At 36.2% G+C, this 55,230-nt stretch carries 41 protein-coding genes, 3 tRNA genes and 2 pseudogenes; 37 read left to right on the top strand and 9 right to left on the bottom strand.

Translation table 11 applies throughout. The features are described 5' to 3' along the window. Nucleotides 1-234: 234 nt before the first annotated feature. Nucleotides 235-324: transfer RNA gene (locus ACFIKO_RS05080), tRNA-Ser, on the bottom strand. Nucleotides 325-1,191: 867 nt separating this feature from the next. Further along, nucleotides 1,192-1,267 (bottom strand) — tRNA-Val (locus ACFIKO_RS05075). A 173-nt stretch (nt 1,268-1,440) separates the two neighbouring features. Here ACFIKO_RS05075 and ACFIKO_RS05070 point away from each other — a divergent pair. The 23 genes and pseudogenes from ACFIKO_RS05070 (at nt 1,441) to ACFIKO_RS04960 (ending at nt 28,592) form a co-directional block, all read left to right on the top strand. Continuing rightward, nucleotides 1,441-1,517: transfer RNA gene (locus tag ACFIKO_RS05070), tRNA-Asp, on the top strand. A 299-nt stretch (nt 1,518-1,816) separates the two neighbouring features. Beyond that, nucleotides 1,817-2,182: an NADH-quinone oxidoreductase subunit A gene (locus tag ACFIKO_RS05065; RefSeq protein ID WP_005773599.1), complete on the top strand. Its 366-nt coding sequence runs from the start codon at nt 1,817-1,819 to the stop codon at nt 2,180-2,182. Further along, a complete protein-coding gene (locus ACFIKO_RS05060) occupies nt 2,173-2,754 on the top strand; it encodes a NuoB/complex I 20 kDa subunit family protein (RefSeq protein ID WP_375619772.1) in 582 nt (193 codons plus the stop codon). Before ACFIKO_RS05065 ends, ACFIKO_RS05060 begins: the two co-directional genes overlap by 10 nt. Nucleotides 2,755-2,768: 14 nt before the next feature. Further along, on the top strand, nt 2,769-3,377 hold the full coding sequence (locus ACFIKO_RS05055; protein WP_375619773.1) for an NADH-quinone oxidoreductase subunit C: 609 nt from the start codon (nt 2,769-2,771) through the stop codon (nt 3,375-3,377). A 124-nt stretch (nt 3,378-3,501) separates the two neighbouring features. Further along, nucleotides 3,502-4,692: an NADH-quinone oxidoreductase subunit D gene (locus tag ACFIKO_RS05050; protein ID WP_273787995.1), complete on the top strand. Its 1,191-nt coding sequence runs from the start codon at nt 3,502-3,504 to the stop codon at nt 4,690-4,692. After that, a pseudogene (nuoE, locus tag ACFIKO_RS05045) lies at nt 4,692-5,364 on the top strand (NADH-quinone oxidoreductase subunit NuoE). The gene ACFIKO_RS05050 and the pseudogene nuoE overlap by 1 nt, the downstream one beginning before the upstream one ends. A gap of 146 nt (nt 5,365-5,510) precedes the next feature. Further along, on the top strand, nt 5,511-6,818 hold the full coding sequence (gene nuoF / locus ACFIKO_RS05040; protein ID WP_015856355.1) for an NADH-quinone oxidoreductase subunit NuoF: 1,308 nt from the start codon (nt 5,511-5,513) through the stop codon (nt 6,816-6,818). Between the two features lie 63 nt (nt 6,819-6,881). Further along, nucleotides 6,882-8,951 carry an NADH-quinone oxidoreductase subunit NuoG gene (gene nuoG / locus ACFIKO_RS05035; RefSeq protein WP_375619774.1) on the top strand — a complete coding sequence of 690 codons (2,070 nt, stop codon included), beginning with the start codon at nt 6,882-6,884 and terminating at the stop codon, nt 8,949-8,951. 21 nt (nt 8,952-8,972) lie between these two features. Continuing rightward, complete coding sequence (gene nuoH, locus ACFIKO_RS05030; RefSeq protein WP_375619847.1) at nt 8,973-10,019, top strand: NADH-quinone oxidoreductase subunit NuoH; 1,047 nt, start codon at nt 8,973-8,975, stop codon at nt 10,017-10,019. A 14-nt stretch (nt 10,020-10,033) separates the two neighbouring features. Next, nucleotides 10,034-10,525: an NADH-quinone oxidoreductase subunit NuoI gene (nuoI, locus tag ACFIKO_RS05025; RefSeq protein ID WP_019223540.1), complete on the top strand. Its 492-nt coding sequence runs from the start codon at nt 10,034-10,036 to the stop codon at nt 10,523-10,525. A 93-nt stretch (nt 10,526-10,618) separates the two neighbouring features. Continuing rightward, nucleotides 10,619-11,239 carry an NADH-quinone oxidoreductase subunit J gene (locus ACFIKO_RS05020; RefSeq protein WP_375619775.1) on the top strand — a complete coding sequence of 207 codons (621 nt, stop codon included), beginning with the start codon at nt 10,619-10,621 and terminating at the stop codon, nt 11,237-11,239. 15 nt (nt 11,240-11,254) lie between these two features. Further along, on the top strand, nt 11,255-11,563 hold the full coding sequence (nuoK, locus tag ACFIKO_RS05015) for an NADH-quinone oxidoreductase subunit NuoK (RefSeq protein ID WP_375619776.1): 309 nt from the start codon (nt 11,255-11,257) through the stop codon (nt 11,561-11,563). A 6-nt stretch (nt 11,564-11,569) separates the two neighbouring features. Then, nucleotides 11,570-13,534 (top strand): NADH-quinone oxidoreductase subunit L, encoded by a 1,965-nt coding sequence (nuoL, locus tag ACFIKO_RS05010; RefSeq protein ID WP_375619777.1) that lies wholly within the window; start codon nt 11,570-11,572, stop codon nt 13,532-13,534. Then, nucleotides 13,534-15,003, top strand: coding sequence for an NADH-quinone oxidoreductase subunit M (locus tag ACFIKO_RS05005; RefSeq protein WP_375619778.1), 1,470 nt, complete (start codon nt 13,534-13,536; stop codon nt 15,001-15,003). Before nuoL ends, ACFIKO_RS05005 begins: the two co-directional genes overlap by 1 nt. Before the next feature lie 17 nt (nt 15,004-15,020). Next, complete coding sequence (nuoN, locus tag ACFIKO_RS05000) at nt 15,021-16,475, top strand: NADH-quinone oxidoreductase subunit NuoN (protein WP_375619779.1); 1,455 nt, start codon at nt 15,021-15,023, stop codon at nt 16,473-16,475. Further along, nucleotides 16,475-17,284: a biotin--[acetyl-CoA-carboxylase] ligase gene (locus ACFIKO_RS04995; protein ID WP_375619780.1), complete on the top strand. Its 810-nt coding sequence runs from the start codon at nt 16,475-16,477 to the stop codon at nt 17,282-17,284. The genes nuoN and ACFIKO_RS04995 overlap by 1 nt, the downstream gene beginning before the upstream one ends. A 46-nt stretch (nt 17,285-17,330) precedes the next feature. Beyond that, nucleotides 17,331-19,007, top strand: a complete 1,677-nt coding sequence (locus tag ACFIKO_RS04990; protein WP_375673445.1) for a ribonuclease J — start codon at nt 17,331-17,333, stop codon at nt 19,005-19,007. A gap of 202 nt (nt 19,008-19,209) precedes the next feature. Beyond that, on the top strand, nt 19,210-20,535 hold the full coding sequence (gene proS / locus ACFIKO_RS04985; RefSeq protein ID WP_375673444.1) for a proline--tRNA ligase: 1,326 nt from the start codon (nt 19,210-19,212) through the stop codon (nt 20,533-20,535). 11 nt (nt 20,536-20,546) lie between these two features. Further along, on the top strand, nt 20,547-21,815 hold the full coding sequence (locus ACFIKO_RS04980; protein ID WP_375619783.1) for a lipoprotein-releasing ABC transporter permease subunit: 1,269 nt from the start codon (nt 20,547-20,549) through the stop codon (nt 21,813-21,815). Continuing rightward, a complete protein-coding gene (locus tag ACFIKO_RS04975; protein ID WP_375673443.1) occupies nt 21,815-22,495 on the top strand; it encodes an ABC transporter ATP-binding protein in 681 nt (226 codons plus the stop codon). Before ACFIKO_RS04980 ends, ACFIKO_RS04975 begins: the two co-directional genes overlap by 1 nt. A 67-nt stretch (nt 22,496-22,562) precedes the next feature. Beyond that, nucleotides 22,563-22,850, top strand: a complete 288-nt coding sequence (locus tag ACFIKO_RS04970; RefSeq protein ID WP_375673442.1) for a succinate dehydrogenase assembly factor 2 — start codon at nt 22,563-22,565, stop codon at nt 22,848-22,850. A gap of 5 nt (nt 22,851-22,855) precedes the next feature. After that, a complete protein-coding gene (gene mfd, locus ACFIKO_RS04965; protein ID WP_375673441.1) occupies nt 22,856-26,356 on the top strand; it encodes a transcription-repair coupling factor in 3,501 nt (1,166 codons plus the stop codon). Nucleotides 26,357-27,980: 1,624 nt separating this feature from the next. Next, on the top strand, nt 27,981-28,592 hold the full coding sequence (locus tag ACFIKO_RS04960) for an invasion associated locus B family protein (RefSeq protein ID WP_375619787.1): 612 nt from the start codon (nt 27,981-27,983) through the stop codon (nt 28,590-28,592). A gap of 89 nt (nt 28,593-28,681) precedes the next feature. Here ACFIKO_RS04960 and ACFIKO_RS04955 read toward each other — a convergent pair whose 3' ends face one another. Then, nucleotides 28,682-31,303 carry a ribonuclease E/G gene (locus tag ACFIKO_RS04955; RefSeq protein ID WP_375619788.1) on the bottom strand — a complete coding sequence of 874 codons (2,622 nt, stop codon included), beginning with the start codon at nt 31,301-31,303 and terminating at the stop codon, nt 28,682-28,684. A 585-nt stretch (nt 31,304-31,888) separates the two neighbouring features. Here ACFIKO_RS04955 and ACFIKO_RS04950 point away from each other — a divergent pair. The 3 genes from ACFIKO_RS04950 (at nt 31,889) to prfB (ending at nt 37,035) form a co-directional block, all read left to right on the top strand. Then, nucleotides 31,889-33,118, top strand: coding sequence for an N-acetylmuramoyl-L-alanine amidase (locus ACFIKO_RS04950; RefSeq protein WP_375673440.1), 1,230 nt, complete (start codon nt 31,889-31,891; stop codon nt 33,116-33,118). A 168-nt stretch (nt 33,119-33,286) separates the two neighbouring features. Beyond that, nucleotides 33,287-35,752, top strand: a complete 2,466-nt coding sequence (locus ACFIKO_RS04945; protein WP_375619790.1) for a penicillin-binding protein 1A — start codon at nt 33,287-33,289, stop codon at nt 35,750-35,752. A 154-nt stretch (nt 35,753-35,906) separates the two neighbouring features. Next, a protein-coding gene (gene prfB, locus ACFIKO_RS04940; protein ID WP_375619791.1) for a peptide chain release factor 2 occupies nt 35,907-37,035 on the top strand; the annotation gives its coding sequence in 2 pieces (ribosomal slippage) (nt 35,907-35,975 and nt 35,977-37,035; 1,128 coding nt in all). A gap of 335 nt (nt 37,036-37,370) precedes the next feature. Here prfB and ACFIKO_RS04935 read toward each other — a convergent pair. The 3 genes from ACFIKO_RS04935 to ACFIKO_RS04925 form a co-directional block, all read right to left on the bottom strand. After that, a complete protein-coding gene (locus ACFIKO_RS04935; RefSeq protein ID WP_375619792.1) occupies nt 37,371-37,856 on the bottom strand; it encodes a peroxiredoxin in 486 nt (161 codons plus the stop codon). Between the two features lie 186 nt (nt 37,857-38,042). Then, on the bottom strand, nt 38,043-39,296 hold the full coding sequence (gene tyrS, locus ACFIKO_RS04930) for a tyrosine--tRNA ligase (protein WP_375619793.1): 1,254 nt from the start codon (nt 39,294-39,296) through the stop codon (nt 38,043-38,045). Between the two features lie 315 nt (nt 39,297-39,611). Further along, nucleotides 39,612-40,292, bottom strand: coding sequence for an alpha/beta hydrolase (locus ACFIKO_RS04925; RefSeq protein WP_375619794.1), 681 nt, complete (start codon nt 40,290-40,292; stop codon nt 39,612-39,614). Between the two features lie 161 nt (nt 40,293-40,453). Here ACFIKO_RS04925 and ACFIKO_RS04920 point away from each other — a divergent pair, with 161 nt between their 5' ends. The 11 genes from ACFIKO_RS04920 (at nt 40,454) to ACFIKO_RS04870 (ending at nt 52,967) form a co-directional block, all read left to right on the top strand. Continuing rightward, complete coding sequence (locus tag ACFIKO_RS04920) at nt 40,454-41,599, top strand: cysteine desulfurase family protein (RefSeq protein WP_375673439.1); 1,146 nt, start codon at nt 40,454-40,456, stop codon at nt 41,597-41,599. 171 nt (nt 41,600-41,770) lie between these two features. Beyond that, on the top strand, nt 41,771-43,282 hold the full coding sequence (gene sufB / locus ACFIKO_RS04915; protein WP_015856379.1) for a Fe-S cluster assembly protein SufB: 1,512 nt from the start codon (nt 41,771-41,773) through the stop codon (nt 43,280-43,282). 158 nt (nt 43,283-43,440) lie between these two features. Then, nucleotides 43,441-44,196 (top strand): Fe-S cluster assembly ATPase SufC, encoded by a 756-nt coding sequence (gene sufC / locus ACFIKO_RS04910; protein ID WP_375619796.1) that lies wholly within the window; start codon nt 43,441-43,443, stop codon nt 44,194-44,196. A gap of 11 nt (nt 44,197-44,207) precedes the next feature. Then, entirely contained in the window at nt 44,208-45,470 is a 1,263-nt protein-coding gene (sufD, locus tag ACFIKO_RS04905; protein ID WP_375619797.1) for a Fe-S cluster assembly protein SufD, read from the top strand. A 9-nt stretch (nt 45,471-45,479) separates the two neighbouring features. Further along, nucleotides 45,480-46,724 carry a cysteine desulfurase gene (locus ACFIKO_RS04900; RefSeq protein ID WP_375619798.1) on the top strand — a complete coding sequence of 415 codons (1,245 nt, stop codon included), beginning with the start codon at nt 45,480-45,482 and terminating at the stop codon, nt 46,722-46,724. After that, complete coding sequence (locus ACFIKO_RS04895) at nt 46,717-47,118, top strand: SUF system Fe-S cluster assembly protein (RefSeq protein WP_273787976.1); 402 nt, start codon at nt 46,717-46,719, stop codon at nt 47,116-47,118. Before ACFIKO_RS04900 ends, ACFIKO_RS04895 begins: the two co-directional genes overlap by 8 nt. A 57-nt stretch (nt 47,119-47,175) precedes the next feature. Further along, nucleotides 47,176-48,408 carry a site-specific DNA-methyltransferase gene (locus ACFIKO_RS04890; protein ID WP_375673438.1) on the top strand — a complete coding sequence of 411 codons (1,233 nt, stop codon included), beginning with the start codon at nt 47,176-47,178 and terminating at the stop codon, nt 48,406-48,408. A gap of 611 nt (nt 48,409-49,019) precedes the next feature. Then, nucleotides 49,020-49,919, top strand: a complete 900-nt coding sequence (locus tag ACFIKO_RS04885; protein ID WP_375673437.1) for a DEAD/DEAH box helicase family protein — start codon at nt 49,020-49,022, stop codon at nt 49,917-49,919. Between the two features lie 123 nt (nt 49,920-50,042). After that, nucleotides 50,043-50,168 (top strand): hypothetical protein, encoded by a 126-nt coding sequence (locus ACFIKO_RS04880; protein WP_375673436.1) that lies wholly within the window; start codon nt 50,043-50,045, stop codon nt 50,166-50,168. A 172-nt stretch (nt 50,169-50,340) separates the two neighbouring features. Continuing rightward, entirely contained in the window at nt 50,341-51,654 is a 1,314-nt protein-coding gene (locus ACFIKO_RS04875) for a hypothetical protein (RefSeq protein ID WP_375673435.1), read from the top strand. A gap of 374 nt (nt 51,655-52,028) precedes the next feature. Further along, nucleotides 52,029-52,967 carry a COG2958 family protein gene (locus ACFIKO_RS04870; RefSeq protein ID WP_375619801.1) on the top strand — a complete coding sequence of 313 codons (939 nt, stop codon included), beginning with the start codon at nt 52,029-52,031 and terminating at the stop codon, nt 52,965-52,967. Between the two features lie 570 nt (nt 52,968-53,537). On the opposite strand, the pseudogene ACFIKO_RS04865 reads toward ACFIKO_RS04870, so the two are convergent. The 3 genes and pseudogenes from ACFIKO_RS04865 to ACFIKO_RS04855 all read right to left on the bottom strand — a co-directional run bounded on the left by ACFIKO_RS04865 (nt 53,538) and on the right by ACFIKO_RS04855 (nt 55,153). Then, nucleotides 53,538-54,061 (bottom strand): annotated as a pseudogene (locus ACFIKO_RS04865) (superoxide dismutase family protein). A 413-nt stretch (nt 54,062-54,474) separates the two neighbouring features. After that, nucleotides 54,475-54,831, bottom strand: a complete 357-nt coding sequence (locus ACFIKO_RS04860; protein WP_375619802.1) for a hypothetical protein — start codon at nt 54,829-54,831, stop codon at nt 54,475-54,477. Then, nucleotides 54,809-55,153 carry a hypothetical protein gene (locus tag ACFIKO_RS04855; RefSeq protein ID WP_375619803.1) on the bottom strand — a complete coding sequence of 115 codons (345 nt, stop codon included), beginning with the start codon at nt 55,151-55,153 and terminating at the stop codon, nt 54,809-54,811. The genes ACFIKO_RS04860 and ACFIKO_RS04855 overlap by 23 nt, the downstream gene beginning before the upstream one ends. Between the last annotated feature and the right edge of the window lie 77 nt (nt 55,154-55,230).

The following is a 55,230-nucleotide window of genomic DNA, read 5'->3' as shown; positions in this document are numbered from 1 at the left end:
ATCCGATTTTACACGCTTTAGTGATTTGGAAAAATAGGAGCAGAAAAATACGTTAAAGGGAGCTTTAAATACCCTTTAAAAAGCATTTGAAGACCCTTTGAGAACATCTTTAAAACTCTTTGAGAAAAAATAAATTGGTACAAAACCTAGTGGCAAAATATACAAAACCCGCTGACAAGCTACATTGAAAAAACACACATGAAATCAATAAGTTATAGCACCATAAAAGTGCTGTGGCGGAGGGGGTGGGATTCGAACCCACGGTACAGTCTCCTGCACGCCGGTTTTCAAGACCGGTGCCTTAAACCGCTCGGCCACCCCTCCAAACTGGATATGCTTTTTGACAAATTTCTTGCAAAAGGTCAATCATTTTAATACGCATTTTAAAGCGTTCTTTGTAAAACCATTTAAGTTTCAATTAAAATAATTCTTCATAAGTCAATTCTTTGAGTGTGTTATCTAAGAGTTTCATTTTAAAACATGATAGTTTTTTCTGTTTAAAAAATTTTTACAAAGCAATATTTTTTTAAGTTCTAACGATCGTTATTCGTAATAATAATAAGAAATGTTCAGTTGAAAATGTTTGATAAATTATATTAAATTCTTTGCAGGGGTGTATTTTAAAATTATTTTACTTTTTCAGACAGTTATTCTATTCAGATTGTTCATATCTGCAAAAAAATGTTATTGTTCTGACAGTTTATGAGAGATAAATTTGTAAGAATGACATAAATATATTCAAGGAAAGTTTTTATTGAGTTTAAATAAGTATAATTCTATAAGAAAGCTCTTTAAAAGATTTTAATTTTTTAAATAAAAATATTCAGATATCTAGTGCGTCTAAAGGGTGTCTCGGAGGGAATGGCTGGTTTGCACTATTTGAATAAAATTTTATGTGAGATTTGCATCGACAGTTTAAAACCTCTTCTAGATATGACTGGAGATTAGGTATGTTTATAATGCTTTTTCTGTAGGAAAAGCGAAAAGTTAGTTGGAATGGAAGAAAAGATTATTGAACAATACGCTTAAATCAATAGACATCTTGTTAAGGTATTGCATAGTTTTTCAAGAATAGAACTTAAAAACGCTAAATTATTCAGAGGCAGAAAGCATAAACTCTAACAGACAAGGTTTTAAAAGCCTATTCATTCATAGTATGTGTAAAATAAAAAATTTATTTATAAAATAAAATGGTGGGCGATGAGAGACTCGAACTCCCGACATCCTCGGTGTAAACGAGGCGCTCTACCAGCTGAGCTAATCGCCCAATGCAATGATTAGCAATTGAATGGGAACTCTTTAAGGAAAAATTTTTCTAAACGCAAGAATAAAGATGGTATTTGATAATTTTTTTTAAAAATGCATAATCCTTCTTGACATAAACGCATGAACCGCTTACACGACCGCTTGTACCAAATTAAATTGGTTCAAAAAAAATGCGCGGGTGTAGCTCAGTTGGTTAGAGTGCTGGCCTGTCACGCCGGAGGTCGCGGGTTCGAGCCCCGTCACTCGCGCCATTTCGTGATTCCTTATGAAATTTCCTTTTTAAAATATCCATATGCTATTGAGTGATGTGGTGGAGTAATTGATAGGGGGATAGATATGTTTTTTCTTTCTTTTTATATGGTTTATAAGAATAGGACTTGCGTCTTTCTTTGCTCTGCGTTACCTATGCCGATAAGAAAAGTATCGCTCTATACGCCTTTAAAGCAGTATGAATAGAGTTAATAGAGTGATTATTAAATTTGTCTGTTTGGTCTCGCAATATTGAATCATTGTGTTAAACTCAGGCATTTCATTACGATGGAAGAGGGTTATGGCTTATTTATTGAGCTCTTATTTACCGGTCTTGATTTTCATTATTGTGTCAGCTGTTATTGCTGGAGTTTTGTTGATTACACCTTACATTGTAGCATACCGTTCCCCCGATCCTGAAAAGTTATCGGCTTACGAATGTGGGTTTAATTCATTTAGTGATGCACGCATGAAGTTTGATATTCGTTTCTATTTGGTATCAATTTTATTTATTATTTTTGATCTTGAAGTTGCTTTTCTTTTTCCTTGGGCTGTTTCATTCGAATCAATAGGTATGTTTGGCTTTTGGTCGATGATTGTGTTTTTAGCGATTTTGACTATTGGATTTATATATGAATGGAAAAAAGGAGCCCTTGAATGGAATTAAGATCTAATAATTCAACGATTGCTGCTCCAAAACCAAAAGGAATCATCGATCCCAACACTGGTGAGCTGATAGGGTCTGACGATAAGTTTTTTCGTGATATTAATGCTGAATTATCAGATAAGGGGTTTTTAGTTACCTCAGCAGATGCTTTGATTACTTGGGCACGTACCGGTTCTTTAATGTGGATGAGTTTTGGTTTGGCTTGTTGTGCTATCGAAATGATGCAATGCTCAATGCCTCATTATGATAATGAGCGTTTTGGATATGCACCACGAGCTTCACCCCGTCAGTCAGATGTGATGGTGGTGGCAGGTACTCTAACAAATAAGATGGCTCCTGCTTTAAGAAAAGTGTACGATCAGATGCCAGAGCCACGTTATGTGATTTCTATGGGGTCATGTGCAAACGGTGGGGGGTATTATCATTATTCCTATTCAGTAGTGCGTGGATGTGATCGTATCGTGCCTGTCGATATATATGTTCCAGGGTGTCCACCTACAGCAGAGGCATTATTATACGGTATATTGTTGCTACAGAAAAAAATCCGTCGTACCGGATCCATAGAGCGATAGAGAGTTTTCTTGTCATGATGGATGAAACTTTGATTAAACTTGCTGCTTATTTGGAAAACAAGTTAAAAAATAAGCTTGAAGAGACTGTTATTGCTTTTGGTGAATTGACCGTTGTGGCACGTCTTGATGCAATTATCGATGTCTTAATGTTTGTTCGTGATGATTCGCGCTGTCAATTTATTAATCTCACAGATATTAGTGGAGTGGATTATCCTTCTCGCAATAAGCGCTTTGATGTTTCTTACCAATTGTTATCTCCTCGTGAGAATTTACGCTTACGTGTAAAAGTTCGTACGGATGAAAATACTCCTGTTGCTTCAGCTTGTACGGTTTATCCTGGCGCAGAGTGGTATGAACGTGAAACGTATGATATGTATGGGATTTTATTTTCAGGACATCCGGATTTGAGACGGATTTTAACAGATTATGGGTTTGAAGGATATCCTTTACGCAAAGACTTCCCTGTGACAGGATTTGTTGAGTGTCGTTATGATAATGAAGCGAAGAGGGTGATTTATGAGCCTGTTGTTTTGCGCCAAGAGATGCGTAATTTTGATTTTCTTTCTCCTTGGGAAGGAGGACGGTATACTTTGCCATGTGATGGAAAAGCGGATGAAAAATAATAATATTTGTTTTGATAAGGCATTATATTAGAGTACTGTATTTCTTAAATAATTAAATATTTTTTAGTATGATAGATTTTTTTGATATTTGATATGAAGTTTTTTAAAAAGCAAGGGGTTGATTGTGGCTGAGGTCAATGTTCGAAACTTTAATATCAATTTTGGTCCGCAGCATCCTGCCGCGCATGGGGTTTTGCGCATGGTTTTGGAGTTGGACGGTGAAGTTGTTGAGCGTGTAGATCCACATATTGGGTTATTGCATCGCGGTACCGAAAAATTAATGGAAACAAAAACTTATCTTCAAGCGGGTCCTTATCTAGATCGTTTGGATTATGTTGCTCCTATGAATCAGGAACATGCTTTTGTCCTTGCTATTGAAAAGTTATTGGATATTAAAGTTCCTAAAAGAGGGCAATTAATACGTGTTTTGTTTTCTGAAATTGGGCGTATTCTTAATCATTTGCTTAATGTAACGACACAGGCAATGGATGTTGGTGCTTTAACACCACCTCTTTGGGGGTTTGAGCAACGTGAAAGATTGATGATTTTTTATGAGCGTGCCTGTGGCGCACGTCTTCATGCAAATTATTTTCGCCCTGGTGGTGTGCATCAAGATTTACCAGAATCTTTAGTTGAAGATATAGGTAATTTTATTGATCCTTTTCTTGTTGCTCTTGGTAAACTTGATGCGCTTGTAACGCCAAATCGGATTTTTAAGCAGCGTAATGTGGATATTGGCGTGGTAACTATTGATGAAGCTTGGGCACGTGGTTTTTCTGGGGTTATGATTCGTGGGGCTGGTGTTCCATGGGATTTACGTAAAAGCCAACCTTACGAATGTTATGATGAAATGGAATTTGATATTCCTGTAGGTAAGAATAGCGATTGTTATGATCGTTATCTAATTCGTATGGAAGAAATGCGTCAATCAGCAAAAATTATGCGCCAATGTGTGGAGCGTTTGCTGAGTACTGAAAAAAATGGACCGGTTTCGAGCTTGGATCGCAAAATTGTACCACCGAAACGGAGTGAAATGAAAAGTTCGATGGAAGCACTGATTCATCATTTTAAGCTTTATACGGAAGGTTTTCATACGCCTCCTGGAGAAGTATATGTTGCTGTGGAAGCTCCGAAGGGGGAGTTTGGTGTTTATCTTGTTTCTGATGGAACCAATAAGCCTTATCGTGTAAAGTTGCGTGCTCCTGGGTTTGCGCATCTCCAAGCCATGGATTTTTTAACCAGAGGCCATATGCTGGCGGATGCTACAGCTATTTTGGGTTCGATTGATATTGTTTTTGGGGAGGTTGATCGCTAATGTCCGTACGCCGTCTTGCAGATGATGTTTATCAGCCCGCTGAGTTTTCTTTTACAAAAGAAAATCAGATATGGGTAAAAAATACTATAGAGAAATATCCTGTAGGGCGTGAGCAGTCTGCTGTAATTCCATTATTAATGCGTGCTCAAGAGCAAGATGGTTGGGTGACACGTGCTGCGATTGAGCATATTGCTCAGATTCTTTCCATGGCTTATATTCGTGTTCTGGAAGTTGCAACTTTTTACACTCAGTTTCAGCTTAAGCCTGTTGGAACAAAAGCGCATATTCAAGTTTGTGGTACGACCCCTTGTATGTTACGTGGATCTGATGAATTGATTAAAGTTTGTCAGAAAAAAATTCATCACGAACCTTTTGTTACCAATCAGGATGGAACCTTATCATGGGAAGAGGTAGAATGTCTTGGTGCTTGTGTGAATGCACCGATGGTTATGATTTTTAAAGATACTTATGAAGATCTTACAGCTGAGCGTCTTGAAGAAATTATTGATGCATTTGAAGCTGGGAAAGGTTCTGAGATAGCAGTTGGTCCGCAAAGTAGCCGTAAGTCGTCGGAACCGATTAGTGGTTTAACTTCTCTTATTGATGATGAGAAAGAAAAAAAGATCTCTCAAGTCTTCACCAAAAAAGGATAAGGAAAGAGTGGGGACATAATTAAGTATTTTTCTTGAGGAAATATTTTATTATTCTACCCATGATGGCAACATTTAATGAAAAGTAAGAAGTCTTGAAAAGATATTTAAAAATTGCATTTGAGGAAAAGCGGAAAATGCTATGGGTAATAGAAAAAAAGGTGGGGTATGCTAGCTGATAAAGATCGTATCTTCACCAATATTTATGGTTTAAAAGACAAATCATTAAAGGCTGCGATGTTGCGTGGGCATTGGAATGGTCTGAAAGAGATGATTGACAAAGGTCGTGATTGGATCATTGATGAGGTGAAGGCATCGGGTTTACGCGGTCGTGGTGGTGCTGGTTTTCCTACCGGAATGAAGTGGTCCTTTATGCCAAAGCAGAATGATGGGCGTCCTCATTATTTGGTTGTTAATGCCGATGAATCTGAACCTGGAACTTGTAAAGACCGTGATATTTTACGTCATGATCCCCATACTTTGATTGAAGGATGTGCAATCGCTACTTTTGCTATGGGAGCCAATGTTGCTTTTATTTATATTCGTGGTGAATATATTCGTGAACGTGAAGCGCTACAAGCTGCCGTTGATGAATGCTATGATGCAGGTTTACTTGGCAAAAAAACGAAATATGGGCATGCTTGTGATATTATTATTCATCATGGAGCTGGTGCTTATATTTGTGGTGAAGAAACAGCTCTTCTTGAAAGTCTTGAGGGAAAAAAGGGACAACCTCGGCTTAAACCACCATTTCCTGCCAATATGGGGATTTATGGCTGTCCAACAACAGTAAATAATGTAGAGTCCATTGCTGTTGTTCCAACGATTTTGCGGCGGGGTGCTTCGTGGTTTTCGTCAATCGGACGAGCAAATAATGTTGGAACGAAATTATTTATGGTTTCAGGGCATGTTAATGCACCTTGTACATTTGAAGACGCTCTTGGTGTTTCATTCCGTGAATTAATTGAAAAACATACGGGTGGTGTTCGTGGTGGATGGAATAATCTTTTAGCAGTTATTCCAGGTGGGGCTTCTTGTCCAGTCGTCCGTGGTGAGGATATGATCGATGCGATCATGGATTTTGATGGGATGCGAGATGTTGGGTCTTCTTTTGGCACGGGGGGAATGATTGTTATGGATAAATCAACCGATATTATCAAGGCAATTTGGCGTATAGCTGCTTTTTTCAAGCATGAGAGTTGTGGTCAGTGTACTCCGTGTCGTGAGGGGACAGGGTGGATGATGCGTCTTTTAGGGCGTATGGTTGAGGGAAGAGCGCAAAAACGCGAGATTGATCTTTTGTTTGAAGTCTCTAAACAGGTTGAAGGACACACTATTTGTGCGCTTGGTGATGCTGCCGCATGGCCTGTACAGGGGTTGATACGTAATTTTCGTCCGGAAATTGAGCGTAGAATTGATGAATACACGCGAAATGTAGTCCAAAGCAAAAACATTGCTTTAGAAGCAGTAGGATAGAAGATTTTTTAAAGAGCAGCCGAATGCAAATTTTAAGTGGGTTATCCGCAGGTTGGATGGGTGATGATAAATATCAAAGTTGATGGCAAAGAGATTGAAGTTCCTGATTATTACACGTTGCTTCAGGCTGCTGAGGCGGCTGGGGCAGAAATTCCACGTTTTTGTTTTCATGAATCTTTGTCAATTGCTGGAAATTGTCGTATGTGTTTGGTTGAGGTTAAGGGTGGTCCTCCAAAACCTCAGGCTTCTTGTGCTATGGGGGTTCGTGATTTACGATTAGGGCCTAACGGTGAAGCACCTGAGATTTTTACCAATACGGCGATGGTAAAAAAAGCACGTGAAGGTGTTATGGAATTTCTTCTCATTAATCATCCTTTGGATTGTCCAGTGTGTGATCAGGGGGGAGAATGCGATCTTCAAGATCAAGCAATGCTTTATGGACGAGATTGTTCTCGTTATACAGAGAATAAGCGTGCTGTAGAAGATAAATATATTGGACCTCTTGTTAAAACTGTTATGACACGGTGTATTCATTGTACACGGTGTGTTCGTTTTACAACGGAAGTCGCAGGTGTTTCTGAGCTTGGTTTGATCGGTCGTGGTGAAGATGCTGAAATTACGACGTATCTTGAAAAAGCTATGACATCTGAATTACAGGGAAACGTTATTGATCTTTGTCCGGTGGGAGCTTTAACTTCAAAACCTTATGCGTTTCATGCTCGTCCGTGGGAATTGGTAAAAACGGAATCGATTGATGTGATGGATGCGCTTGGTAGTGCGATCCGTATTGATAGCCGTGGCCGTGAAGTTATGCGGATTATGCCGCGTACAAATGAAGATGTAAATGAGGAATGGATCTCTGATAAAACGCGTTTTATTTGGGATGGATTGCGCACTCAGCGGCTTGATAGGCCATATGTACGCAAAGATGGAAAGCTTCAGCCTGTCAGTTGGACAGAAGCTTTTGCAAAAATTAAAATGGTGATCTCTAAAATTTTTCCAGAAAAAATTGGAGCCATTGCTGGAGATCTTGCGTCTGTTGAGGAAATGTATGCCCTTAAAGCGTTATTGAGCTCTTTAGGCTCAACGCTTTTTGATTGTCGCCAAAGAGGGGGGGCTTTATCGCCTGAGTTTGGGCGTTCAAGTTATATTTTTAATCCTACAATTGCAGGTATTGAACAGGCTGATGCACTGCTTATTGTGGGATCTAATCCCCGTCATGAAGCGGCTGTTTTAAATGCGCGTATTTTAAAGCGCCAACGGATGGGAAATTTTCCTATTGCATTAATTGGAGAGAAAGTCGATTTACGTTATCCTTATTCTTACCTTGGATCTGGGAGTGATACATTAACGACACTTATTCGTGGAGAGGATGGTTTTTTTAATGTCTTAAAAGAAGCGAAGAGGCCTCTTATTCTTATCGGAGAGGGAGCTGTTTTAGGAAATGAAGGTTTATCTGTTTTAAAAAGTCTTGCTAAATTAGCTGATAATATTGGTGCTCTTAGTGAAGAATGGAATGGGTTTGGGGTTCTTCATAATGCAGCATCGATTGTTGGAGGGTTGGACATAGGCTTTACTTCTAAGCTTGGGGTTGCAAATATTATTAAAACCTGTGAAGTTTTATTTTTGCTTGGTGCTGATGAAGTAGAATTAGCCAATACAAAAGCTTTTACGATTTATATTGGTAGCCATGGTGATAACGGCGCACACGCTGCTGATGTTATTTTGCCAGCATCTGCTTACACTGAAAAATCAGGGCTTTATGTGAATACAGAAGGACGTGTTCAAATGACAAATCGGGCTGGTTTTGCTCCAGGTGAAGCAAAAGAAGATTGGGCTATTTTGCGTGCTTTATCGGATATTTTAGGACAAAAGCTCCCTTTTGATTCTCTTTCTCAATTAAGACAATGCTTGTTTAATGATTATCCACACCTTTGTGCTGTTGATGATATAATACCTTCTGATATAAGTGGTCTTAAGGCGCTTGGTTCAAAAATGGTTTCTCTAGAGAATCAAACTTTTACTTCTATGGTTAAAGACTTTTATTTAACAAATCCGATAGCACGTGCTTCTGTTGTTATGGCTGAATGTTCATCTCTTGCAAAAAACCGTGCTACGCAAACTGTAAAGTAAGGCAAAGGAAAAGGAATAATGATGTATGATTTCTTTATGACTTGGCTGTTGCCATTACTCATTATAGTTGGAAAAACACTTCTTCTTTTGGTCGTTCTTTTGATCTTAGTTGCTTATCTTCTTTACGCAGATAGAAAGATTTGGGCAGCGGTACAATTGCGTCGTGGACCAAACGTTGTTGGTCCATGGGGTTTGTTACAGTCTTTTGCAGATTTAATTAAATTTGTTGTTAAGGAGCCTATTATCCCTGCAGGTGCAAATAAGGGTGTTTTTCTTTTGGCTCCTTTTGTTTCAGCGACACTTGCTTTATCAACTTGGGCTGTTATTCCTGTCAATGAGGGCTGGGAGATTGCGAAGATTAATGTTGGCTTGCTTTATATCTTAGCCATTTCATCTCTTGAGGTTTATGGTGTTATTATGGGGGGATGGGCATCAAATTCAAAGTACCCTTTCTTAGGAGCCCTTCGTTCGGCGGCACAAATGGTTTCTTATGAAGTTTCCATTGGTTTTGTGCTTGTGACTGTCATTTTAGTAAGTGGTTCGTTGGATCTCACAACAATTGTTCATAAACAAAGTTCTGGAATTGGTACAACTCTTGGTCTTCCTTTTAACAGCTTTCTCGATTGGAATTGGTTGGTCCTTTTTCCAATGTTTATTATATTTTTTATTTCTGCGCTCGCCGAGACAAACCGTCCTCCATTCGATTTGGTGGAAGCAGAATCTGAACTTGTAGCTGGTCATATGGTTGAATATTCTTCAACGCCTTACATGCTCTTCTTTCTTGGTGAATATGTTGCGATTGTTTTAATGTGCGCATTAACAACCATTCTATTTTTAGGTGGTTGGCTGCCACCCTTAGATGTTTGGTGGCTTAATTGGGTTCCTGGTATCATTTGGTTTGTTTTAAAAGTCTGTTTTATATTTTTTGGGTTTGCTATGGTTAAAGCATTTGTTCCACGTTATCGCTATGATCAGCTCATGCGGCTTGGTTGGAAGGTTTTTCTTCCTCTCTCACTAGCAATGGTTGTGATAACTGCTGCTTTTTTAAAGTTTACAGATTTCGTTTAAGAGGAGATTTTACGATGTCAGGTTTTATTCAGGCGGCAAAGTCACTTCTTCTATTGGAATTTGTGAGTGCTTTTTTCTTAGCCATGCGTCAATTTTTTTCACCAAAACCCACGATTAATTATCCTTATGAAAAAGGTTTTGTATCTCAGCGTTTTCGTGGTGAGCATGCATTGCGTCGCTATCCAAATGGTGAAGAACGGTGTATTGCTTGTAAATTATGTGAAGCAATTTGTCCTGCGCAAGCGATTACAATTGAGGCTGGACCGCGACGTAATGATGGTACGCGTAGAACTGTTCGTTATGATATCGATATGGTTAAGTGTATCTACTGCGGTTTTTGTCAAGAGGCTTGTCCGGTAGAGGCTATTGTTGAAGGTCCAAATTTTGAATTTGCAACAGAAACGCGTGAAGAACTCTATTATGATAAAGAAAAGCTTTTAATGAATGGAGATCGTTGGGAGCGAGAAATTTCTCGAAATATATTGATGGATGCGCCTTATCGTTAAGTGTATCGTTAAATGAGGTGTCGGATATTTTCCGATAAATTGTAATCTGGTATGAAGTTTATACCAATTGTTTGAATAATTAAGGAGAAGCCTATGCTAACAGATCTAGCGGCGGCATTTTTCTATTTGTTTGCTTTTATTATGCTAACAAGTGCAGTTATTGTTATTACAGCACGCAATCCAGTGCATTCTGTTTTGTTTTTAATCCTCGCATTTTTTAATGCAGCAGCTTTATTTTTACTTGCAGGAGCAGAGTTTTTAGGGCTTATTCTGCTTGTTGTATATGTTGGAGCTGTCGCTGTTTTATTTTTATTTGTCGTTATGATGCTTGACGTTGATTTTGCTGAGTTAAAGAGTGGAACTTTTAGGTATGCTCCTATTGGAGCTCTTATTGGTGTTATTATCGCTGTAGAATTGATTGTTGTATTTGTGAGTAGCTATTTTTCTCCAGTCTTGAGAACGCATGTTACCCAACCAATGCCAGATTTAGCCCAGCGAACAAATACACAAGCATTAGGTGATATTCTCTATACGGATTATGTTTTCTATTTTCAAATTGCTGGAATGATTTTATTGGTTGCAATGATTGGAGCTATTGTTTTAACACTTCGTCATAAATCGGGTGTAAAGCGACAATCTATAGCAGAGCAAGTTTCTAGAACGGTAGAAAGTGCCATTGAAATCAAACAAGTTGAATCAGGCAAAGGTATGTAAGGGGGGGCTATGTAGATGTATATTGATATTACACATTATCTCATTGTTTCTGCTTTGATGTTTACAATTGGTATTGCTGGAATTTTTCTCAACAGAAAAAACGTGATTATTATCTTGATGTCCATTGAGCTTATATTGCTTTCAGTTAATCTCAATTTTGTTGCATTTTCAGCATTTCTTCATGATCTTGTTGGTCAGATATTCGCTTTATTTGTCTTAACCGTAGCAGCTGCTGAAGCTGCCATTGGTTTAGCAATTCTGGTCGTTTTTTTCCGTAATCGTGGTTCCATTTCGGTTGAAGATGTTAATGTAATGAAAGGCTAACCAGTGATGTATTATACGATTGTCTTTCTTCCGCTTTTGGGTTTTTTAATTGCTGCACTTGGTGGAAAAACGATAGGAGATCGTGCGAGTGAATTGATAACATGTAGCTTTATGGTTGTTGTTGCGATATTATCGTGGATAGTATTTTTCAGTATTGCACTTGGTCATATTCCAGCGATTGATGTATTGGTATTACATTGGATTACTATTGGTGACTTAAGCTTTAATTGGGCTTTACATATTGATGCGTTAACAGCTGTCATGCTTATTGTTGTGAACAGTGTTTCGGCGTTGGTACATATTTATTCAATTGGTTATATGCACCATGATCCTTCAAGGTCTCGTTTTTTTTCTTATCTTTCTTTGTTTACATTTATGATGCTTATGTTGGTCACATCCAATAATTTGATTCAGATGTTTTTTGGATGGGAAGGTGTCGGACTTGCTTCTTATTTACTCATTGGTTTTTGGTTTCAGCGCGATTCTGCTAATAAGGCCGCAATGAAAGCTTTTGTAGTTAACCGTGTTGGAGACTTTGGTTTTCTCTTAGGAATCTTTAGTATTTTTGTTTTATTCCAATCGGTTGATTTTTCTTCTATTTTTGCAAAAGCTGCAAACAATAGCTTTATACAAAATATAACATTTTTAGGTTGGCAATTTGATGGGCAGACGGCAATTACCATTACATGCCTTTTATTATTTATTGGTGCGATGGGAAAATCAGCACAATTTCTTTTACATACTTGGCTGCCTGATGCAATGGAAGGACCAACCCCTGTATCAGCGCTTATTCATGCCGCTACAATGGTAACGGCTGGTGTTTTTATGATTGCGCGTATGTCGCCAATTTTTGAACTTTCTTCAACTGCTTTGACCGTGATTATTATTGTTGGAGCAACAACAGCGTTTTTTGCAGCAACTGTGGGATTGGTGCAGAATGATATTAAACGTGTTATTGCTTATTCTACGTGCTCTCAACTTGGTTATATGTTTGTGGCATTAGGTGTTGGAGCTTATGGCGCTGCTGTCTTTCATCTTTTTACGCATGCTTTTTTTAAAGCCTTATTGTTTCTTGGTGCAGGTTCTGTCATTCATGCTGTATCTGATGAACAAGATATGCGAAAAATGGGGGGGTTACGCAAACATATAAAGGTTACCTATTGGATGATGATGGTCGGGACCATTGCATTGACAGGTGTTGGAATTCCAGGAACACTTTTCGGGACTGCAGGTTTTTTCTCAAAAGATGCGATTATAGAGTCTGCTTTTGCATCCCATAATATTGCTTCAGGATATGCTTTTTATCTTCTTGTTTTTGCAGCTTTATTAACAAGTTTCTATTCATGGCGCCTTATCTTTATGACATTCCATGGTAAACCACGGGCAACAGTTGATGTTATGCATCATGTTCATGAATCACCTCCAGTTATGTTGATTCCACTCTTTCTTTTATCTATTGGAGCAATATTTTCTGGTGTCGTTTTCCAACCTTACTTTTTTGGTAACTTATATAATGCTTTTTGGAAGGGAGCATTATTTACAAGCAGCCACAATCACATTCTTCATGATGCCCACCATGTCTTTAATTGGGTAAAATGGTCGCCATTTATAGCGATGGTTCTTGGGTTTACTTTAGCTTATTTATTTTATGTTTCTATTCCATCTCTTCCTAAGAAAATAGTTCGTATTATGCCTGGAGCATATAACTTTCTTTACCAAAAATGGTATTTCGATCAATTATATAACTTTTTGTTTGTTCGTCCTACCTTTAAAATTGGTTCTTTTCTTTGGAAAGTGGGAGACGGTAAGATTATTGATGGTCTAGGTCCTAATGGTATCGCAGCGCGTGTTGTTGATATTACAAATAGAATTGTTCGAGTGCAAACAGGCTATCTTTACCACTATGCATTTGCAATGCTTATCGGCGTTGCATTACTCATTACATGGATGATGATCGGGGGCGTAAACTAATGACCGATTGGCCTATTCTTTCTACGGTTACATTTTTGCCACTTGTTGGTGTGCTTCTGATTTTGTTTATCAAAGATGATAGTGAAGTAGCACGCCATAATATACGTAATGTCGCATTTTTTACGACTCTATTTGTTTTTATTATTTCTTTAATTATTTGGATAGGATTTGATTCTAGCAACCAAAATTTTCAAATGGTTGAAAAGTCCAGTTGGTTAGGGGGGGGCATTAGCTATCATATGGGGGTTGATGGTATTTCTATTCTTTTTGTTGTTCTCTCGGCTTTTCTTTTGCCTTTTTGTATTTTAGCAAGTTGGGAAAATGTTAAAGAGAGATTAAAGGCTTATATGATTGCATTTCTTCTTCTAGAAGTTGCGATTATTGGCGTTTTTTGTGCTCTTGATGCAATGCTATTCTATGTTTTTTTTGAAGGCAGCCTTATTCCAATGTTTATCATTATAGGTGTATGGGGTGGAGCACGTCGTGTTTATGCAAGTATAAAGTTTTTCTTATATACTTTACTTGGTTCAGTGCTTATGCTGGTTGCTCTTATGGCTATGTATTGGGAGGCTGGGACACTTGATATACCAACTTTACTCAATTACCAGTTTCCTGCTCATATGCAGATATGGTTATGGCTTGCATTTTTTGCTTCTTTCGCAGTTAAAATGCCAATGTGGCCAGTTCATACATGGCTCCCTGATGCTCACGTGGAAGCACCGACAGCGGGTTCCGTTATTTTAGCTGGTGTCTTACTCAAATTAGGTGGGTATGGTTTTCTTCGTTTTTCTTTGCCTATGTTTCCTATCGCTTCAGCAGATTTTGCTCCTTTGGTTTTCACGTTATCACTTATTGCGATTATTTATACATCACTGGTTGCACTTGTTCAAAATGACATCAAAAAGCTTATTGCTTATTCTTCAATAGCGCATATGGGGTATGTGACAATGGGCATTTTTTCTGCGAATGAACAAGGGGTACAAGGGGCTATTTATCAGATGCTATCCCATGGAATTGTTTCAGCAGCGTTGTTTCTTTGTGTTGGGGTTATCTATGATCGCTTGCATACACGTGAAATTTCAGCGTTTGGTGGTTTAGTGAATAATATGCCTAAATATGCTGTTGTTTTCTTAATTTTCACTATGGCAAATGTTGGTTTGCCTGGAAGCTCAGGATTTTTGGGTGAATTTTTAACCTTAATAGGTGTTTTTCAAGTAAATAAATTGGTTGTTGTTTTAGCAACAACAGGTGTTATCTTATCGGCAGCCTATGCCCTTTATCTTTATCGGCGTGTGGTTTTTGGTTCCTTGGATAAAGAGAATTTAAAAGTATTAATAGATCTTTCTTTAAGAGAAAAATTCATCCTTTATCCAATGGTTATTCTTACAATATTCTTTGGTATCTATCCAACGCCTATTCTTAAAGCAACGGCGTTTTCCGTAGAAACCCTCATCAATAAATTGCACTAGATAAGGGAAGAACGCACATGCAAACTGAAATAATAGCGCAATTAGTCTTAATTCTTCCGGAGCTTTTAATCGCATTAGGAGCTGTCGTGTTGCTTATGATTGGTGTTTATTCCAATACACGTGCTTCTTTAACAGTGACAGGTCTAGCCATGGCACTTCTTGTGGCAACCATTATTATTCTTATAGTTTTTCCGAAAAATGGTTCATTTCAAACCAATGCGCTCGTTATCGATTCCTTTAGTCGTTATATGAAAATTTTAATACTTATTGGTGCACTCTTTTCTCTTATCATGTCTGTTGGTTTTGCCAATGCACAAAAGTTTAATATATTTGAATTTCCAGTGCTTGTTCTTTTAGCAACCCTTGGAATGATGTTTATGATTTCAGCGGGTAATATGCTGTCGCTTTATATGGGGTTAGAACTGCAATCTTTAGCTTTATATGTTTTAGCAGCGATTAATCGTAATAATGTAAAATCTTCTGAAGCCGGTATAAAATACTTTGTTTTAGGAGCATTATCTTCAGGATTGCTGCTTTATGGTATTTCTTTACTTTATGGTTTTACCGGTCAAATTGGTTTTCACGAAATTGCTCTTGCTTTAAAAGGTAAAAATTTACAATTGGGGGTTATTTTTGGAATTGTTTTTATTTTAGCTGGTTTGGCTTTCAAAATTTCTGCTGTTCCATTTCATATGTGGACACCTGATGTTTATGAAGGAGCGCCAACCCCGATTACGGCATTTTTTGCTGGTGCCCCTAAAGTTGCTGCAATGGCTTTAATCATCCGTATTATTGTGATGACCTTTATTCCCCTAGGGCGTGTTGATAATGTGATGCCTGCATGGCAACAAATTTTGATCTTCATGGCGATTGCATCAATGATACTTGGTGCATTTGCTGCAATTGGTCAAAATAACATTAAGCGCTTAATGGCTTATTCGTCGATCAGTCATATGGGCTATGCACTTGTTGGTTTATCTGCTGGAGATATGCTAGGAATAAAAAGTGTTATTCTTTATATGACGATTTATCTTGGAATGACGATTGGCTCGTTTGCTTTTATTCTTGGAATGCGCTCTCAGAATGGCAATGTTGAAAATATTTATGATCTTTCAGGGTTAGCAAAGACAAATCCGTTTATGGCTATTGTTATGACAATACAGCTTTTCTCGTTAGCCAGTGTACCACCTATGGCTGGTTTTTTTGGGAAGTGGTATACATTTTCTGCTGCTGTCCATGCTGGTCTGACGCCACTTGCAGTCGTTGGGATGATAGCATCTGTCGTTGGAGCTTTTTACTATTTACGAGTCATTAAAATTATGTGGTTTGATGACGCAAAAGCCCGTTTTGTTGCTTTATCGAATGAGCTTCAATTTTGTCTCGGTCTTTCTGCATTGTTTATTTTATTTTATACACTTTTTGGAGTTTGGTTTGCTGAATTAGCAGAAAAAGCAGCAGCTGCATTGTTTTAATGAATATGGTTTATATTTTATCAGATTTTGCTCAAGAACAAGGATACACTATTGAGGCGTACGATAGTGTTGATTCAACAAATCTCATTGCGCAACGAAAAGCGCAAATTGGTCATCAAGGTAATCTTTGGATTGTTGCACAAGAGCAATCACAGGGAAGAGCAAGAAGAGGGAGGACTTGGTCTAGTCCCAAAGGGAACCTTTATTCTAGTCTTTTATTAATTGATGATATTGTTCATCAAACTGCAGCTCAACTTGGTTTTGTTGCTGGAATAAGTGTGGCAGAGGCAATAAAACAATTGATAAAAGATGAAAAGAAGACAAACAATATTGTGAGTTTAAAATGGCCAAACGATATTTTGCTCAGAGGAGCAAAAAGCTCTGGAGTTTTGCTTGAGATTTTAAAGTTGTCATCACAACAATATGCATTGGTTATTGGTATTGGAATAAATGTGAAATATAATTATGAAGATGCACCCTATCCCACTTCAAGCTTAAAGGATATCGGTTTGCATATTGAAGCAGAACAATTATTTACGGTTTTGACGGAGTGTTTTTCTAAAAATTACCTCCTTTGGAAACAACCAAAAGGATGTGAAATAATCCGAAAAAAATGGCTTTTATATTCTGCTCACCTTGGGGAACATGTCAAAGTGGTGAATGATGAAAAAGTCATTGAGGGTGTTTTTGATGGTCTTGATAGTAATTTTAACTGCATCATAAAGCAAAAAAATGGTCAGACAGCCATTATAACAGCTGGAGATGTTCATTTTGGTTCGGCTGCTTCTATTAATGCAGGTCGTTATTAAAAAATTGTTTTACCATCAGATACCTTAATGATTTTGGGAGATGTTTATGGTTGCAGCCAATAAGAATGAATTTGTTTTTTTACCTCTGGGAGGTGTAGGTGAAATAGGGATGAATTTAGCTGCTTACGGATTTGGTTCTCAACATCTTCGTGAATGGCTGCTGGTTGATATGGGGATTAGTTTTGCTGGTTCTGAATTACCAGGAGTCGATCTTGTTTTTCCTGATATTCGTTTTCTAGAAAGTGAAAAACATAATATACGGGGTCTTGTTTTAACACATGCACACGAAGATCATTATGGGGCCGTTCTTGATTTATGGCCAAAGTTACAAGTTCCAATTTACTGTACGCCTTTTACGGCAGGATTATTGGAAACTAAAAAACAATTAGATTTTGAATCTCAAAAAATTTTACTCAATATTTTTCAAGCTGGTGATTGCTTTCAGGTAGGTTCCTTTGCTGTAGAGGCTATAGCTGTAAACCATTCAATACCAGAATCTGTATCTTTAGCAATTACAACCTCTTTGGGGACTGTGATTCATACTGGTGATTGGAAAATTGATCATACTCCTTCACTTGGAGCTGTGACGGATGAAAAAAGATTTCGTGCGTTAGGAAAAAAAGGTGTTTTAGCATTACTTTGTGATTCTACAAATGCGTGTCGGGATGGTATATCTCCATCAGAGCAGCAGGTTCAGGCCAGTCTTTCTGAGATTATTTCCAAAGCTGAAGGGCGCGTTGCAATAGCAACTTTTTCTTCTAATATTGGTCGGATACGTTCTATTGCTCTTGCAGCTGAAGCAGCTGGACGTAAGGTGCTTGTCATTGGGCGTTCCCTTAAGCGAAGTATTATGGTTGCACAAGAGCTTGGTTATATGAATGGTTTAGCACCATTTGTAACGGAAGATGATTATGGTTACATTTCGCGAAAAGATCTTGTTTTAATTGTCACAGGGAGCCAAGGTGAGCCATGTGCTGCTTTGGCTAAACTGTCACGTGATGGAATGAGAAATATTGCACTTTCTGCTGGTGATACCGTTATCTATTCATCACGAAGTATTCCAGGAAACGAGAAAGCTATTATTGAGGTACAAAATCGTTTCATTGATTTGGGTATTGAAATTATTACGAATGAAGATGCACTTGTTCATGTTTCAGGTCATCCTCGTCGTTCAGAACTTTTACAGATGTATGATTGGATCAAGCCACAGATACTTGTTCCTGTACATGGGGAAGCAATGCATCTTAAGGCTCAGGCAACTTTAGCGCGTCAAGCGGGTATTAAAATTGTTACAGATATCAGAAATGGAGATATGTTACGTTTTGCACCAGAGCCTGTAGAAGTTGTTGATCAAATTCCTGTTGGCCGCATCTATAAGGATGGTTGCCTAATTGGAGATGAAAATGAACTAGGGATTCGTGAACGTCGCAAACTAAGTTATGCTGGTCATGTTACTATTTCTCTCCATATAAATAGTAAGCATGAGTTATTAGAGGATATAGGTCTAACAACATTCGGGTTACCTGAAAGTAATGGAAAAGGAGAAAGTTTAAAAGATATTCTTTTAGATATTGTAGAAAATACAGTTTATAATATCCCACGCATGAAACAAAAAAATAATGAACTTATTCGAGAGGCAATACGACGTGCTGTGAGAGCGGCTGTTCATGAAATTTGGCAAAAAAAACCTATCTGTACAGTTTTTTTACATCGGTCAAAATAAGGAACTTTCATATTACGTTATTTAAAAAGAGAAGAGCATTTTTATTTTATTGCTAAATAAGAAAAATAGAGAATAAAGCCCAATAAATTTTTAAATAATAAGATCGTTATATTTGCAAGTATTCAGAATGCGGCTATAGATGAATAGAGGGTGTGATAAATTGTTCCGATATGATAGGTGTGATTAGGAGTTAATTATTTCAATGCGTCTTTCTCAATATTTACTTCCACTTTTGAAAGAGAATCCTAAAGAAGCAGAAATTGTTTCTCATCGCTTCATGTTACGCGCTGGAATGATTCGACAACAAACATCAGGGATTTATTCTTGGCTTCCTTTTGGAAAAAAAGTGCTCGATAAAGTTTGTAGAATTATTCGTGAGGAGCAAGAACGTGCGGGTGCAATAGAAATATTGATGCCTACAATTCAATCTGCTGATCTTTGGCGTGAAAGCGGTCGTTATGATGATTATGGTTTAGAAATGCTTCGCATTAAAGATCGTCAAAAGCGTGATTTACTTTATGGTCCAACCAATGAAGAGATGGTAACAGATATTTTTCGCTCATATGTTCGTTCTTATAAAGATCTTCCACTTAATTTGTATCATATTCAGTGGAAATTTCGTGATGAAATTCGCCCACGTTTTGGTGTGATGCGGGCACGAGAATTTTTAATGAAAGATGCTTATTCTTTTGATCTTGATTATGAAGGCTCTAAAACATCTTATAATCGTATGTTTGTTGCTTATTTGCGCACTTTTTCTCGTCTTGGCTTAAAAGCAATTCCTATGCGTGCAGATACAGGTCCAATAGGGGGGAAACTCAGTCATGAATTTATCATTTTGGCTGAAACGGGAGAGAGTGCTATCTTCTGTGATAAACAATTTCTTGAACTTACTGTTCCTGATAGTTCGATCGATTTTAGTAATAAAGCTGTTTTGGATGATATTGTTAAACAATGGACATCTTTTTATGCAGCGACGGAAGAAATGCATAATGAAGAGGAGTGGGCTAAAGTTTCTGATCATAATCGTCTTTCAGCGCGTGGTATTGAAGTCGGGCATATTTTCCACTTTGGCACGAAATATTCTGCTCCAATGGGAGCAAAAGTTATGGGACAAGATGGAAAAGAGCATGTAGTCTCTATGGGATCTTATGGTATTGGACCTTCGCGTCTTGTTGCGGCCGCTATAGAGGCTTCTCATGATGAAAATGGTATTATTTGGCCAAAGTCGATGGCACCGTTTGATTTTGGGATTATCAATATGAAATCCGATGATGAAAAATGCACAAAGGCATGTGAGTTTCTCTATCAGGGATTAAAGGAGGCTGGTTTTGATCCATTATTAGATGATAGAAATGAACGTCCTGGATCAAAATTTGCAACAATGGATTTGATTGGTTTGCCAACGCAAATCATTGTTGGTCCTAACAGCATTGCCCAAAATGAAGTTGAAATTAAAGATCGAAAAACAGGATTAAAAAAATCTCTAAAGGTTGAAGATGTACTCAGCCAACTTTCTATAAATTAATAGGAAATGTTATGAAGAGGCTGAAAGACAAATGGTTTTCATCTTATGAGTGGATGATCGCTTTTCGTTATATGATTCCCAATAAAAAACATGTCGTTGCATCTGTTATTTCAATTATTTCTCTTATTGGGATTATGTTGGGCGTATTTGCTCTGGTTGTTGTTATGGCGGTGATGAATGGCTTTCGTACAGAACTTCTCAATCGTATTCTTGGTATGAATGGGCATCTTATTGTTCAAACAGTTGATTCTGGTTTTTCTGATTATAAGACTCTTATTTCATCTTTAGAATCTACAAATGGTGTGAAGTTTGCTTTGCCTATTATTGAAGGTCAAGCGCTTGTTCAAGGTGAAGTTCAAGGTGGCTCTGGCGCATTAGTTCGTGGTATGCGCAAACAAGATCTAGAAAAGCTTAAAACAGTCTCTCAAAACATTAAATTAGGATCGATTTCTCGGTTTGATAAAGAAGAAGGTGTTGCAATCGGAAGTGGCTTAGCAGAAAAATTGGGACTGACAGTTGGAAGAGATATTCGTATTATTACTCCAAATGGTGATGAGACTCCTTTTGGCGTTACCCCACGTGTGAAAGCTTATAAAGTCGTTGCTATTTTTGAAGTTGGTATGTCTGAATATGATTCAATATTTATCTTTATGCCTCTCCATGAAGCACAAATGTTTTTTAATTTGGGAGATAAGGTTCAGTCTTTAGAATTATTTCTAAATGATCCTGATGCTGTTGATCAAATAAAACCTGTTGTAGAAAAAACAGTTGATCAACAGGTCTATTTAATTGATTGGCGTACACGCAATCAGGCTTTTTTTTCAGCCTTACAGATTGAACGAAATGTTATGTTTTTCATTCTTTCTCTGATCGTTCTTGTTGCTGCTTTAAATATTATTTCAGGGCTGATTATGCTTGTAAAAGATAAAAGTCATGATATTGCGATTTTACGCACGATGGGGGCTCAACAGAGTGCTATTTTGCGTATATTTATCATTACAGGAATGATGATTGGTTTTATTGGAACTATATTGGGTTTAGTTTTAGGTGTTATCGCGACCGCGAATATTAATCATATCCAAGACTTTATATCTTGGTTATTTAATGTCGACGTTTTTAATCCTCAACTTTATTTTTTAACAAAATTGCCTGCACAAATTGAGTGGAAACAGACCATCTTGGTTGCTATGATGGCTTTATTTTTGTCGTTTCTTGCTGCTCTCATTCCGGCATGGCGTGCTGCTAAGCTAGATCCCGTACAAGCTTTGAGGTATGAATAATGACAGCTATTTTAGAGCTTGTAGAGATTGAAAGACTCTTTTTCGAGAGTCGTAAGCCGCTCATTGTTTTAAATAAAGCGAATTTTATTCTTAATCGTGGAGAGCTTGTCGCACTTGTTGCACCATCTGGTGCTGGAAAATCAACACTTCTTCATATTGCTGGATTATTAGAAAAACCAACAGCTGGTGATGTGATGTTACGGGGTGTTTCTTGTGCGAAGCGCTCTGATAGTGAGCGAACAGCTATAAGACGAAATGATATTGGTTTTGTTTATCAATTTCATCATTTACTTCCAGAGTTTACGGCGTTAGAAAATGTCATGATACCGCAAATGATAACAGGATTAAAAAAATCCATAGCAGAGGATCGTGCGCGCAAATTATTGACGTATCTGCGTGTTTCTCATCGTGCTAACCATCGTCCCTCAGAGTTATCGGGAGGAGAACAACAACGTGTTGCTATTGCACGTGCAGTAGCAAATGGCCCTTCGGTTCTTTTGGCTGATGAACCTACAGGAAATCTTGATCCAGTAACTTCAGCTTATGTTTTTCAAGCTTTATCTATCCTTGTTCGCCAATCGGGTCTTTCTGCTCTTATTGCAACACATAATTACGCTTTGGCTAAGCAAATGCATCGTCGAATTACACTTAAAGAACAAAAGATTATAGAGCTTCCTTAAAAGCAAGGTACAAATTTTATACGACTAATTGAATAGTTTATATTACTTTATTCAAGGAGACTTTTTTATGACAGTTTTTGTCGTTGACAAAAATCAATTAGATGTACGTCGTCGTCGATTGATTTTTCGTGCATGGCATCGCGGTATTCGTGAAATGGATCTCATTTTTGGATATTATGTCGATGCTCATATTACTGGAATGAATGATAGAACGCTCTCTGAACTTGAGTATATTATGTCTTTTGATGATCGCGATTTACTCACATGGATTACGGGAGAAGTTTCGCCACCCTCTGAAGTTGATAGTCCACTTTTCCGTGATATTGCCAATTATCGTACTTGTTTAAATTATTAATTCCGATGCCTATATTTAAAAAAATTGTTATTCCCAAAAATAATTCTGTTCGTATGATTTTTGATGGAGTTACTGATGGATTTGAAGCCTTTGCGCTTGCTAAATTAAGTTCAGAAATTGCACAAGGTAAACCGCTCATCTATGTTGTCCGCGACGGAACAAAAATTGTTCATTTACAACAAGTTTTAAATTTTATTGAGCCAAATTTACCCATACTTCAATTTCCTGCATGGGATTGTTTGCCTTATGATCGTGTGTCACCAGGAATTGCTGTTATGGCACGTCGACTATCAGCATTGGCACATATAGCAAATTTACGTAAAGATCCACATTCTGCAATTATATTAACAACAGCAAATGCGATTATGCAAAAGTTACCTCCTCGTGAAATGATAGAAGCTCAGCTTATTCACGCACGTGTTGGACAGCGCAATAACATGGGAAATCTTATTCGGTTTCTAGAAACCAATGGTTTTGAACGCGTTACGGTTGTCCGTGATGTTGGTGAGTTTGCTGTAAGAGGAGGAATACTTGATATCTTTTCTCCGATGGATGTTGAACCTTTACGTCTTGATTTTTTTGGAGATACCCTAGAAAGTATCCGCATATTTGATCCAGAAAGTCAAAGGACAACAGGCCAAAAAACTGAACTTTTATTACAGGCAATGAGTGAGGTTGTTCTCACACCAGAATGCATAAGCCGTTTTAAGAGCAATTATACCCATACATTTGGTGTATCACAAAAAAATAACATGCTTTATGAAGCAATTGCTCAAGGTCGGCGTTTTGTCGGTATGGAACATTGGCTTCCATTTTTTTATGAAAACCTTGATAGTTTTTTTGACCATTGTGGCAACTTACCGATAGTTTTTGAGCATCTCATAGAAGAAGTCTTCATTGAGCGCTATCGTCTTATTGAAGACTATTATAACGCGCGCAAAGAGCGCGAAAAGGATGTAAAAAATTCTACTTCTTATCATCCAATAAATCCTAGTCTTTTTTACTTAACGCCAGAGCGTGTTTTGGAAGGTGTACAACAATCTTCACAGCGTATTGATTTTTCACCTTTTAATATTCCACAAAGTTTGGAACAAACTGTTATTCACACCAATGTTAAACAGGGATATGATTTTGTAAAAGAGCGTAATGCGCAGGAAAAAAATGTTTTTTCAAGTGTTATTGATCATATTGCATCTTTACGCACTGCTGGTAAAAAAGTGCTTTTAGCGTGTTGGAGTGAAGGATCTCTCAATCGTTTGCTACAAGTTCTTGATGAGCATGGATTGAAAAAAATAGATGTTGCAAAATCCTTGCAAACTGTCAAAGCAACACCACGAGATCACATATTAGCAGCTGTTATCATGATAGAACATGGTTTTGAGGCTGAAGATTTAGCTATTATAGCAGAGCAAGATATCCTTGGCGATCGTTTTATAAGATCGCCAAAGCGGTGTAAAAATAATACAAATTTTATTTCTGAAATTTCTGCTTTAAATTCTGGTGATATTATTGTGCATATCGACCACGGTATTGGTCAATTTGTTGGTCTTAAAACCATCAAAACTACTGGAATTTTACGAGATTGCCTTGAAATTAGATATGCTGGAGGTGATTTACTCTTTTTACCTGTTGAAAATATTGAGCTTCTCTCACGTTATGGCTCAGAAGGAACAGAGGTAACTTTAGATAAATTAGGAGGTGTTGCTTGGCAAGCACGTAAAGCTCGGCTTAAAAAACATTTATTAGAAATGGCAGGGCAATTAATTCGTATAGCTGCAGAGCGTATGACTCGTGCTGCGCCTGCTTTACTTCCACCAGTTGGATCATTTGATGAGTTTGTTGCTTGTTTTCCTTATGAAGAAACGGAAGATCAAATGAATGCAATTGATGCTGTTTTAGACGATTTAGCCTCAGGAAAGCCTATGGATCGCTTGATATGCGGTGATGTTGGTTTTGGAAAAACCGAAGTAGCCATTCGAAGTGCTTTTGTCGCAGCATTAAATGGATATCAGGTTGCTGTTGTTGTACCGACAACTTTGCTTTCACGTCAACATTACAAGACATTTATTTCGCGTTTTCAAGGATTACCAGTTAAAATTGGACATGCTTCAAGGCTTGTAAAAGCGAAAGAACTTGCACAAGTAAAAAAAGGTATTTCAGATGGTACAATCGATATTGTCATTGGAACCCATGCGTTATTAAGTGGTGCAGTTCATTTTTTACGGTTAGGCCTTCTCATCATTGATGAGGAGCAGCATTTTGGTGTCAAACACAAAGAGCGTTTAAAAGAGCTTAAAAGTGATATTCATGTTCTCACACTTTCAGCGACTCCTATACCTCGCACTTTAGGGTTAGCATTATCGGGTGTACGTGAACTTTCATTGATAACAACGCCCCCTATTGATAGAATGGCAGTTCGTACTTTTATTTCACCCTTTGATGCTCTTGTTATACGAGAGACTCTGCTTCGAGAATATTATCGTGGCGGACAAAGTTTCTATGTTTGTCCTCGTATTTCTGATCTGGCTTTTGTAGAAGAATATCTCAAAACACATGTACCAGAACTGAAATTCGTTGTGGCTCATGGACAAATGCCGGCTGGACAACTTGATGATATCATGAATGCATTTTATGATGGGCAATATGATGTTTTGATATCGACAACCATTATTGAATCTGGTCTTGATATTCCAACAGCCAATACCCTAATTGTGCATCGCGCTGAGATGTTTGGTCTTTCTGCACTCTATCAGTTACGAGGGAGGGTAGGGCGTTCAAAACAACGTGCTTATGCACTTTTTACATTTCCTGCTGGTAAAGTTTTAACAGCTGCTGCTGATCGCCGTCTTAAAGTTTTACAATCTCTTGACACCTTGGGGGCCGGTTTTCAATTGGCAAGCCATGATATGGATATCCGCGGTTCAGGCAATTTTTTAGGTGAAGAGCAATCGGGGCATATTAAAGAAGTTGGATTTGAACTCTATCAAAAAATGCTTGAAGAAGCTGTTGCTGAATTAAAGGATGGAGAACTAAATGAAGATAAGCAATGGTCTCCTCAAATTTCACTTGGTACAACAGTGATGATACCAGAAAGTTTCGTGCCTGACTTGCCATTACGTATGGGGCTTTATCGTCGTTTAACAGAACTTGATGATTTAGAACAAATTGATGAATTTGCAGCGGAGTTAATTGATCGCTTTGGTCCTTTACCACTTGAAGTTCAACACCTTCTTAAAGTCTTTTATATCAAAACATTGTGTCGAAAAGCGCATGTAGAAAAATTGGATACTGGACCAAAGGGGATTGTTATACAGTTTCGCAATAATTATTTTGCAAATAGTGTTGCTCTTGTTCAGTGGGTTGGAAAACAAGGTTCGATGGCAAAAATTCGACCAGATCAAAGTATCGCTCTTATTCGTGATTGGTCCACAGCGGATGAAAGGCTTGTTGGAGCAGCGAATATTATGACACAGCTTGTCGAAATGGCAGAACAACATTCTGGTTAAAAACTTCTTTGTTGTTTCAGAATTGTTACTCATTTTTATAAAATTATTATATAAAAACAAATAGTTATTAATTTTTTATAAGAATAAAATTTAAGTTTATAATAAAAGAACTTCTTACATATTCATTTTGCGTTCTTTATCATAAGACATATTGATATAATGAAGAAAATAGCTTAGACGGTGTAACCGCAATAAATAGAACGTGCATATAAGTATCTTCTCTAAAAAGCAAAAATTTAGGCCAAGATAACCTGCCTTCTTCATTACAAAAGTTGCTAACGATGGTTTTTTATTCCCTGTAATATATGGCATAAAAAATGCTCATGCTCATTTATCTTCTAAGGAACAATACCAACATTAAAAAAAACAAAAGAAAGAATACTAAAGATAGCATACAATTTATTGAAGATAAGTATTTATCATTTAGATATTTTTGAAAAAAATATTTCTAAAGCAGAATACTATCAGTGTTTGCAGGAACGGAATAAGTTTTTAAAAGAACTGAAAATCTGAAGGATGAATATTATAATTTTGGTTCGAAATTACAGGATCTATTTGAAAAAAATAAAAATTTATCTCTAGGGTACATATAGCGAGAGAGTACGAAGTAGGAGAATACGAGGAAAAGCTGAATTATTTAATAAATGAAAAATTATTCTCATATTTGTTATTAGTTGCAAAATTTTAACGGACATATTGCAGAGTGATATAGGTGCTATTTTGCACAAAGATTTTGATTGGAAAGATAAAGATTTTTGTTGAGCAAAAGACGCAATTAATTTGATAATCTCCAGTTTATAACAATATAAAAGAATTGCTAACAGAAGGCTCTTAATAGCTATGAAAAACAAAAATTTGATGATGCAAAAGATAAGTTATTATTATAAATAAAATATTTTCAACAGTTATAAATTTTTTCTCTAAGAAAATATGTTGTTTAATTAATAAAAAAGCACTTCTTTAGTAGCGTATTTTTAAACTAAACTTTTTAGTTAAAAGCTATAGAATATAAAACTTTATTACAAAAATGTATCGCCATTGTTTTGTATATAAGGGCAAAAAATTGTCCATTAGCAAAAAAATTTCTTACAATTATGCAGAAATTTTAGACAATCATTGGTTTTAATTCATCAAATGTTTCAATAATACCGTAAATGATTTTGTTTTTGTGTACCACACGAGGCACATAAGGAAAACAGTAAAATTTATCTGATATTTTGGAATTTCATGCATTGCAATCCTGTTGCTAAGGTTCCACAAACTTAAATGAAGAGTAATAAATGTAAAAAGTTTAATTAGTAAGATTTTTAGAGTAGTATAGGAGTTTATTTTAATTAATATTGCAATATTGATTCGTTTGTGTAATCTTAGCTCAAATGCACGAGGTGTTTTATGGATAGATTGCATCAAACACCAATGTGATGAAGAGGGGAATTATATGGGTGTATAAAAATTAGAATGGCTCGTCGTATTTTTTTCTCTAAATTTGACTTTTTTTTTTATATTGAAGTAAAAATAGTAAAATTAAGTATTATTTCATTATAATTTAATAAATTTAAGTTGGAACTATATTTAATATTTTTTTGAAGTTACTTAAGAGCGCGTTGAAAGGATTAACTTAATCATGTCGCATAAAAATGTTTATTCTGCTGTTTCAGTATTAGTTGGAGCGGCTGCCCTTTTTCTTATAGCTGGTATTTCTGCAAATGCACAAACTTTATCACAAGGTTGGTACAAAGTTTGTAGTAAACAGCATGATGTTGATATTTGTAATACAATGAATACTGTATTATCGAATACGGGACAACCTTTAACGGCTTTTAATCTTGTTGAAATAAAAGGGAAGCAAAATGAAAAACGTATAGGTATTCAAGTACCTACAGGTCGTTTTTTGCCAGAAGGTGTTCACATTAAAATTGGTGACGATTTCTCTAAAAAAATTCCTTATATTATTTGTAATGGACCAAGTTGTATTGCCAATGATGTCTTAGATGATAAGCTTATAGCAGCTATGAAAAGTGGTAAAAAAATGGTTGTAACCACAGTTAATTTCCGTGGTTCAGCTAATCCTATTGAATTTTCTCTTAATGGGTTTACAGCAGCCTATACCGGTCCTGGTATGGAGGAAAAAGATTTTCAACAAGAACAAATAAAGATGCAGCAAGCCATTCAATCAAAGCAAAAAGAAATTGAAGAGCGTATGCGGGCTGAACAAGAAAAAGCAAAACAAAAGTGATAGACCTACACCATAGAATTGGTTGAAACGTCTTCTATAATTGTTTATTTAAACCGCCACAGTTTTCTGTGGCGTTTTTTTTTTAATCTTTAATTTTTCGAAAGAATTCTGCGTTTCCACCAACCAATACGTTCAGTTTTGGAAGAATCATTAGGCGTTGATGAAACAACAACGGGTTGATTAATTGTTTCTTCAATTTGGGAAGGAGAGGTTTCGACAACTTCCTCCATCTCGATTATAGTTTCTTTCTCTAATATTTTTTGTATTTGCGTTGTCTCTTTAGAAGATAATTTTTTACGTGTTGCACGTGTTGATTTTTTACTATTTTCAAGAGTTTTATCTTCTACTTTATGAATAGATTTGTCTGCTTTTTTTGTTTTAGCCTTACGTACCGAATTAGTTTTAGGTTTTTCTTCAAGAGATTTTTGTTCTACGACATTTTGATCATTCTCTAAAAAAAGTTGATTTTCTACTACTTTTGAAGAACGTGTTTTACGTTTTTTAGGTTTAATACTTGTATCAATTTTTTCAGATTCACCCTGTTGTTGTATATCTAGAGCCTGTGTATTATTTTTTGTTTCTTCAAGTTCAAAAGACTTAGCGGGTGAAACACGATGTTTGCGATGTGCTGCTTTAATTTCTGCTAAAGCCTGCTTAGCAAAATCTCCCACTGGTTCTGCGTAAGGAACGCGAATCTGATGAAAACTATTATCTTGATTGCGTCGACCACCACGACGTCCTCGACGACGTCCTCGACGATAAGAATCATCATTCAAGGTATCTTCTTTTTTATGAACATTGGAGAGAGAATGATCAGTAATTTCACCGTGACGATTTTTCCGCCGACGCTTTTGGTTTGTTTCAATGGGAGAAGGATTTTCAATAGATTCACTTTTTATGAAAATAGAATCTTCAATTTCTTGCTTATTAGCATCTTCCAATGAAGATCGAGAAATACTCTCTGCTATTGAGCCTTTAGAAATAACAAGATGTTGCGTACCAATACTATCATCTGCTTCAATACTAATATTAAGCTTAAAGCGAGCTTCTAAATTAACAAGAATGTTGCGTTTATGATTTAATACATAAAGCGCTGTTGCTACGGGTGTGCGCACGATAATATTATATTGCGAATTATGAAGAAGATATTCTTCAATTGAGCGCATGACATGTAACGCAATTGATGATTCAGAACGTATATTTCCTGTTCCTGCGCAATGTGGGCAGGGCTGTGTTGTACTTTCTAAAACCGATATGCGAATACGTTGACGACTCATTTCTAAAAGGCCGAAGTGTGAAATATGACCTACTTGAATACGAGCACGATCATTTTTTAAACAATCTTTTAATTTTTTTTCGACTAGCTTCACATTGCGTTCTTCAAGCATATCAATAAAATCAATCACAATTAAACCAGCAAGGTCACGCAAGCGTAATTGACGCGCTACTTCTTCGGCAGCTTCAAGGTTAGTTTGTAAAGCTGTCTTTTCGACAGAGAATTCTTTTGTAGAGCGGCCAGAATTTACGTCAATAGCAACAAGTGCTTCTGTTTGGTTAATAACTAGATAACCACCAGATTTTAAAGAAACCTGTGGTTGCAACATTTTATCAAGTTGAATTTCAATATTATTTCTTGCAAAAATGGGTGTAGGATCACGGTAAGGTTGCACAACTTTTGCATGACTTGGCATGAGCATACGCATAAAGTCTTTCGCTTCACGATATCCTTGGTCTCCAGAGACAAGAATCTCACTAATGTTCTTATTGTAAAGATCTCGTATAGAACGTTTGATGAGATTACTTTCTTCATGGACAAGGCATGGCGCCGTTGACTCAAGTGTCAAAGTGCGAATAGTATCCCATAACCGCATAAGATATTCATAATCACGTTTAATTTCAGCTTTTGTTCTATTGGCACCAGCGGTTCGTAAGATAACGCCCATACCTTTTGGAACTGCTAATTCTTTTACGATTTCTTTAAGACGCTTACGGTCTTGTACGTTCGTAATTTTTCGTGAAATACCACCACCACGTGCTGTGTTGGGCATTAGAACAGAATAACGACCTGCTAAAGATAGATATGTTGTAAGGGCAGCACCTTTATTACCACGCTCTTCTTTGATGACTTGTACCAACAAAATTTGACGCCGTTTAATGACTTCTTGAATTTTATACTGGCGCCCTTGTTTTCTTTGATAAATTGGGAGTTCTTCACGAATGTCCTCAGCACCGACCATTTCGATCTCATCATAAGAGATATCGGCATTTTCTGTATTATCAATTATTGTCGCTTCAGATGTGATATCATTTTCAATATCGGCTGCTATGACATTGTTTTTTCCATCTTTTTTTGTTCTCCTGGAGCGTTTTTTATTTTTAGTTGCTTCTTCCGTAAAGGCATCTACAGAATTTTCTCCTACAGCTGCTTTTTCCTCTTCTTCAAGAAGAGCAAGGCGATCAGCAATAGGAATTTGATAATAATCAGGGTGAATTTCAGAAAATGCTAAAAAACCATGTCGGTTTCCACCATATTCAACAAAAGCTGCTTGGAGAGATGGTTCTACACGCGTAATACGTGCGAGATAAATATTCCCCTTGAGCTGTTTTCTATGTTCTGATTCAAAATCAAGTTCTTCAATTTTGTTGCCGTGCACAACAACAACACGTGTTTCCTCCGGATGGGAGGCATCTATAAGCATTTTGTTTGACATAAGTTAATATCCTGAAGGCGACATGCACAATTTTATTCAAACGAACGCTATAACTATTCGTAAATATAAAAGGCTGTCTGCCATAAAAGGGAGGTACCAGAAAAACAGGACGGAACACCACGTGCAGAGGCATGACTGCATTTACACCATTTCTCATCATTATCTCCATCTGTTTTTTATGACTCATATTTCTTAAAAGTCTCCGGTAAAATAATCTTTAAAACAGTTCGGACATCCGAACCAACGAATCTTAAGTAATGCAATCCTAATGTTATAACATAGAAATTTTTCATCCATAAAAAAGTCTCAACGCATAATAGGCAAAAAACCTCTAAAGACAACTTAATATGAGTTACAGATAATTTAGATGACTATTATCAGCTAGGAAGCATAAATATTCTTTTATGTTGATATCATGCGTTTGGCAAGTAACAATGTAAATCATGTACAATGATAATATTTATGACCTTAATTTCGTTTTTGGGTGTTTATTTAGATTTTATTGAAAAATAGAGAATAAGTTGGTGTATCGTTTTTATGTAACCAAGATAAATTATTACAAATGTAATGTAGAGTATTTTGCTTATGATAAGAGTTTTCTTTACCAAAAAGCTGAAAATAGCTTATGGGGATATTATTGCGCTCATCACATACTTTTTATTATTTTTTTTGCTATTCCAAACCAGTGTTCAAGCCGCAGATCCTCTGAGACTTATTAATTTTCGAACCATTGGTGATAGTGTTCATACGCGTATTATTGCGGTTTTCAATTCAAAACCAAATATTCGTTTACAGATTTTGGACAGGCCAACACGGTTGGTTATCAATTTACCTACACTTGACTTTTCAATGCAAAATACGCCTTTAAAGAAACAGAATACATTATCCGTTATGCTTTCAGATGTGCGTTATGCTTTTTCTGACATACAGACTTCACGCATTATTTTGACAAGTAAAACGGCTTTTGTAATTGAAAAAAATGTCGTAAAAAAATTAAATAATGGTTTATGGCAGTTGCTGATTGATATTCGTAAAAGTACACCAGAAAAATTTGATGAGATATTAAAAAAACAGCAAAGGACCAATTTTGATACAAAAACGCAGTTAATGCCAGCATATAATTTCCGTGTTGTTCTTGATCCTGGTCATGGTGGTATTGATGGCGGTGCGCGGGGTGTTACTGGAGTTTTAGAAAAAGATGTAACTTTAGACTTTGCGCGTGCATTGCGAGACGAATTACAAAAGGATTCTCATATTACAGTTGCTTTAACGCGAGATTCCAATATTTTTTTAAGACTAAGTGAAAGAGTTAAAAAAGCGCAAGAGTTCGATGCTGATCTTTTTATATCTATTCACGCAGATACGATTGATCTACATTCTCTTCGCGGTGCCACAGTGTATACCATATCAGATAAAGCCTCTGATGCCATTGCAAAATCTTTAGCTGAAAATGAAAATAAAGTTGATTTGCTGGACGGTTTGCCTGCAGATGAAACGCTCGAAGTTACAGATATTTTGATGGATCTTACACGACGTGAAACACATACATTTTCGGTGAATTTTGCAAATAGTGTAATTTCAAGTTTATCAAAGAATCATATTAACTTGATTAATAACCCACATCGGTATGCTAATTTTCAAGTTTTAAGAGCTTCAGATATACCCTCCGTCTTGATAGAAATAGGTTATTTATCCAATAAAGAGGATGAAAAGTTATTAAATGATCCTCATTGGAGAAAACAAATGGCAGCCTCTATTGCTCATTCTATTCGTCAATTTGCTCATTATAGGCAGAAAATGATACAGCCTCTTTAAATTTGTGGGAAAATAGAGTATTAATATGGGTTTCTAGTATACCCTAGTATAAATAAAAAATAGAAAATAAATTCTCTTAATCTCAATCTTGTGGTGATATCCGCTCGGTGTGTTTGAAATAACGTATTTTTTCTTTGATTAATTCTTAAGAAAGCGATAGCCGTTTTTATGATTATTTTTTTAAGATATCTTCTTCGTTTTTTTGTTGCTATTGGACTTTGTGGAGCAATAACGTGGGGTGTTATGACCAGTGGTCAAGCAAATGCACTCCCTGATTATGAAGTTCTTTCACTTTATGAGCCGCCGGTAATGACCCGCGTTCATGCTTCTGATGGCCGCCTTATGGCAGAGTTTGCAACAAAACATCGCCTCTATTTACCGATTCAATCAATACCAAAGCTTGTTATAAATGCTTTTATTTCGGCTGAAGACAAAAACTTTTATCATCATTTTGGTTTAGATCCCGAAGGGCTTTCTCGAGCTTTGATCAATAATATTCGTAATATTGGTTCTGGAAGGCGTCCAGAGGGTGCATCAACTATAACGCAACAAGTCGCTAAAAACTTCCTTTTAAGTTCAGAAACAACGTTAGAGCGTAAATTTAAGGAAGCTATTTTAGCAATGCGTATTGAGAAAACTTATTCAAAAGATCATATTCTCGAACTTTATCTCAATGAAATTTATCTGGGTCGTGGCACTTATGGTATAGCAGCTGCTTCTTTGACCTATTTTAATAAATCCGTCAATGATTTGACTCTAGAACAATGTGCTTATTTGGCTGCTCTTCCAAAAGGACCAGCAAATTATGATCCATTTAAGAATACACAGCGTGCTATTGATCGGCGCAATTGGGTTATAGATCGGATGATTGCAAATGGATATGTAACGCATGAACAAGGTGAAAAAGCGAAAGCTAAACCTTTAGGAGCGACAATACGTGGGAGTGATAGCTATGTTTTTGCGGCTGATTATTTTACTGAAGAAGTGCGACGTCGTTTAATACATCGCTATGGGGCTAAAACACTTTATGAAGGTGGGCTTTCCATTCGTACAACGCTTGATCCGCATTTACAACTTATTGCGCGACGTGCTTTGCACGCTGGGTTAATTAGATTTGATCATTCGCAAGGATGGCGTGGAGCTTATGCGCATATCGATGAGAGGGGTGATTGGGGGATAGAGCTTGCAAATATCACAGGGCTAAGTGATGTTCCTGAATGGCGTTTAGCTGTTGTTCTTTCTACTAATACCAATAAAGTAGAGATTGGTTTACAGCCACAGCGCGAAGCTTCAGGTATATTATCAAAAAAACGGGAAATTGCTGTTTTATCTGAATCTGATTCAAAATGGGCACTCCATGTTGTAAAAGAAAATGGTTATCGAAAAACTGTTCAGAACTTATCTCATGTTCTGCAAGTTGGGGATGTCATTTTTGTTGAAAAACTATCTAATACAAACAACATTTATCGTTTACAACAAATTCCAAAGGTTGAAGGTGCAATTGTTGCTATGGAACCTCATACAGGGCGTGTTCTTGCTATGGTGGGAGGATTTTCTTTTGCTGCATCTGAATTCAATCGTGCAACCCAAGCTTATCGCCAACCGGGGTCTGCTTTTAAGCCTTTTGTTTATGCAGCAGCTCTTGATAACGGGTATACACCAGCATCCGTTGTTTTAGATGGCCCCATTGAAGTTCGTCAATATAATGGTGAAGTTTGGCAACCAAAAAATTATGGTGGTACCTTTGCAGGACCTTCAACGTTGCGTTATGGGATTGAGCGTTCTCGTAATCTTATGACAATACGGCTTGCCAATGATATGGGAATGCCTCTTGTCGCTGAATATGCAGAACGCTTTGGCGTAGTGGATAAATTGCAGCCTTACCTTCCCATGGCTTTAGGGGCTGGTGAAACAACAGTATTACGAATGGTTACAGCTTATTCAGTTATTGCCAATGGGGGACGCTCTATTAAACCTTCTCTGATAGACAGAATTCAAGATCGTTATGGAAAGACAATTTATCGTCATGATGATCGTATTTGTGAAAATTGTAATACGCATTCATGGAATAATCAACGTGAACCCACATTGATTGATGAGCGAGATCAAGTTCTTGATCCTATGACAGCTTATCAGATTACATCCATGATGGAAGGGGTTGTTCAGCGTGGTACTGCAGCACGTTTACGTTATCTTAATCGACATATTGCCGCTAAGACAGGGACAACCAATGACTCTAAAGATGTCTGGTTTATGGGATTTACTCCTGACATTGTCGTTGGTATTTTTATTGGCTACGATCAACCTGCTCCGTTAGGATATAATGGAACCGGAAGTTCATTAGCTGCACCTATCTTTGGTGAGTTTATGGCAAATGCTCTTAAAGGGAAGCCAGATGTTCCCTTTAAGATGCCAAAGGGTATGATTTTAATGCCAATTAATCGGAAAACAGGAATGCTTGCGGAAAGAGGAGATCAAGATGTCATTATAGAAGCATTTAAACCAGGAACTGGCCCTGCTGATATATATCAAGTTATTGGGAGTACAAATTCTTTTCAAGAAGGTGTTCCTGCAGTAACTACTTCTCCACAAGTCAATAAAGCCCTTGAAAGTGGGACAGGTGGGCTGTATTAATCAACAAAGTCTCCTTTCGCCATGAGTCTATGGTTTTTATTTTTTACAGTGTCGATCCGATAAGTCCATGCTATTTCCTCACAGCAGCTATCGAGTTTGTGTAAAATTCTAGAGACATAACCAGAAAGAGTATTAAAAAATACGGTGTTAAATTATGCGAGCAGAAATAGAAACATTAGTTGATGAAATCCAGAAAGCAATTCAATTGCTAAGGGGGCATCTTTGACTGGGATCAATCACTAAAGCGCCTCGAATATCTTAATCAAAAAGCGGAAGATCCGTCATTATGGGATGATGCACAACGAGCACAGGATATGATGCGTGAGCGTCAACGTCTTGATGATTCAATCAATGGTCTTTTATCATTTACAAAAACACTTGAAGAATGCATTGAGCTTATTACAATGGGTGAAGAAGAAAGTGATGTTGAAATTATAGCTGATGCAGAAAATTCAATACGTAATCTTAAAAATGAGATAGATAAAAGGCAAATTGATGTGCTTCTTTCAGGAGAAGCCGATCCGAATGATACCTATTTAGAAGTTCATGCTGGAGCAGGGGGAACAGAAAGCCAAGATTGGGCTTCTATGCTCTTACGTATGTATATGCGCTGGGCTGAACAGCATGAAATGAGGGTTGAAATTTTAGAAATTCATGATGGAGAAGAAGCAGGAATAAAGTCAGCGACTATTCTTGTAAAAGGGCATAATGCTTATGGAATGTTAAAAACAGAATCAGGCGTTCATCGCTTGGTGCGGATTTCTCCATTTGATTCGAATGCAAAGCGCCATACCTCTTTTGCAAGCATTTGGGTTTATCCAGTTATTGATGACAATATTGAAGTTGATGTTTCAGAGGCAGATGTGCGTATTGATACATATCGTGCATCGGGAGCAGGAGGACAACATGTTAACACGACAGATTCCGCTGTTCGCATCACACATATAAAAACGGGTATTGTTGTTCAATGTCAAACAGAGCGTTCTCAACACAAAAATCGCGCTACGGCTTGGTCGATGTTGCGTGCACGGCTTTATGAAGAAGAGCTTAAAAAAAGAGAAGAAGAAACCAATGCTGCTGAATCTTCTAAAACAGAAATCGGATGGGGACATCAAATTAGATCTTATGTTCTTCAACCCTATCAGCTTGTCAAAGATTTGCGTACAGGGATTGAAAATACGGATCCACAATCCGTACTGAATGGTAATTTAGATGCATTTATAGAGGCAGCGCTCGCACGGCGCATTTATGGACAAGACAAAGAAATTGAGGATATTCGTTAATTATATATCCTTCCTTCAAGCCATGTAGATTTTTTTTAAGTTGTTCGTTTTATTGATGTTATGGTATTACGATAGCTCTCGATACTTTAAAGGTTCAAAGAGGGGTTTTCTTGTTTCTTTTTTCAATTTTTTTCACACACCAATCCTGCTTATGATATTGCAAGTGATAGGAAGCTGAAATAAGAAAAATTTTTGATATTTGGAGTACTAATATAAATATAAAACAATTCACTATCCTTATAAATCACAATATATTGTAAAAATTGAATCCGTTGAAAAACTAAAATTAATTCAGAGGATGGCTTTTGCTTTTTAAAGTAAATCAAATACTCAATTTACAAGTTATGGTTATGATGTAAAAGTGTTGCAGTAGCTAGAACATTTTCAGCATGCCCAGATACGCTTACTTTGCGCCATTCTTCTGCTATTATTCCATTTGCATCGATTAAAAAAGTGCTCCGTTCAACCCCCATATATTTGCGTCCATACATGCTTTTCTCAACCCAAACACCGTAAGCTTCGAGGGTCGTTTTTTCTTCATCAGAAACCAAGATGACATCAAGCTCATATTTTACTTTAAATTTATCATGTTTTTTTACATTATCTGGAGAGATTCCAATAACAGCAACACCGATTTCATCAAATTTCATCTTTAATTTTGTGAAATCAAGTGCTTCGTTTGTGCAACCGCTGGTGTCATCTTTTGGATAAAAATATAAAACAACAGGTTTTCCTTTAAAGTCAGAAAGACATACTGTCTCTCCTCCATCGCGAGGCAAATTAAAATCAGGAGCAAGAGCCCCCTTCATTGGTCTTGTCATTATTTTCATCTTTCTTGTGTAACAAGTATAGGATATCAGAGTACACAGAAGAAAAGAACTATTCAACTCTCTAGAATATTATTGTTTTGAAGAGAGGTTTATTTTCCTAACAAAAATCGCTCTATCACAACGATTGGATTGAAAGAACAAAATCGGCGTGAACAACATAAACAAAACAACAAAAGATTATACTGGTTTCATCACAACATGTTTTTTCTTACCGAAAGAAAGTTTAATGATTCCTTCTGCACTGACATCATCTTCAATAATAAGATGTGTTTCATCCTCAATAATTTGATCATTTACACGTACACCTCCACCTTGAACGTGTCGGCGTGCCTCACTATTAGATTTAGCGAGTCCTGCTCGTACTAAAAGAGTGAGCAATCCAACACCTTTTTTTAATTCTGAGGCATTAATTTCAACAGTTGGAAGATTTTCTCCCAGAGTTTTTTCTTCAAATGTTTTGCGAGCAGTCTCTGCTGCTGTATTGGCAAGAGCACGTCCATGCAACATTGCTGTAACTTCTGTTGCAAGAATTTTTTTTGCTTCGTTAATTTCTGTCCCTTGTAATACAGAAAGTTTAAGAATCTCATCCATTGGCAATGGAGTATAGAGCTTTAGAAATCGTGTTACATCAGCATCTTCTATATTGCGCCAATATTGCCAAAATTGATAAGGTGAAAGCATATCCGCATTCAGCCATACAGCCCCATTCAATGATTTACCCATTTTGGCACCGGAAGAGGTGGTCAGCAATGGTGATGTTAACGCATATAATTGTGGTGTTCCTAAACGATGCCCTAATTCGATTCCGTTAATAATGTTGCCCCATTGATCAGAGCCCCCCATTTGCATACGCAATCCATAACGTTTATAAAGTTCAACAAAGTCATAAGCTTGCAGAATCATATAATTAAATTCTAAGAATGACAAAGAGTGCTCACGCTCAAGTCTGAGTCTGACAGAATCAAATGACAACATACGGTTGACAGAAAAATGTTTTCCTATATCACGCAAAAATTCTAAGTAGTTTAAATTGCATAACCATTCAGCATTATTCACAATACAAGCATCAGTTTTTCGGTCACCGAATGTCAAATAGTTAGCAAATACCTTTTTAATACCATCAATATTTGCAGCAATATCATCTTGTGCCAGAAGACGTCGCGCTTCATCTTTGAAGGAAGGATCACCGATCAATCCGGTCCCTCCGCCCATTAAAGCAATGGGGCGATGACCCGTTTTTTGTAACCAATAAAGCATCATAATCTGAAGAAGACTTCCAGCATGTAAACTCGATGCTGTTGGATCAAATCCAATATAAGCGCTTACAGTTTCTTTTAAAAAAAGATCATCTAAGCCTTTTTCATCTGAAATTTGGTGGATAAAACCACGTTCGCTCATAATGTGTAAAAAATCAGATTTAAAGGCAAACACAGATTCAATTTCCTAATTTTAAGAGTGCATTCATTTCATATAATAGGTGATTATATAATGGAGCGTTATCTATCATAACTGATGCACACATCACAAGAGAAAGAGACATATTGATAATATAAAGATAATAATACAGGTATTATTTCCTTTTTACGCTAAAAAAGAGATTTCTCAGTGACAGAAAAAAGGCATTTTGTTATTCTCATTTCTATCCTGAAATAAAATTTAGAAAAGTTTTAAGTACAGACTAAAAAAATTACTTTGTTATGATCAGAGACAACTTTTGCTGATTTTTTATAAATCTATCGTGTTTTCCTAAGTTAGTGAAAGTATTTCAGGAGGAGGAGCGAGAAGTTCATTGGTGATATGGTTATCCAAATAGTGGGCACATCGTTCAATAAGTTCTTCATGACATCCACTGAAAAAGTGATTAGCTTCTTCTAATATTTCTTGTGTGATGATGATTCCTTTTTGTGTTTTCAATTTATCGACAAGTATTTGAACATCTTTTGGGGGGGCAACTTTATCGATACCACCATGAATGATAAGTCCAGAGGAGGGACAAGGTGCAAGAAATGAAAAGTCATAAACATTAGGCTGAGGGGCAACTGAGATAAATCCCTCAATTTCCGGTCGGCGCATTAAAAGCTGCATACCAATCCATGCTCCAAATGAATATCCTGCTACCCAACAATTTTTAGAGTCTGGATGTTGTGTTTGCACCCAATCGAGAGCAGCAGCAGCATCTGAAAGTTCTCCTATTCCATAATCAAATTCACCCTGACTACGACCAATACCACGAAAGTTAAAACGTAAAGTTGTAAAGCCACGTTGTTGGAACATATAAAAGAGGTCGTAGACAATTTTATGATTCATAGTTCCACCAAATTGGGGATGAGGATGCAAAATGATCGCAATGGGTGCATTTTTTTGTTGTGAAGGTTGATAACGCCCTTCGAGCCGACCCGCGGGACCGTTAAAAATAATTTCTGGCATAAAATGCTCCTTAAATGCAATAAAAGGCTCTCATTGACCTTGGTCGACTTTTACCATAGAATCTCTTAAATAATTATTAGATATTCTTTTTTTAGTGAACTTTTCAAGAAAATTGCGCTATTTTTTTAATCAATTCATAAGATTAATGATTGCGATGTAAAATGATTATAAAACGCCGATATTTTGATCATAACGCAACAACACCGCTCAAAAAAATGGCACGGATGGCGTTACTGGAATCTTTAGAGATATTTGGTAATCCATCATCGGTTCATAAGGAAGGGCGTGCGGCTAAAACCTTGTTGCAAAAGGCACGTCGACAAATCGCTGAAAATCTTAAAACAGATCCAGGTCACGTGGTATTTACCTCTGGTGCGAGTGAATCAGCAATGACTTTGTTAACACCCTTTTACAATATGGGGAATGCAAAAGTTCAATTTTCTCATCTTTACCTTGGAGCGACGGAACATCCCTCTGTTGCAGAGGGAGGGCGTTTTTCTAAAGAATTGATAAGCGTCATTGCTGTTGATCAAGATGGGCTCATACAACAAGATAAATTAATAGCACTCTTAACGCTTCACGATAAAACAAAAGGTTTACCTCTTGTTGCTATTCAAGCTGCAAATAGTGAAACGGGTGTTATTCAACCGTTAACAGAAATCGCCGCTATTGTTCGGGATTTAGGAGGCACTCTTATTGTTGATTTGACACAATATGTCGATAAAAATTTCGTGGATATTAATCAGCTAGGAGGAGATTTTTTTATACTGTCTGCACATAAAATTGGTGGTCCTAAAGGAATCGGTGCTTTTGTTTCATGTGGCAATCTTCTCATGCCACACCCTCTTATTATTGGGGGGGGACAAGAAAAAGGTCTCCGTGGAGGAACAGAAGCATTGCCCCTTATTGCTGCTTTTGGGGCAGCAATAGCTGATTGTTTCACACAGGAGGAAATAAAACAGTTAATATATTTACGCAATAAATTAGAAGATGGACTACAAAAAATAAGTAAAAATGTTGAAATTTTTGGCAAAAGAGTTCAACGTTTGCCAAATACAACTTACTTTACCGTGAAAAATATAAAAGCTGAAACGATGCAAATTGCTTTTGATTTAGAAGGATTTTCTATATCATCCGGCTCTGCTTGTTCTTCAGGAAAAGTAAAACAAAGCAAAGTGTTGGAGGCAATGGGGTATCATGTTCCAAATGGTGCCATTCGCATTTCGCTAGGGCGGGACACAACTTCTGAGGATATTGATGATTTTCTATCGTTTTTTTCTCAAATTATAAGCAAGAAAAAAGGGTAAGATTTATCATAAGAAAGTTATAAAATTAGAATTATTTTAAAAATAAGATAAGTTTTATTGAAATTTTTGCACTTTACCTATAGCCTAGGAAATAACTTTCTTACTTTAATCTTGTAAAAAAAACAAGACTTTTAGTTACCGGTTTTTGACGCCAAAAAATGGAGAAAATTTATGCCGGCAGTACAAGAAACAATACGCCAAGTACGTGAAATAGATGTTGACCAATATAAATATGGTTTTGAAACCAATATTGAAACAGATAAAGCTCCAAAAGGCTTAAATGAAGATATTATCAAATTTATTTCTGCTAAAAAACATGAGCCTGAATGGATGCTAACATGGCGCTTAAAAGCTTACCGACGTTGGCTGACAATGCAAGAGCCTCATTGGGCGCGTCTTGAATATCCTAAAATTGATTTTCAGGAGCTTTATTATTATGCTGCTCCAAAAAATCATACAGGACCAAAATCTTTGGATGAAGTGGATCCTGAGTTATTAGCAACGTACGAAAAACTTGGCATTCCCCTTAAAGAACAAGAGATTTTGGCAGGAGTAAGAAAACAGTCTGATCCATCTACTTTCGATGACAGTATGTCTGTATCGGGGCAGGTGGCTGTTGATGCAGTCTTTGATTCTGTTTCTGTTGTAACAACATTCAAAAAAGAGCTGGCACGTGCTGGTGTGATTTTTTGTTCTATTTCAGAGGCGATTATTGAACATTCTGAGCTTATTAAGGAATATTTAGGAACAGTTGTACCTATAAGTGATAATTATTATGCGGCCTTAAATGCAGCTGTCTTTACAGATGGTTCATTTGTTTATATTCCCAAAGGGGTTCGTTGTCCTATGGAGCTTTCAACTTATTTTAGGATTAATGAACGCAACACTGGCCAATTTGAACGAACATTGATTATCGCCGCTGAAGATTCCTATGTTTCTTATCTTGAAGGGTGTACAGCACCCCAACGTGATGAAAACCAACTTCATGCGGCTGTCGTTGAACTTATTGCCCTTAAAAATGCAGAGATTAAATATTCTACAGTACAAAACTGGTATCCTGGCGATAAAGATGGAAAGGGCGGTATTTATAATTTTGTGACGAAGCGTGGAGATTGTCGAGGTGATAGCTCTAAAATCTCATGGACACAAGTTGAGACTGGTTCTGCGATTACTTGGAAATATCCATCCTGCTTACTCCGTGGTGATAATGCGCGTGGAGAATTTTATTCTATTGCTGTTGCAAACGGTCATCAACAAATTGATTCTGGTACAAAAATGATTCATTTGGGAAAAAATACATCCAGTCGTATTATTTCCAAGGGCATTTCTGCAGGTTTTTCAAATAACACTTATCGAGGACAAGTTACAGCACATCGAAAAGCACAAAATGCGCGTAATTTTACGCAATGTGATAGTTTGTTAATCGGAAATGATTGTGGTGCGCATACAGTCCCTTATATTGAAGCAAAAAATGCAACAGCTCAGTTTGAACATGAAGCCACAACATCAAAAATTTCTGATGACCAACTTTTTTATGTTATGCAGAGAGGAATTCCCGAAGAAGAAGCTATCGCATTAATTGTAAATGGTTTTGTAAAAGAGGTCATTCAAAAACTTCCCATGGAATTTGCTGTCGAAGCACAAAAGCTTATTGGTATCAGCCTTGAAGGTAGTGTTGGATAATTTATTGAATTAGATAAATAGAAGACTTGATGTAAAAGGGCTGTAACAGTAGCAAATAATGCTAAAAATGACCTCTATGGTAATTACAAAAGTAGATGGATGCTAAGGCAAAATAATACGTGTTGGTATCTGAAAAACAGCCAAAACAGGATTAAATTATGTTAGAGATAAAAAATTTGCACGCTCGTATTGCTGGGACCGATACAGAAGTTATTCGTGGTTTAAACTTGACAGTTCAAGATGGAGAAGTTGCCGCTATCATGGGACAAAATGGAGCCGGAAAATCAACTTTGTCTTATTTGCTTGCTGGTCGTGATGATTATGAAATAACAGAAGGAGATATTCTCTATAATGGACAATCGCTTTTAGAAATGGATCCAGCAGAACGCGCTATATATGGTGTTTTTCTTGCATTTCAATATCCAATGGAAATACCAGGGGTAGCAACGATGGAATTTTTAAAAGTTGCGATGAATTCTCAACGCAAAGCGCGCGGTGACAAAGAGCTTAAAATTCCTGAATTTATAAAATGTGTTAAAGAAGTTTCAGCCAAACTTGAAATAGATATGGATATGCTAAAGCGTCCATTAAATGTAGGTTTTTCAGGTGGGGAAAAAAAGCGCGCTGAAATTTTACAAATGGCACTTCTTGAACCTAGACTTTGCATTTTAGATGAAACGGATTCTGGTTTAGATATTGATGCATTAAAAATTGTTGCAGATGGTGTTAATAAACTTCGGGATTCAAAACGTTCATTTTTGGTGATTACCCATTATCAACGGCTGCTTAATTATATTATTCCTGACACGGTACATGTTCTTTATAAAGGACAAATTATCAAAAGCGGAGATAAATCCTTAGCGCTTTATTTAGAGCAAAATGGGTATGCTGATCTTATCAGGGAAGCGGTTTGAGGTTATTGAATATGAATACACAGCAAGACTTGTTAGCAGTTGAAGAAAATATACTCAGTAATTTCAATCAGTGTGTAAACGACTTACCTGGTGATAAAGCTGTACAGGAAATCCGCAAGAAAACTATTGAGCAGTTTCAAACCACACAGCTTCCTTCCCGTAAAATCGAAAGCTGGCATTATACCAATCTGCGTACCTTACTGAAGTCTATTAGCAATTTTTCAAAAGTTCAAAACAATCAATTGGTTGATGCTTTGTTTTCAGAAAGTGCTGTTTTCTCCATAAACAATGGAAAAACATCAATAGAATCAAAGGTAGATAATATTACAGTAAAACGCCTTTCAGACGCATTGGAAGATAATTCTGTACAGATAAATCAAAATATTTCCGATGAGGATTTTATTGGACAGTTAAATACAGCTTTTGTTACAGATGGTTGGCTTTTTCACATCCCTGAAAATACAAAGTTAAATATACCCATTGAATTACAAAATATACAAATGGGGGGACAATCTCATATTTTTTCGGATATAAAAGTTGATAAAAATAGTCAAGTTACGTTTATTGAACATCAGATTGGCAATGATAAAGATACCTTTGTCAGTTCAATATTTTCATTAAATGTTGCTGCTGATAGTGATGTTACGTGGATTCTCATTCGCAATCGTGATTTTAATTCTACACAATTTGGTCGATTTTGTGCTGTTCTTGATCAAAGAGCGAAGTTATCACTTTATGTCATTAATATAGGGAGCCAATTAAATCGCCAAGAAGTCGATATTGAATTACAGGGAGAAGAATCTGATTTTCAATTACGCGTTATAAATTTATTATCAGGACAAACACATAGTGATCTTACAATGACTGTTCGTCACGTGGAAGAAAAATCAACATCAAGCGAAATTATACGCAATGTGGTTACAGATAAGGCTGTTGGTGTTTTCCAAGGAATAATACGTGTGTCTCAAAAAGCGCAAAAAACAGATGCACGCATGGCTTGTAATAGCCTTATTCTTTCAGATGATGCAGAATTTAATGCAAAGCCTGAACTGGAGATTTTTGCTGATGATGTTGCATGCGGTCATGGTGCAACAGTTGCTAATATTAATCATGATTATCTTTTTTATCTTATGGCGCGTGGTATCCCATTTAAAACGGCTCGTGCACTTTTGATTAAAGGATTTATCTCTGAGCTCATTGATGAGATCAAGCAAGATAATATTCAAATTGCTTTGGAGAATATCATTAGTAAATGGCTTGAAAAAAATGTTTAAGGTAGAAAAATGGCAATTGATGCACCAACGTTGAGTTATAATGTCGAAGAAATTCGGCGTGATTTTCCTCTTTTGCACCATCAAGTTTATGGAAAGCGATTAGCATATCTTGATAGTAGTGCTTCTGCCCAAAAACCAGTGTCAGTACTCAATGCAATGAATAATTATTATCATTATAGTTATGCTAATGTGCATAGGGGAATGTATTTTTTAGCCAATATAGCAACACAATCATATGAAAATTCTCGTGAAACCGTTCGTGTTTTTCTAAATGCTCAAAAAGCTGAAGAAATTGTTTTTACGAAAAATGCAACAGAAGCTATTAATACCGTTGCTTATGGTTGGGCTATGCCCAAACTCAAAGAAGGTGATGAGATTGTTCTAACGATCATGGAACATCATTCAAATATTATTCCTTGGCATTTTCTCCGTGAACAAAAAGGTGTTAAACTTATTTTTGTTCCTGTCGATGAAAATGGTATTCTGCACACTGAAGATTTCCAAAAGGCTTTAAGCGAAAAAACGCGGCTTGTTGCTATTACGCATATGTCCAATATATTAGGAACTGTACCTCCTGTTAAAGAGATTATTAAGCTCGCACATCAAAATTCTATTCCTGTTCTTGTTGATGGTTCTCAAGGAGCAGTACATTTAACCGTTGATGTGCAAGATCTCGATTGTGATTGGTATGTCTTTACAGGTCATAAGCTTTATGGTCCCACCGGTATTGGTGTTTTGTATGGTAAGGAAGATAGACTAGAAGAAATGCGTCCTTTTCAAGGGGGAGGGGAAATGATCGAGGAGGTAACAACCGATAAGGTTTTTTATAATGCTCCTCCTTACCGTTTTGAAGCAGGCACTCCTCCTATTGTTGAAGCTATTGGATTAACTGCAGCTATTGATTATATACAAGAGAAAGGTCGTAGCACGATTCATGCCCATGAGAGGTCCCTTTTAGCTTATGCGCAGGAAAAACTTAAAATGGTTGAGTCATTGCGTATTTATGGTCATTCTCCCAATAAAGGAGCTATTATATCATTTACAATTGAAGGGATTCACGCCCATGATATCGCTATGTTTATTGATAGAAAAGGAGTTGCAATACGCGCGGGAACCCATTGTGCACAGCCTTTATTACAACGCTTTGGTCTAACATCTATTTGTCGGGCATCATTAGCCATGTATAACACTCAAGAAGATGTAGATCAATTAGTAGAAGCATTGAAAGAAACAAGGACATTTTTTAATGGCTGAATCAATTGAAGAGCGTCATTCTACAGAATCTGTTGAAACTGTAAGCGAAAATAAAAAATCTTATATATCAGCAATTCCAGCAGATGAAATTGATCGTATGACGAATGATATTATTGCTGCTCTCAAAACAGTTTATGACCCAGAGATTCCTGCTGATATTTATGAGCTTGGACTGATTTATCGTATTGATATTGAAGATGATCGTTCAGTAAAAATTGAAATGACTCTTACAGCACCGGGATGTCCTGTTGCTGGTGAAATGCCGGGGTGGGTAGAAAATGCAGTTAGTGCAGTTGAAGGGGTTTCGTATGTTGAAGTCACTATGACTTTTGATCCACCATGGACACCTGATTGTATGTCAGAAGAAGCTCAAATTGCTGTCGGATGGTACTAACAATACTGTTCGTGAATGCATCGTTTTTCTCAAACATTTGGATTTAAAAACGATTACATGCATCATAATAAACAAAAATTAGAACTTAACTGGATTGGAAAAGAGAAACGCCCCAAACTAAAAACTCATATCTTATTAGAAGATCGTGAAAAATCTTATCATGCCTCACATCAAATATCATCTCAGGATATTTTTGATAATAAACTTATTTTTGGTGATAATTTACTCGCACTCAAAGCACTTGAGAAAGAATATACAGGCAAGGTAAAATGTATCTATATCGATCCGCCTTATAATACAGGTAATGCTTTTGAACATTATAAAGATGGTTTAGAGCATTCCATATGGCTAAGTTTTATGAGATACAGGCTAGAATTGTTACATCATTTACTGGCGGATGATGGAAGTATCTGGATTTCCATTGATGATGATGAACAAGCCTATCTTAAAGTGGTGATGGATGAAATTTTTGGTCGCCAAAATTTCATCAACAATATTATTTGGCAAAAGAAATATGCTCCACAAAATGATACAAAATGGCTTTCTGATAACCATGATTTTATAATGGTTTATGCCAAAGATAAAATGATTTGGCGTCCTCAATTGCTTCCTCGTTCAAGCGATATGGATGCGCGCTATAAAAATCCTGATAATGATCCTCGCGGCCCTTGGAAATCTGGAGATTTATCCGTAAAAAGAGTGACGTTTAAGGATATTTATGAAATCATCACACCTTCTGGACGCAAGGTGATGCCCCCCAATGGTAGAAGTTGGGCTATGAATGAAAAAAAGTTCTTTGAATTATTGAAAGATAATCGTATTTGGTTTGGTCCAACAGGAAGCAATGTTCCTTCTCTGAAGCGTTTTTTATCAGAAGTAAAAAATGGTACGGTTTCAATGACGATTTGGCCCTATACAGAAGTGGGGCACAACCAAGATGCCAAAAAAGAAGTCAAAGTTTTTAATTCTGATAATGTCTTTACAACTCCTAAACCGGAACGGTTAATGGAACGCATCATTCAACTTGCCACCAACCCCGGTGATCTTATACTGGATTCTTTTGCTGGTTCTGGCACGACCGGTTCTGTTGCTCATAAAATGGGAAGAAAGTGGATTATGATTGAACTTGGTGAACATTGTCACACCCATATTATCCCTCGTTTAAAACAAGTCATTGATGGAACTGATCAAGGGGGAATTTCCAAAAGTGTCAATTGGCAAGGTGGCGGGGGATTCCGTTATTATCGCCTCACACCTTCTCTGTTGCAAAAAGATCCATGGGGACAATAGATTATTAGTCGCGAATATAATGCTGCGATGCTTTCAGAAGCAATGTGCAAACATATGGGGTTTACCTATGCACCTGATGAAAATCATTATTGGATGCAAGGGTATTCAACTGCGAGAGATTATATTTATGTCACAACAAACGCTATGACTCATGAACACCTCCGTATTATAAGCGAAGAGGTAGGCTCTCATCGCACTTTGCTGATTTGTTGTACAGCCTTTGATACAAAATCAGCATCATTTGAAAATCTAACACTCACTAAAATTCCCCGTGCAGTATTAGAAAAATGCGAATGGGAAAGGGATGATTACAAGCCAATCTTGAACCAATGATTGTGGTAAAAGAAAGCAACAAAGATAAAGATATTGCACAAAAAGAATTAGATCTATTTGAATAATATATAAAAAGTGGAGTTTTTCATAAACACTGTTGAAAAAAGGATTTCTGCTCGCTTATCGTTGTGTAATCCTCAACGTGAGTCTTTAAATATTTTGGTAAAAATCTTAAAAAATATAGAGCTTTCTAAAAATGCTGATTTGGTTGCAGAGTTGGAAGTGATAAAAAATCTTTATCCTTCTGTATAAGATTTTGAACAAAACTTTCCTTCTTTTTGTTTTGCTTTTTTAGCAACGGATGTGGGAAAAACGCGACTTATGGGTGCTTTTATCAGCTATCTTTATTTAACAGGTCGCAGTCGCCATTTTTTATTTTAGCTCCAAATTTAACTATTTATGAAAAATTAAAACAGGATTTTATTCTCCAAAGCCCAAAGTATGTCTTTAGTGGAATAAGTGAATTCATTGCAAATAGACCTGTTATTATTACAGGTGACGACTATGAAAGTTGTAAAGGTATTCGCACTGATGATCACCACTTTCAAGGACAAAAGCGTTTGTTTGAGAGTAGGGATACAGCCTTTATCAATATTTTTAATATTTCTAAAATTAATACAATAGATAACAAAAAAGGTGCATTAAAATCCAGTATTCCGCGAATTAAACGCTTGCAAGAAACGATTGGCGAAAGTTATTTTGATTATCTCGCAAATCTTCCTGATTTAGTTTTGTTAATGGATGAAGCACACCGTTATCGTGCTTCTGCAGGCATTTCGGCGATTAATGAGTTAAAACCTGTTTTAGGAATAGAGCTTACAGCTACACCTAAAACAATAGGTGCAAAACCAGTAGATTTTAAAAACGTTGTTTACAGCTATTCACTTGCAGAGGCTATGAGAGATGGATTTGTGAAAGAGCCAGCTGTTGCTACACGGAAAGACTTTCAACCGAAAAACTACACACCTGAACAATTAGAGTATATTAAACTACAAGATGCAATTCATACGCACGAAAAAGTAAAAGCAGATTTAGTTATCTATGCTAACGATTATAAAAAGAAATTCGTTAAGCCTTTTGTTTTAGTTATCGCTCAAGATACAACTCATGCACAAAAACTACGGAATTTATTGGAATCAGATAATTTTTTTCATGTACCTATAAGGGAAAAATTTTAGAGATTCATACAAAACAGTCGAATATAGAAGAAGGCTAAAATATTCAAAAGCTTATTGCAATTGAAGATTCTCATGAACCAACAGAAATTGTTATTCACATTAATAAATTAAAGGAGGGGTGGGATGTCACGAATCTTTATACTATTTGTACCGTTGCGTGCATCGGCTTCAGAAATTTTAACAGAGCAAACAATTGGGCGTGGATTGCGTTTGCCTTATGGGTATAGAACAAAGCGTGGAAGCCATTGATCGTTTAACAATTATTGCGCATGATCGTTTTCAAGATATTATTGATCGTGCAAACGATCCAAACTCAATTATAAAAAAGCATATTGAGATTGGAACAGGAGGGAATATCCCCTCTGAAAAGACAGATATAGTGACGGTTCCATGTCAAGTAGAAGCTTTATTGATGCAAACGATGGTAACACGTAATTCCGATATAAATGGAGCATCTTCTGATTTACAAGGTATCATATTACGTAATACAGATTCCCCTACATTAACGCCTGAAGAGCAAGATATTGCAGCGATCGCTTGGGATCTTATCAAAGAGAATGATAAATTGCCAAGTTCTCAAATGCTTTGTTCTGCACTGATACAAGAAAAAATTGCTAATAAAGTTATGAATATTAATCCTTCATCACAAAAGTTTGTTGTATCAAAAGTGGTGACAATTTTGACAAAACAATTAGCAGAATTGATGATAGATATTCCCAATATTGTACTCATTCCTTCGCGTGAGGTTACTTATGGTTTTTCTGATTTTAATTTGGAAAATTTAGAAAACTTAAATTTGCAACCTGTTAGTAAAGAACTTTTAATTCGAGAATTGTGCACCCATAAAAGCATTTTTTTCACATCTAAGAATGAATATGTCAAAGAGCCTTATCTTGAAAATTATATCATTCGCGGTTTAATTGATAATGACTTTATCGATTATGATAACCATACGCCATTATTACGAAAATTGGCGAGTCAGTTGGTACAATATTTCCAATCTTATTTACCAAATGATGCTGCCGTTGAGAATGTATTAATTCACTATCAGAATAAGCTTACTAGTTTTATTGTTGCGCAATTAAGAGAACACCAATGGGAAACACAGAGGGATTATGAGATTAAAATTACGAGGGGGTTTACAACCTTAACGCCTATCCATTATGTGTTGCCGCAAGGGACGTCTCCTCTTGATTTTCGTAATATTCCTGCCATTAAAAGCGATATTAAAAAACTTGTATTCAGCGGCTTTAGAAAATGCTGTTATCCTTTACAAAAGTTTGATTCAGTAGAAGGGGAATTACGATTTGCTCAAATATTAGAGGATGATATACAAGTATTGAAATGGATGAAACCCACTCGAGGTTTTTTCAAGATAGAATATGATAAAGGATCAAATTATGAACCAGACTTTGTTGTAGAAACAAAGAACGCAAAATATCTCTGTGAGCCCAAAAAAGCTTCCGAAATAAAAAATCCTATTGTGTTAAAAAAGAGAGAATCTGCAGTTGAATGGTGTTGTCATGCAACGCGCTATGCGGCTACTTATGGCGGTAAAAATGGTATTATGTTCTTATTCCCCATGATGCTATTAAAGAAAATAGTAGTTTTGAAGGTTTGTGTGCAGAGTTTACCATTGCAGAATCTATACTTGAGAGCTCATAACTTATTTTCTTCAAAAATAAAACACATAAGTTTTTTAATTGACGGGTGTGAGGTTCAATCAAATGTTTGAATAATTATTTTTAATTTTTTGCACTATCGCATCATTAATGTAAAAATATTAGGGGTTTCATAAATCAGAAAATTAATATTTTTTCTAACAACATTAAAATAAAAGGAAAAATTTATAGAAAAGTTACACAAGATTATGATTTTTTATGGGGATTTTCAGCACATTTAGAATTTTTGATAAAAGTATAATCTTACTTTCCTTATGTGAAAAAATCTTTGAGTTTATAGTCATAAATTCAAAAAAATATTTTAATTTTATTGGGTAATTTGATAACTATGCTTTTTTTTAAAAAAACTTAAATAGTTTATTGTTTTTTCATTTAAAAATCCTGAATATAATGAAATATTCAGAGGATGAAAGGGGGAGTTTTTCATATGAGTTTAAATTTAACAAACACTGTTTTTAATTTTTTAAAGAAAAACCCGACAAAAAAATTTACAGCTCGAGAAATTGCTCAATGGATATTTGAAAATTACCCAGACAAATGCCGTCAAAAACAAGAGCATTCAACGGCAATAATTACTCCTCTTAATAGTGATACAGCTCTTATTCAGCAAATTGTTGCTGAAATAGGAGCAAGACGCCCTCAGTTACAAAAGCGTTATTCAGAAATTAAAACCACTGAAGGACGACCACGGCAATATTATTTTACTAAACAAACAGATAGTGCTGAAATTGATGCAGTAGAGGACAATGCAGAGAATAGAACAGAAGATGGCTCTGTTAAAGAGCATGATCTTTATCCGTTATTATCTAAATTTTTATGGTCAGAGCTTGCAGTTTACAGCAAGCGCATTAATGAGAAATGTTCTCGTAATAAACATGGTGCAGGCGGAAATAAATGGCTTTATCCAGATCTCGTAGGAATGCAAGATTTAAGCAGTGAATGGAATCGTGAAATCAAAGATTGTGTTTTGCAATATTTTGATAAAAAAACGAAGCTTTGGTCTTTTGAAGTAAAAATTCTCATCAATCGTTCAAATTTACGAAAAGCATTTTTTCAAACAGTTAGTAATTCGTCATGGGCTAATTTGAGTTATTTAGTTGCTAGTGAAATTGAAGGGGTTGATACATTAAAAGAGCTTCGAATGCTTTCAAGTTTGCATGGAGTTGGATTTATAAGACTTAATAAGGAAAACTCTTCCGAGAGTGAGATTTTAATTCCTGCCAAAGAACGTAGTGATATTGACTGGGATACTGCTAATAGATTAGTGGAGGAAAACAAAGATTTTCTTGATTATATTAAACTCATTCGTCAATTTTATCAAACTGGCGAGATGCGTTCACTAGATTGGGATCATATGTCTCCATGAGAGGTATTTTAAAAAAGACTCTATTGTTTAAAAGCCCTTTTTTCAGAGTGATAAAAAATTACTCTAAATATTTTATTTGACTTATTATGTTGATATAATATATTGATTTATAATGACAATTAATCTTTGTTTTAAACTTAAATGAGGGGGTGAATATCTTAGCATTTAATCTTTTCAAACCATCTTATATTGATATTGTATCAATCAAAATTGTTTGCGTGCACCTCATAAGTGGGATTGAGTAGGGGAAGAGTAAATTTTCTGTTTTAGACCCGTTCTATTTTATGCGTGGGGCGTGATTCTATTAGAACTAGACTTAATGATTATAATTTATTACAAATGTGATATTTTAGAGAGTGAAATTTAATTTTCTTGCTTTGTTTACATCAAACATTGAAAATATTACTTCCTCATATTGAAGTCTTCTTACGGAGAACTTATACTACTATTTCTTTAATTTCCATTGCTGTTCGTTTTGATTATCATTAAGTTTTTTGTTATCCGAATTAAACATTCAAAAAAAGCGTTAATTTTATAAAATATTCACACAGTTTACCATCAATATTCTCTTTATTTTTCAATAATACCGCACGCCAAACGCTCACCACCTCCGCCAAGCGGTAATGGTTCGTCTGATTGATTATCTGCCCCTAAATGAATGACTAAAGAATGCCCTTTAATTTCAGAGATTTTTTTAATCGTGGAGCAAGAACGTTCCTTATAGCATACCCTTGCTTATCAACATAAAGTGCTGGTAAATCACCAAGATGACCATTGACATTATAAGGTCCTAAATGTTTTCTGGTATGTTCCGGATCATAATGTCCACCTGCGCTTCCACCAATTATGCCATCTTTTGTATCACATGAAGGATTTACATGTACATGAAAACCATGCATCCCTTCTGATAAAGTAGATAAATTAGGGATGAAAATCAAACCGTATGCGTTTTCTTCAATTTTAATGCTACCAATAGCCTTTTTGGAATTATTATCTTCTAATTTATAAATATTTACTTGTGTTGATAGTGCTAATGCAGAATTTTTATGAATTAAAAATGCCATAAAAACCAATAATAATAATATTTTTTTCATAAAATAACTTTATACTTATATTTAAATATAATTTTATCTATAAAAATAATCTATATTATTAAATATATACGATTATCTTAAATTGAAATTTAAATTAAATAATTTATATAGAAATATTATATCTTAAAAAGAGCAAATAAATTAAAGCATATTTATATATAATCTGAATATAACTCTCATTTTTTGATCTATAAAAAATATAGCTTTCATAGATCGATAATTATATCTCGTTTACATTTCTTCAAGAGATGCTTTAAAAATCTACTTTTTTGAGGTGTAATAAAGAATTAAGCAAGAAATTTTTATAAGTAGATATTATTTCATTTATAATATGATAATCGTTTCATCAAAAACAGAACATATAATTTGTTGATGACTTAATTGTTTTTCATCGAAAAAATGATGAGAAATTTCTATTCATTATGAAATTTATAAGAGAAAGAATTATTATTATTCATATAAATTTCCCATAAAATACAGCATATACCGACACTCCCTCCCATTCCTGATCCTATCAGTGCTCCTATTATCATTCCGGCAGAAAGTGCTACTCCTATACCCATTGCGATAACTGGACCAAATCCTGGAAGAGCAATATAACCATAAGCTGCAAGAGTTGCAGCGATAGCTCCTGATATGCTACCATTTAAACCGCCAATGAAAGCAAATTCTTTAATAGAATGGCAGCACTTTTTTAATTTTTTTTTCTTACAGAGATGAACAGAAACGTTGCTGTAAGTTTTAAAATCAATCATATTTTTTTCTTTCATTTTGAATGCTAACTGTTCCTGAATAGTCAACGGATACGAAAAAATGGGACTTTTTAAATTTTACTAAAGCACGCCAGATGCCTTTGTCATCTAAACGCAATCGTTTAATATTCTTAAAACCATTTTGCATAAGGCAATTTTTAACTTGTGAAGCAGTAAATGAGTTCTGACCTATTTTAGTGACATTTTGAGTAGAGCTATAGGTAAAGGCTTGACAATAAGGAAGATGAAAAACCTCACTGATTGAAGCAGTGACTGTTAACGAGACACATACAATCATTATAAAAAAAATACTTAATTTCAAAAATTTATTTAGTTTCATCTTGTCACCATTTGTTGAAACAACACTTCATTAACCTCTGTGTTACTAACAAGTTCCCAAGATGATTTTATTTTTAA

It is taken from the genome of Bartonella sp. TS82HLJMH, assembly GCF_042193495.1.
In the GTDB taxonomy this organism is placed as follows: Bacteria; Pseudomonadota; Alphaproteobacteria; order Rhizobiales; family Rhizobiaceae; genus Bartonella; species Bartonella grahamii.
Note: the sequence above shows the minus strand (reverse complement) of the source record. Positions and strands in the feature narration are given on the sequence as shown.

Excerpts from the sequence above, each read along its gene's own strand:
- nuoI (WP_019223540.1), top strand. The coding sequence starts at position 10,034 with ATGTCAGGTTTTATTCAGGCGGCAAAGTCACTTCTTCTATTGGAATTT.
- ACFIKO_RS04935 (WP_375619792.1), bottom strand. The coding sequence starts at position 37,856 with ATGACAAGACCAATGAAGGGGGCTCTTGCTCCTGATTTTAATTTGCCT.
- ACFIKO_RS04970 (WP_375673442.1), top strand. The coding sequence starts at position 22,563 with ATGACAGTTTTTGTCGTTGACAAAAATCAATTAGATGTACGTCGTCGT.
- ACFIKO_RS04855 (WP_375619803.1), bottom strand. The coding sequence starts at position 55,153 with ATGAAACTAAATAAATTTTTGAAATTAAGTATTTTTTTTATAATGATT.
- ACFIKO_RS04860 (WP_375619802.1), bottom strand. The coding sequence starts at position 54,831 with ATGAAAGAAAAAAATATGATTGATTTTAAAACTTACAGCAACGTTTCT.
- sufC (WP_375619796.1), top strand. The coding sequence starts at position 43,441 with ATGTTAGAGATAAAAAATTTGCACGCTCGTATTGCTGGGACCGATACA.
- ACFIKO_RS04960 (WP_375619787.1), top strand. The coding sequence starts at position 27,981 with ATGTCGCATAAAAATGTTTATTCTGCTGTTTCAGTATTAGTTGGAGCG.
- mfd (WP_375673441.1), top strand. The coding sequence starts at position 22,856 with ATGCCTATATTTAAAAAAATTGTTATTCCCAAAAATAATTCTGTTCGT.
- nuoN (WP_375619779.1), top strand. The coding sequence starts at position 15,021 with ATGCAAACTGAAATAATAGCGCAATTAGTCTTAATTCTTCCGGAGCTT.
- ACFIKO_RS04990 (WP_375673445.1), top strand. The coding sequence starts at position 17,331 with ATGGTTGCAGCCAATAAGAATGAATTTGTTTTTTTACCTCTGGGAGGT.
- sufD (WP_375619797.1), top strand. The coding sequence starts at position 44,208 with ATGAATACACAGCAAGACTTGTTAGCAGTTGAAGAAAATATACTCAGT.
- ACFIKO_RS04945 (WP_375619790.1), top strand. The coding sequence starts at position 33,287 with ATGATTATTTTTTTAAGATATCTTCTTCGTTTTTTTGTTGCTATTGGA.
- ACFIKO_RS04980 (WP_375619783.1), top strand. The coding sequence starts at position 20,547 with ATGAAGAGGCTGAAAGACAAATGGTTTTCATCTTATGAGTGGATGATC.
- ACFIKO_RS04875 (WP_375673435.1), top strand. The coding sequence starts at position 50,341 with ATGGTAACACGTAATTCCGATATAAATGGAGCATCTTCTGATTTACAA.
- ACFIKO_RS05020 (WP_375619775.1), top strand. The coding sequence starts at position 10,619 with ATGCTAACAGATCTAGCGGCGGCATTTTTCTATTTGTTTGCTTTTATT.
- ACFIKO_RS04995 (WP_375619780.1), top strand. The coding sequence starts at position 16,475 with ATGAATATGGTTTATATTTTATCAGATTTTGCTCAAGAACAAGGATAC.
- nuoH (WP_375619847.1), top strand. The coding sequence starts at position 8,973 with ATGTATGATTTCTTTATGACTTGGCTGTTGCCATTACTCATTATAGTT.
- ACFIKO_RS04870 (WP_375619801.1), top strand. The coding sequence starts at position 52,029 with ATGAGTTTAAATTTAACAAACACTGTTTTTAATTTTTTAAAGAAAAAC.
- ACFIKO_RS04925 (WP_375619794.1), bottom strand. The coding sequence starts at position 40,292 with ATGCCAGAAATTATTTTTAACGGTCCCGCGGGTCGGCTCGAAGGGCGT.
- ACFIKO_RS04880 (WP_375673436.1), top strand. The coding sequence starts at position 50,043 with ATGTCACGAATCTTTATACTATTTGTACCGTTGCGTGCATCGGCTTCA.
- ACFIKO_RS05060 (WP_375619772.1), top strand. The coding sequence starts at position 2,173 with ATGGAATTAAGATCTAATAATTCAACGATTGCTGCTCCAAAACCAAAA.
- ACFIKO_RS05005 (WP_375619778.1), top strand. The coding sequence starts at position 13,534 with ATGACCGATTGGCCTATTCTTTCTACGGTTACATTTTTGCCACTTGTT.
- nuoF (WP_015856355.1), top strand. The coding sequence starts at position 5,511 with ATGCTAGCTGATAAAGATCGTATCTTCACCAATATTTATGGTTTAAAA.
- ACFIKO_RS05065 (WP_005773599.1), top strand. The coding sequence starts at position 1,817 with ATGGCTTATTTATTGAGCTCTTATTTACCGGTCTTGATTTTCATTATT.
- ACFIKO_RS04920 (WP_375673439.1), top strand. The coding sequence starts at position 40,454 with ATGATTATAAAACGCCGATATTTTGATCATAACGCAACAACACCGCTC.
- ACFIKO_RS04955 (WP_375619788.1), bottom strand. The coding sequence starts at position 31,303 with ATGTCAAACAAAATGCTTATAGATGCCTCCCATCCGGAGGAAACACGT.
- proS (WP_375673444.1), top strand. The coding sequence starts at position 19,210 with ATGCGTCTTTCTCAATATTTACTTCCACTTTTGAAAGAGAATCCTAAA.
- ACFIKO_RS04950 (WP_375673440.1), top strand. The coding sequence starts at position 31,889 with ATGATAAGAGTTTTCTTTACCAAAAAGCTGAAAATAGCTTATGGGGAT.
- ACFIKO_RS04895 (WP_273787976.1), top strand. The coding sequence starts at position 46,717 with ATGGCTGAATCAATTGAAGAGCGTCATTCTACAGAATCTGTTGAAACT.
- ACFIKO_RS04900 (WP_375619798.1), top strand. The coding sequence starts at position 45,480 with ATGGCAATTGATGCACCAACGTTGAGTTATAATGTCGAAGAAATTCGG.
- nuoK (WP_375619776.1), top strand. The coding sequence starts at position 11,255 with ATGTATATTGATATTACACATTATCTCATTGTTTCTGCTTTGATGTTT.
- sufB (WP_015856379.1), top strand. The coding sequence starts at position 41,771 with ATGCCGGCAGTACAAGAAACAATACGCCAAGTACGTGAAATAGATGTT.
- ACFIKO_RS04890 (WP_375673438.1), top strand. The coding sequence starts at position 47,176 with ATGCATCATAATAAACAAAAATTAGAACTTAACTGGATTGGAAAAGAG.
- ACFIKO_RS05055 (WP_375619773.1), top strand. The coding sequence starts at position 2,769 with ATGATGGATGAAACTTTGATTAAACTTGCTGCTTATTTGGAAAACAAG.
- nuoG (WP_375619774.1), top strand. The coding sequence starts at position 6,882 with ATGATAAATATCAAAGTTGATGGCAAAGAGATTGAAGTTCCTGATTAT.
- nuoL (WP_375619777.1), top strand. The coding sequence starts at position 11,570 with ATGTATTATACGATTGTCTTTCTTCCGCTTTTGGGTTTTTTAATTGCT.
- ACFIKO_RS04975 (WP_375673443.1), top strand. The coding sequence starts at position 21,815 with ATGACAGCTATTTTAGAGCTTGTAGAGATTGAAAGACTCTTTTTCGAG.